This window comes from Gelidibacter sp., from assembly GCF_035577925.1.
In the GTDB taxonomy this organism is placed as follows: Bacteria; Bacteroidota; Bacteroidia; order Flavobacteriales; family Flavobacteriaceae; genus Gelidibacter.
The window spans coordinates 1-57,671 of record NZ_DATJCY010000077.1 but is presented as its reverse complement, the minus strand read 5'-3'; the positions used below and the strand labels follow the sequence as shown (position 1 = coordinate 57,671).

53 protein-coding genes (1 of these 53 running past the window's edge) are annotated in these 57,671 nt (G+C 35.8%); 34 read left to right on the top strand and 19 right to left on the bottom strand.

Annotated features, from left to right (window positions below):
- On the bottom strand, window positions 1-1,670 hold the 5' portion of the coding sequence (locus tag VNJ50_RS02620; RefSeq protein ID WP_325578781.1) for an ABC-F family ATP-binding cassette domain-containing protein. 238 nt of this gene lie to the left of the window's left edge; 1,670 of the gene's 1,908 nt are visible here — the first part of the coding sequence; it begins with the start codon at window positions 1,668-1,670; the stop codon falls past the left edge of the window.
- Window positions 1,671-1,755: 85 nt separating this feature from the next.
- On the opposite strand from VNJ50_RS02620, the gene VNJ50_RS02615 reads away from it, so the two are divergent.
- Window positions 1,756-2,151 (top strand): DUF983 domain-containing protein, encoded by a 396-nt coding sequence (locus tag VNJ50_RS02615; protein WP_325578779.1) that lies wholly within the window; start codon window positions 1,756-1,758, stop codon window positions 2,149-2,151.
- A gap of 17 nt (window positions 2,152-2,168) precedes the next feature.
- Here VNJ50_RS02615 and VNJ50_RS02610 read toward each other — a convergent pair whose 3' ends face one another.
- The 8 genes from VNJ50_RS02610 to VNJ50_RS02575 all read right to left on the bottom strand — a co-directional run bounded on the left by VNJ50_RS02610 (window position 2,169) and on the right by VNJ50_RS02575 (window position 12,788).
- Complete coding sequence (locus VNJ50_RS02610) at window positions 2,169-3,218, bottom strand: FAD-dependent oxidoreductase (protein WP_325578777.1); 1,050 nt, start codon at window positions 3,216-3,218, stop codon at window positions 2,169-2,171.
- A 108-nt stretch (window positions 3,219-3,326) separates the two neighbouring features.
- The gene (gene gldN / locus VNJ50_RS02605; protein ID WP_325578775.1) at window positions 3,327-4,226 is read right to left on the bottom strand and encodes a gliding motility protein GldN; all 900 of its coding nucleotides are present in this window, start codon (window positions 4,224-4,226) and stop codon (window positions 3,327-3,329) included.
- Between the two features lie 69 nt (window positions 4,227-4,295).
- Complete coding sequence (gene gldM / locus VNJ50_RS02600) at window positions 4,296-5,834, bottom strand: gliding motility protein GldM (protein WP_325578773.1); 1,539 nt, start codon at window positions 5,832-5,834, stop codon at window positions 4,296-4,298.
- Between the two features lie 39 nt (window positions 5,835-5,873).
- On the bottom strand, window positions 5,874-6,515 hold the full coding sequence (gldL, locus tag VNJ50_RS02595; protein WP_325578772.1) for a gliding motility protein GldL: 642 nt from the start codon (window positions 6,513-6,515) through the stop codon (window positions 5,874-5,876).
- Between the two features lie 70 nt (window positions 6,516-6,585).
- Window positions 6,586-7,962 carry a gliding motility lipoprotein GldK gene (gldK, locus tag VNJ50_RS02590; RefSeq protein WP_414652858.1) on the bottom strand — a complete coding sequence of 459 codons (1,377 nt, stop codon included), beginning with the start codon at window positions 7,960-7,962 and terminating at the stop codon, window positions 6,586-6,588.
- A gap of 164 nt (window positions 7,963-8,126) precedes the next feature.
- Window positions 8,127-9,293, bottom strand: a complete 1,167-nt coding sequence (locus VNJ50_RS02585) for a formimidoylglutamase (protein ID WP_325578768.1) — start codon at window positions 9,291-9,293, stop codon at window positions 8,127-8,129.
- Between the two features lie 3 nt (window positions 9,294-9,296).
- Window positions 9,297-11,810 carry a type I DNA topoisomerase gene (gene topA, locus VNJ50_RS02580; protein WP_325578767.1) on the bottom strand — a complete coding sequence of 838 codons (2,514 nt, stop codon included), beginning with the start codon at window positions 11,808-11,810 and terminating at the stop codon, window positions 9,297-9,299.
- Between the two features lie 195 nt (window positions 11,811-12,005).
- Entirely contained in the window at window positions 12,006-12,788 is a 783-nt protein-coding gene (locus VNJ50_RS02575) for a hypothetical protein (protein ID WP_325578765.1), read from the bottom strand.
- A gap of 171 nt (window positions 12,789-12,959) precedes the next feature.
- Between VNJ50_RS02575 and miaB the strand changes: the two genes are divergently transcribed.
- The 8 genes from miaB (at window position 12,960) to VNJ50_RS02535 (ending at window position 20,847) form a co-directional block, all read left to right on the top strand.
- Window positions 12,960-14,402: a tRNA (N6-isopentenyl adenosine(37)-C2)-methylthiotransferase MiaB gene (gene miaB / locus VNJ50_RS02570; RefSeq protein ID WP_325578763.1), complete on the top strand. Its 1,443-nt coding sequence runs from the start codon at window positions 12,960-12,962 to the stop codon at window positions 14,400-14,402.
- A gap of 74 nt (window positions 14,403-14,476) precedes the next feature.
- The gene (locus VNJ50_RS02565) at window positions 14,477-15,745 is read left to right on the top strand and encodes a sigma-54 dependent transcriptional regulator (protein ID WP_325578761.1); all 1,269 of its coding nucleotides are present in this window, start codon (window positions 14,477-14,479) and stop codon (window positions 15,743-15,745) included.
- Window positions 15,746-15,770: 25 nt separating this feature from the next.
- Entirely contained in the window at window positions 15,771-16,277 is a 507-nt protein-coding gene (locus VNJ50_RS02560) for an LptE family protein (protein ID WP_325578759.1), read from the top strand.
- Window positions 16,271-17,230: a tetratricopeptide repeat protein gene (locus tag VNJ50_RS02555; protein ID WP_325578757.1), complete on the top strand. Its 960-nt coding sequence runs from the start codon at window positions 16,271-16,273 to the stop codon at window positions 17,228-17,230. The genes VNJ50_RS02560 and VNJ50_RS02555 overlap by 7 nt, the downstream gene beginning before the upstream one ends.
- Window positions 17,231-17,233: 3 nt before the next feature.
- Window positions 17,234-17,584: a preprotein translocase subunit SecG gene (gene secG, locus VNJ50_RS02550; RefSeq protein WP_325578755.1), complete on the top strand. Its 351-nt coding sequence runs from the start codon at window positions 17,234-17,236 to the stop codon at window positions 17,582-17,584.
- Window positions 17,585-17,759: 175 nt separating this feature from the next.
- On the top strand, window positions 17,760-18,035 hold the full coding sequence (locus VNJ50_RS02545) for a co-chaperone GroES (protein WP_325578753.1): 276 nt from the start codon (window positions 17,760-17,762) through the stop codon (window positions 18,033-18,035).
- 123 nt (window positions 18,036-18,158) lie between these two features.
- Window positions 18,159-19,784 carry a chaperonin GroEL gene (gene groL / locus VNJ50_RS02540; protein ID WP_325578751.1) on the top strand — a complete coding sequence of 542 codons (1,626 nt, stop codon included), beginning with the start codon at window positions 18,159-18,161 and terminating at the stop codon, window positions 19,782-19,784.
- A 178-nt stretch (window positions 19,785-19,962) separates the two neighbouring features.
- The gene (locus VNJ50_RS02535; protein ID WP_325578749.1) at window positions 19,963-20,847 is read left to right on the top strand and encodes a ChaN family lipoprotein; all 885 of its coding nucleotides are present in this window, start codon (window positions 19,963-19,965) and stop codon (window positions 20,845-20,847) included.
- A 100-nt stretch (window positions 20,848-20,947) separates the two neighbouring features.
- On the opposite strand, the gene VNJ50_RS02530 is transcribed toward VNJ50_RS02535, so the two are convergent.
- The 5 genes from VNJ50_RS02530 to xrtF form a co-directional block, all read right to left on the bottom strand.
- A complete protein-coding gene (locus tag VNJ50_RS02530) occupies window positions 20,948-21,310 on the bottom strand; it encodes a heavy-metal-associated domain-containing protein (RefSeq protein WP_325578747.1) in 363 nt (120 codons plus the stop codon).
- Between the two features lie 165 nt (window positions 21,311-21,475).
- Complete coding sequence (locus VNJ50_RS02525) at window positions 21,476-23,728, bottom strand: TonB-dependent receptor plug domain-containing protein (RefSeq protein ID WP_325578745.1); 2,253 nt, start codon at window positions 23,726-23,728, stop codon at window positions 21,476-21,478.
- Between the two features lie 280 nt (window positions 23,729-24,008).
- On the bottom strand, window positions 24,009-24,416 hold the full coding sequence (locus tag VNJ50_RS02520; RefSeq protein ID WP_325578743.1) for an HYC_CC_PP family protein: 408 nt from the start codon (window positions 24,414-24,416) through the stop codon (window positions 24,009-24,011).
- Window positions 24,417-24,465: 49 nt separating this feature from the next.
- Window positions 24,466-24,903, bottom strand: a complete 438-nt coding sequence (locus VNJ50_RS02515) for an exosortase F system-associated membrane protein (protein WP_325578741.1) — start codon at window positions 24,901-24,903, stop codon at window positions 24,466-24,468.
- Complete coding sequence (gene xrtF / locus VNJ50_RS02510) at window positions 24,896-25,447, bottom strand: exosortase family protein XrtF (RefSeq protein ID WP_325578739.1); 552 nt, start codon at window positions 25,445-25,447, stop codon at window positions 24,896-24,898. The genes VNJ50_RS02515 and xrtF overlap by 8 nt, the downstream gene beginning before the upstream one ends.
- Window positions 25,448-25,537: 90 nt before the next feature.
- Here xrtF and VNJ50_RS02505 point away from each other — a divergent pair, with 90 nt between their 5' ends.
- Entirely contained in the window at window positions 25,538-25,993 is a 456-nt protein-coding gene (locus tag VNJ50_RS02505; protein ID WP_325578738.1) for a GAF domain-containing protein, read from the top strand.
- Window positions 25,994-26,381: 388 nt separating this feature from the next.
- Here the strand turns inward: VNJ50_RS02505 and VNJ50_RS02500 are convergent, their stop codons facing one another.
- Window positions 26,382-27,632 (bottom strand): ABC transporter permease, encoded by a 1,251-nt coding sequence (locus VNJ50_RS02500; RefSeq protein WP_325578736.1) that lies wholly within the window; start codon window positions 27,630-27,632, stop codon window positions 26,382-26,384.
- Between the two features lie 205 nt (window positions 27,633-27,837).
- Here VNJ50_RS02500 and purH point away from each other — a divergent pair, with 205 nt between their 5' ends.
- The 6 genes from purH to rodA all read left to right on the top strand — a co-directional run bounded on the left by purH (window position 27,838) and on the right by rodA (window position 35,057).
- Window positions 27,838-29,367, top strand: coding sequence for a bifunctional phosphoribosylaminoimidazolecarboxamide formyltransferase/IMP cyclohydrolase (gene purH, locus VNJ50_RS02495; protein ID WP_325578734.1), 1,530 nt, complete (start codon window positions 27,838-27,840; stop codon window positions 29,365-29,367).
- A 110-nt stretch (window positions 29,368-29,477) separates the two neighbouring features.
- Window positions 29,478-30,506 (top strand): rod shape-determining protein, encoded by a 1,029-nt coding sequence (locus tag VNJ50_RS02490; RefSeq protein WP_325578732.1) that lies wholly within the window; start codon window positions 29,478-29,480, stop codon window positions 30,504-30,506.
- Window positions 30,507-30,515: 9 nt separating this feature from the next.
- Complete coding sequence (mreC, locus tag VNJ50_RS02485; RefSeq protein ID WP_325578730.1) at window positions 30,516-31,340, top strand: rod shape-determining protein MreC; 825 nt, start codon at window positions 30,516-30,518, stop codon at window positions 31,338-31,340.
- Window positions 31,333-31,839, top strand: coding sequence for a rod shape-determining protein MreD (locus VNJ50_RS02480; protein ID WP_325578728.1), 507 nt, complete (start codon window positions 31,333-31,335; stop codon window positions 31,837-31,839). Before mreC ends, VNJ50_RS02480 begins: the two co-directional genes overlap by 8 nt.
- Entirely contained in the window at window positions 31,836-33,779 is a 1,944-nt protein-coding gene (mrdA, locus tag VNJ50_RS02475; protein ID WP_325578726.1) for a penicillin-binding protein 2, read from the top strand. Before VNJ50_RS02480 ends, mrdA begins: the two co-directional genes overlap by 4 nt.
- Window positions 33,780-35,057: a rod shape-determining protein RodA gene (gene rodA / locus VNJ50_RS02470; protein ID WP_325578724.1), complete on the top strand. Its 1,278-nt coding sequence runs from the start codon at window positions 33,780-33,782 to the stop codon at window positions 35,055-35,057.
- Between the two features lie 60 nt (window positions 35,058-35,117).
- Here rodA and VNJ50_RS02465 read toward each other — a convergent pair whose 3' ends face one another.
- Window positions 35,118-37,748, bottom strand: a complete 2,631-nt coding sequence (locus VNJ50_RS02465; protein WP_325578722.1) for a valine--tRNA ligase — start codon at window positions 37,746-37,748, stop codon at window positions 35,118-35,120.
- Between the two features lie 190 nt (window positions 37,749-37,938).
- Between VNJ50_RS02465 and VNJ50_RS02460 the strand changes: the two genes are divergently transcribed.
- The 5 genes from VNJ50_RS02460 (at window position 37,939) to VNJ50_RS02440 (ending at window position 42,388) form a co-directional block, all read left to right on the top strand.
- The gene (locus tag VNJ50_RS02460) at window positions 37,939-38,325 is read left to right on the top strand and encodes a DUF1573 domain-containing protein (RefSeq protein WP_325578720.1); all 387 of its coding nucleotides are present in this window, start codon (window positions 37,939-37,941) and stop codon (window positions 38,323-38,325) included.
- A 274-nt stretch (window positions 38,326-38,599) separates the two neighbouring features.
- The gene (locus VNJ50_RS02455) at window positions 38,600-39,790 is read left to right on the top strand and encodes a pyridoxal phosphate-dependent aminotransferase (protein WP_325578718.1); all 1,191 of its coding nucleotides are present in this window, start codon (window positions 38,600-38,602) and stop codon (window positions 39,788-39,790) included.
- Window positions 39,790-40,803 (top strand): UDP-N-acetylmuramate dehydrogenase, encoded by a 1,014-nt coding sequence (murB, locus tag VNJ50_RS02450; protein WP_325578716.1) that lies wholly within the window; start codon window positions 39,790-39,792, stop codon window positions 40,801-40,803. Before VNJ50_RS02455 ends, murB begins: the two co-directional genes overlap by 1 nt.
- A 227-nt stretch (window positions 40,804-41,030) precedes the next feature.
- Entirely contained in the window at window positions 41,031-41,561 is a 531-nt protein-coding gene (locus VNJ50_RS02445; protein ID WP_325578714.1) for an RNA polymerase sigma factor, read from the top strand.
- Between the two features lie 11 nt (window positions 41,562-41,572).
- The gene (locus VNJ50_RS02440) at window positions 41,573-42,388 is read left to right on the top strand and encodes an anti-sigma factor (RefSeq protein ID WP_325578712.1); all 816 of its coding nucleotides are present in this window, start codon (window positions 41,573-41,575) and stop codon (window positions 42,386-42,388) included.
- 85 nt (window positions 42,389-42,473) lie between these two features.
- Here VNJ50_RS02440 and aqpZ read toward each other — a convergent pair whose 3' ends face one another.
- Window positions 42,474-43,163 (bottom strand): aquaporin Z, encoded by a 690-nt coding sequence (gene aqpZ, locus VNJ50_RS02435; protein WP_325578793.1) that lies wholly within the window; start codon window positions 43,161-43,163, stop codon window positions 42,474-42,476.
- Between the two features lie 180 nt (window positions 43,164-43,343).
- Between aqpZ and VNJ50_RS02430 the strand changes: the two genes are divergently transcribed.
- From VNJ50_RS02430 to VNJ50_RS02400, 7 genes are all read left to right on the top strand, one after another.
- Window positions 43,344-43,547, top strand: a complete 204-nt coding sequence (locus VNJ50_RS02430; RefSeq protein ID WP_325578710.1) for a membrane or secreted protein — start codon at window positions 43,344-43,346, stop codon at window positions 43,545-43,547.
- A 114-nt stretch (window positions 43,548-43,661) separates the two neighbouring features.
- A complete protein-coding gene (locus VNJ50_RS02425) occupies window positions 43,662-44,666 on the top strand; it encodes a glycosyltransferase (protein ID WP_325578709.1) in 1,005 nt (334 codons plus the stop codon).
- A complete protein-coding gene (locus VNJ50_RS02420; RefSeq protein WP_325578707.1) occupies window positions 44,657-45,199 on the top strand; it encodes a sigma-70 family RNA polymerase sigma factor in 543 nt (180 codons plus the stop codon). The genes VNJ50_RS02425 and VNJ50_RS02420 overlap by 10 nt, the downstream gene beginning before the upstream one ends.
- Window positions 45,200-45,205: 6 nt before the next feature.
- Window positions 45,206-46,420, top strand: a complete 1,215-nt coding sequence (locus VNJ50_RS02415; protein WP_325578705.1) for an Nramp family divalent metal transporter — start codon at window positions 45,206-45,208, stop codon at window positions 46,418-46,420.
- Between the two features lie 53 nt (window positions 46,421-46,473).
- Window positions 46,474-47,352, top strand: coding sequence for a lipoyl synthase (gene lipA / locus VNJ50_RS02410; protein WP_325578703.1), 879 nt, complete (start codon window positions 46,474-46,476; stop codon window positions 47,350-47,352).
- The gene (gene gap, locus VNJ50_RS02405; RefSeq protein ID WP_325578701.1) at window positions 47,352-48,347 is read left to right on the top strand and encodes a type I glyceraldehyde-3-phosphate dehydrogenase; all 996 of its coding nucleotides are present in this window, start codon (window positions 47,352-47,354) and stop codon (window positions 48,345-48,347) included. The genes lipA and gap overlap by 1 nt, the downstream gene beginning before the upstream one ends.
- Before the next feature lie 49 nt (window positions 48,348-48,396).
- Window positions 48,397-50,625 (top strand): ATP-binding protein, encoded by a 2,229-nt coding sequence (locus VNJ50_RS02400; RefSeq protein WP_325578699.1) that lies wholly within the window; start codon window positions 48,397-48,399, stop codon window positions 50,623-50,625.
- Here VNJ50_RS02400 and lpxK read toward each other — a convergent pair.
- Together lpxK and VNJ50_RS02390 are read right to left on the bottom strand one after the other, a co-directional pair.
- Window positions 50,615-51,625 carry a tetraacyldisaccharide 4'-kinase gene (lpxK, locus tag VNJ50_RS02395; RefSeq protein WP_325578697.1) on the bottom strand — a complete coding sequence of 337 codons (1,011 nt, stop codon included), beginning with the start codon at window positions 51,623-51,625 and terminating at the stop codon, window positions 50,615-50,617. The two genes, VNJ50_RS02400 and lpxK, sit on opposite strands and share 11 nt — an antisense overlap.
- A gap of 71 nt (window positions 51,626-51,696) precedes the next feature.
- Entirely contained in the window at window positions 51,697-52,245 is a 549-nt protein-coding gene (locus VNJ50_RS02390; RefSeq protein ID WP_325578695.1) for a hypothetical protein, read from the bottom strand.
- 74 nt (window positions 52,246-52,319) lie between these two features.
- On the opposite strand from VNJ50_RS02390, the gene VNJ50_RS02385 reads away from it, so the two are divergent.
- From VNJ50_RS02385 to VNJ50_RS02360, 6 genes are all read left to right on the top strand, one after another.
- On the top strand, window positions 52,320-53,414 hold the full coding sequence (locus tag VNJ50_RS02385; RefSeq protein ID WP_325578693.1) for a Nif3-like dinuclear metal center hexameric protein: 1,095 nt from the start codon (window positions 52,320-52,322) through the stop codon (window positions 53,412-53,414).
- A gap of 2 nt (window positions 53,415-53,416) precedes the next feature.
- Complete coding sequence (locus VNJ50_RS02380; RefSeq protein ID WP_325578691.1) at window positions 53,417-54,199, top strand: zinc ribbon domain-containing protein; 783 nt, start codon at window positions 53,417-53,419, stop codon at window positions 54,197-54,199.
- 124 nt (window positions 54,200-54,323) lie between these two features.
- A complete protein-coding gene (gene msrA, locus VNJ50_RS02375; RefSeq protein ID WP_325578689.1) occupies window positions 54,324-54,974 on the top strand; it encodes a peptide-methionine (S)-S-oxide reductase MsrA in 651 nt (216 codons plus the stop codon).
- Between the two features lie 52 nt (window positions 54,975-55,026).
- The gene (locus VNJ50_RS02370; protein ID WP_325578688.1) at window positions 55,027-55,692 is read left to right on the top strand and encodes a hypothetical protein; all 666 of its coding nucleotides are present in this window, start codon (window positions 55,027-55,029) and stop codon (window positions 55,690-55,692) included.
- A 301-nt stretch (window positions 55,693-55,993) separates the two neighbouring features.
- Window positions 55,994-57,262, top strand: a complete 1,269-nt coding sequence (kynU, locus tag VNJ50_RS02365) for a kynureninase (RefSeq protein WP_325578687.1) — start codon at window positions 55,994-55,996, stop codon at window positions 57,260-57,262.
- A gap of 144 nt (window positions 57,263-57,406) precedes the next feature.
- Window positions 57,407-57,671, top strand: a 265-nt coding sequence (locus VNJ50_RS02360; protein ID WP_325578686.1) for an FAD-dependent oxidoreductase, incomplete at its 3' end; no start/stop codon positions are given.

Below are 57,671 nucleotides of genomic sequence, written 5' to 3'. Positions count from 1 at the left end.
TGTTTATTGGTTTCTTTAGGCACTTCTTTAACCACATCGCGCTTTTCAACCTCACGTAAATTTTCGACATTGCGCTGTTCCAGATAAAAATCAATATCTCCTAAATACTCTTTGATTTTTTGATCTTTAAACTCATAAACACTTTTGGTCAATCCTTGAAGAAAATCTCTATCGTGCGACACCAAAATCAACGTACCTTCAAAACGCTTCAAAGCTTCTTTCAACACATTTTTCGATTTGATATCCAAATGGTTGGTCGGCTCATCCATGACCAATACGTTGAAGGGCTGTAATAATAATTTGGCCAATGCCAAGCGGTTTCGTTCACCACCCGAAAGTACTTTTACATATTTTTCGACCTCATCGCCCCTAAACAAAAACGATCCTAAAATATCACGCACCTTACTTCTATTCTTTTCATTGGCAGCATCTATCATAGTGTCGAGTACGGTTTTATTACCATCTAAATACTCGGCTTGGTTTTGGGCAAAATATCCAATCTGCACATTATGGCCAAGTTTCAAATGGCCTTCGTGCTTGAGCTCACCAACAATGATTTTAGCCAACGTAGATTTACCTTGACCGTTTTGACCTACAAATGCAATTTTACTTTCGCGCTCAACATTAAGATCAATATTGCTAAGGACTCTTAAATCGCCATATTTTTTTGAAATATGATGTGCTTCAACCACTACTTTTCCGGGAATAACAGATACGGGAAAGTTAAGCGTCATCACACTGTTATCATCCTCATCAACTTCAATCCGATCCATGCGGTCGAGTTTTTTAATGAGCGATTGTGCCATAGTCGCTTTAGATGCTTTTGCTCTAAATTTTTCAATCAACTTTTCGGTTTGTTCAATCTGCTTTTGCTGATTTTTTTGTGAAGCGAGTTGCTGCTCTTTGATTTCATTGCGAAGCACCAAATATTGCGAATATGGTTTTTTATAATCGTAAATTCGTCCAAGCGAAATTTCTATCGTCCGATTGGTGACATTATCCAAAAACATTTTATCGTGCGACACAATAACTACTGCGCCAATATAGGTCTTCAAGAAACCTTCCAACCAAATAATAGATTCAATATCCAAATGGTTGGTTGGCTCGTCCAAAAGTAGAATATCATTGTTTTGCAATAATAGTTTGGCGAGTTCAATACGCATGCGCCATCCACCGGAAAACGTATCAGTAAGTTTATTAAAATCTTCGCGTTTAAAACCCAAACCTTGAAGGATTTTCTCTGTTTCACCTTGATAATTATAACCGCCTATGATTTCATATTGATGCTGAACATCATTCAAATCGACCATGAGCTGATGGTATATTTCACTTTCATAATCGGTTCGCTCCACTAACTGATGATTAATATCATCTATTTTGGCTTCCAGCATTCTGATTTCTTCAAAGGCCTCGTAAGCTTCTTCAAGAACAGTTCTTCCTAAAACGAAATCAATATCTTGTTTTAGAAATCCGATACTCAAATTTTTATCAGCAGCAATTTGACCAGTATCTGGCTCCATTTCTTTTGAAAGAATTTTGAGCATGGTTGATTTGCCAGCACCATTTTTGCCGATAAGTCCAATTCTATCTCCGGCACCAAGCCTGAAAGTGATGTCTTCAAAAAGAAATTCGCCCTGAAAAGAAATAGAAAGATTATGTATATTGAGCATTATTTTAGGAGTATTGCAACAAGTTATTGATTTTAAAAATCTTAACTTTGTGTTTTATTTGAAAACGCAAAAGTAATCAAAAACCATGATAAAAAAAGGAACTAAACTATATAGTATATTAACCGATACTTGCCCAAAATGCAATATGGAATCAATGTATGTCAATCCGAATCCATATAATTTAAGAGATACTTTAAAAGTAAAGGAAAAATGTTCGCATTGTCAAACCAAATACCGCTTGGAACCCTCTTTCTTTTTTGGATCCATGTATGTTAGTTATGGTGTTGGAATTGCTTTTGCCGTTGCTGCATTTATTATAAGTTACTTTATTTTCAGTTCTTCTTTAAATACGGCATTTATTGCCATTATTGCCACACTTGTTGTATTTATGCCATTTATAATGCGTATTTCCAGAACGATTTGGGTCAATATTTTTATCCATGTGGATAAAAATTTAGTTGACAAACAAGTTCATCAATAATTTAAAATCAAAGGAATTTATCGGGACTGAAAACGTTCGATATCGATTTCAGATTCCAAAGGTAAATTATGCTCTAAATGGTCATATAATTGTTTGGCGACATAAGGCCCGATCATCACACCACGCGTTCCCAATCCATTTAAGATAACTACGTTTTTGTAATCTGTATGTGACCCAACAATAGGTCGTCTATCTTTAACGGTTGGACGAATACCCGCCACTTGGTGGACCACCTCATAATCACAGCTGATAAGTTCGTTTAACTTGGTTAGCAATTCATCTTTTGCAGCTTCAGTTGCCTCATTGGTTTTATCTTCCCAATTATAAGTGGCACCCACCGAATAAAGATCATCGCCTTCTGGAACCACAAATACCGAAGATTTTAATATAAAATCAATTTTTAAATCGGGAGCTTTTATAGTTAGAACTTCTCCTTTGGCAACATTCAATGGTAGATTTTTAAAATATGGATTTTTGACCATGCCAAATCCTTCGGCAAAAACAATGACTCTGCTACGAATATTTTTGTACATGATGACATTGTCCTGAATATTCAAAACAGAATAATCAAACGATTCATTTTGATAAGAATCGATACTCTTTAAATAAAGTATATAGTGTTTTAACAAAGCAGACGTATCCAACCGACCGGTTTCCAGAACCTTTCCAAAACCAAAAGATGCATTAACAAATGGATTGTCATTTTTTACAATTTTCGGAAACAGGTATGCTTCTAAAGTTGGTTTATCAGAAGCATTAAACCATTCGTTTTGTTCTTCAATAGATGCAAATTTTCTATAAAGCGGCAATTCATAATCGAGTTTAACACCTAACAAGGTTTCAAGTTCTGCATAAAACAGCTTGGCCATTTTCAATTGTTCTTTGGCTTTCCAAACGCCAGTAAAGCGTTTTAATATAACCGGATTATACAAACCTGCAGCAACGACCGACGATTGCTGAGAATCGTCGTTAAAGACTACAAACGATTTATTATGTGCTCTTAGTTGTTCACAAAAAGACACACCTGCCAGTCCACAACCTACAATGATATAATCAACTTCTTCCATAATCGCAAAAATACAATTCTAAGTTCAATCCTCTATTTAGAATTTATTTTAAACCAAAAAACGCCCACTTTTGAGCGGGCGTTTCTAATTAATTTTAATGAGGAGCAATTAATATGCCCACATATCTTGTTCAAAATCACGAATCTTTTCTTTAATTCGGTCAGATTCCATGAGCTGCATCAAGGCGTTTTCAGCAATGTACTCGCTCACTTCTCGGTCACCATACACGTTTTCTTCCTTATACATATAACCGTTGAATCGTCGAGAATTCAACAAATGGTCAAATGAGAAAGGCATCGCGCTATTTTGGTTATTGAACGCTTTGGCTTCGTGCAACACATTTCTAACTTCTGGATAAAACACCCAGAACAAAGCGATAGGCTCTTTATTGGCTTCATTGTCTGAGTCAATAAAGTTAACATCCGGTGCCGCTGGTGCAATTCCTAAAAGTCTGTATTTCAATTCGCCTTGACGTTTGTCAAAATACCACAATCCTTTAATAAGGTAGGCACTGATGTCATACGCTTGAATATCTCTTTTTACGATATATTCCGGCGATACAAAGCCTTCAGAGTTATATTGTTGGTATCCAATATCTAAAGTATCAACTTTTGACATGGTAGCTTGGATATCTCCCAATTGACGTTTAACGGTAAAGTAAGAGTCGTCATAAACATTTTGAATTTTCCCTTCTCTTACGTTTTTCCATAATACGTCAAATAAAGAGCGTCTTTCCGGGCCAATATTATTGGTGTCAATTGGGTAATATAAAGGGAAGTTGACACGTTCGTCAAGAACCACTTTTTCCCAGGTCATTTTTGAAAACATGATATCCCTATCATCAACATAACCGTATTCAAGCGGTCTGTCGTTATCCAGAGCCTTTTGGGCATCAGATTTTACACCAATTTCATCGGGTGTTTTTGCATTGAGCAAGTTTGCTTGTCCAAATGAACTCACGGCAAAGCCAATACTTAAAACGGTTAATAAACAATATTTTAATTTCATATTTTTAATTATTATTTGGGACATTACCTACATTGTTATGTTCAACGTTACAACGCTACCAATAGTATATTAGTTTGATATTTCAATAAACACTGGCGACGCTGGAAGCAATTTAATACTACTATTTCCTTTGATTTCTGATTTGATATCGAAAATTTGTACAGACTCTCCACGAGGTGCTTTACGTAAAGCGTTTTTCGCTTGGTCACTCATCCGGTTGCCATTAACACTTACTGTTGGTTGTCCAGGAACTTTAATTTTGAATGATGTTACATTAATATCTAAATCAAAATCAAAATCAAATAATTTAGCAGCGACTGTTGCAATTTCAACATTGTTTTTAGGTAAACTTACGTTATCAGCTTGCCCTGCAATGGTACCAGCTGGTTTAGGGATATCCTTGATTCTAAAGGTCGATTTGTCGCTCACTGAACTTCCATCAGGCAGTTTTCCCACAACATTAATCGTCACTTCTTTACCAGCCCCCGGTCTCATAACATACTTACCAGTGCCTGATCCTTTTGACAATCCAGGAGCAGTAGCATTTACATTATTATCTGAAACACCTGCAAACGAAATAGTCATTGGGTTATCAACACCACGGTAAACCACATTCATCTTATCTGCTGAAATTGTTGCTGAGTTTGGTTTAGGAACTACGGCATATTTGCTTACAATAGGAATATCAACAATTTCGTCGCCTTCCTTAAACTGTAAAGTACCTTTAATGTCACGCTCACCCACTGCACCTGCAGGGAAATCTAGCACAACTTGGCCGCCTTCAATATTCTCTAATTTGTTTCCGTTGATCACAACGTTTTCAAAATTAAGTGTATTGTCAAAACGTCCTAAAACTACTTTTCCTTTGAAGTTTTCACCACTAAAGAATGCTGTTTTTTCAGGAATTACAATTGCCGAGTAATTTCTCATGGATAATTGTTTAACCTGCTCACCGGCTAACATCGAAGACAATACTTCAGACTCAATCGTTTTAACATCGGCTTGCATCTGTGTAAGCTTCGTTAATGAAGCTACCATTGGGAAACCTGCAAAATGATAGTTTAACCATCCTTTGGTGATACCTTCAGATGTTTTGACATCATCAGTCGCAAATTTCTTCATGATATCGGCTTGGATATCTTTATTCTCTTCACCTAATACTTGGATAACGCCTTCTCTATAAGCTTTGATTTGATTCAAAAACTCCTGGCCATCTTTACTCATATTATCAGCGCTGAACCATTTCTGATCCAAGTGATCTGTTCTATCCATTTCCTCATAATTTGATGGATCTTTAACAGTTTTCAACATTTCTGTTTTAACACCTTCTATATAGTTATTAAATGTTGATGAAAGTTGATCAATCTGATCGGCCTTTGCTTTTATAGGCTGATATTTTGCCGGTTGTTCAGCAACTTTATCTGCCAATCCTTGCATAAATGCATTGTTACGAACCGTAGCCGATGCGTTAGAATCACTGATTCTTTCGTTCATTAACCCAAATGCCGAGAGCACTTCTTTTGACATATTAAGTGCCATCATTGCGATGAACACCAAATACATAAGGTTAATCATTTTCTGTCTCGGGGACTGTTTTCCTCCTGCCATTTCTAATTAGTTTTAATTGTTGGTTTATATGACTACTAATTAGTTTCTGTTCATCGCAGAAAGCATTCCTCCATAAACACCATTTAATGATGATAAGTTAGACGCTAAAGATTGCATTTGATCTTTAAGTTTTGCTGCATTTTCAACAGCTTCCTCATTGATTGCCGCTTGACGGGTTGCAGATTCCATTTGAACTTTATACAAACTGTTCAATGATTCCATTTGTGCAGCCGCCAATGACATTTCTTCACTGTATTTTCTGGTTGCAGCCATTGAATCTACCGTAGGGCTAATGCCTTTGGCAGCACCTTCAAAGTTTTTAATGCTATTGCCCAGGCTGGCCATAAGCTCACCATCAATTTTGGCATCTTTAAGTAACTCGTCTAATTTTTTAGACAAAAGACCTTCTGCGTCCTTAGGCTCTAATGCTGCTACTTTCTTATTGTTATTGGCTGGACCTCCCGCTAATTCAGGATATACCAATGACCAATCTAAATCATCTTCAATGGGTTCAAATGCGGATACTGCGAATACTATCGATTCTACAACTAAACCGATAATTAACATTTCGTTACCGAAAGGCCAGTGCATCAATTTAAATAATGCTCCTAGGATTACTACAGCGGCGCCTAGACCATAGGTCATTACCATAATTCTTTTTCTTACTCGTGATTGTGCCATAATTTCTGTTTTTTAGTTAAGTTAAAAATTCTTTAAGTAGATTAAATATTTAGTTTTGGTTAATAAAATACTAGTTTTTATTTGTAGCTGCATTAGCTGTGATATCAGTTCCCATATAATCTTGTACGGTTCTGAAGCCAATATAGCTACGTGAAGAGTCGGCATATTCATAGTCTCTTGAACTTACCTGTAGGAAATAAGCAACATCTTTCCATGAACCACCTCTTACCACTTTACGTTGGTTATCAGGATCATTCACGTTAGGATTGATGGTTGACATATATTCATAAGATGCCGGGTCATATGATCCTTGTACCCATTCGGATACGTTACCCGCCATGTTGTATAGGTTAAAATCATTAGGCTCATATGATTTTGCTTCAACAGTATAGAGTGCCATATCTGCTGCATAATCGCCACGCAATGGTTTAAAGTTTGCCAAGAAACAACCTCTATCGTCTTTAGCATAAGGTCCTCCCCATGGGAATGTTGCACCTTGTAAACCACCTCTGGCCGCATATTCCCACTCCGCCTCTGAAGGCAATCTGAATGAGTTTACATTTCGTGCACCTTTACTTTTTTGATAGGCATTTTTATATAAAGTCCTCCAGTTACAAAATGCATTGGCCTGTTTCCAAGACACTCCTACAACTGGATAGGCGCCATAAGCTTCGTGCCAAAAATAATCATTGTGCATTGGCTCATTATAGGAATACGCGAAATCTCTAATCCACACGGTTGTATCCGGATAAATTTGAATTTCTTGAGTCATCAAAGCATCTTTACGCTTTAAGTTTCTGTTTTTGGCCGCTTTTTGGATATCCATTTCAGTATATTTATACTTAAATTTTGTAACGTCCCAGGTACGTTGTCCGTTATACGATTCTTCCAATGACAAATACATGGTATCCATTACCTCAGCATAATACTCATCCGGATACTTACTAGTATCAAAAATGAGCTTCACCTTTTTGTTTAAAGGTCGACCCTCAAAGCCGGTTGGTCCTAAACCACTATAATTATCGTACATGTACTTTTCATAGACAGTCATTTTTTCAGGATCTGCATCTCTAAACGCAAATTCTCCAATGCCACCATTTCCGGGCGTTTCACCAATCTCATCGGCCATAATAGCCAATTTTGTTCTGATGATAGAATCTCTTACCCAGTTGACAAACTGACGGTACTCACTATTTGTGATTTCAGTTTCGTCCATGTAAAAGGCCCTAACAGTTGCAGTTTTGGTTGGCGCATCGTGGATACCAGCCAAATCATCATCCGATTTACCCATGATGAATGAACCACCTGGGACAAGTGTCATTCCGTAAGGTTTTTCTGGATGCCATTTCTTTCCTTTAACTCCAACCAGTTCTCCTCTGTCTCCAGAATTACAACTTGCCAATAGAGCTAAAACAGCGGTTAATAAAGCGAACTTCTTCATATTCATAAAAACTCGAGGTTAAATTATTTAGTAGTAAAATTTGAGTTACTAATTTTTGAGGGAGTAAACATATCTATATATTTTTTAAAAAACAATTTTTTTTTACTTTTTTTTGCATTTCATCCTAAAAAGAGGGCGTTTCATCGATGAAAAACCGTTTACACTAGCAACTAGAAGCTGTTTTTCCTATAGGCTTTATACCATCTTTCTGGTATTTTTCCTTGCATAGCTTCGGTGTAATCTTCATGCATACATGGTAATAACGTATGCTGTTTCAATTTATTATTAACCTCTGGCAAAAACGGAATTTCAATCCACCAGCGGCCTGTTTTTATGCTTTTATAGAATATTAGCTCATCATCTTCAATCAAAACATTGAATTTCTGATAGTTATGCTCGTCTTTTAAAGGATCTTCCTTAACCCTACAATTAACACCTTCAATAAAGTACCATAACATTTGTGCCACAAGCATTGAGGTGATTTGGTCGTCTTTTGAACGCTGATACTCATACACACCAAATGAGGACACTTTATTACTTATTCCAGCATATCTAGCAATGGCACAAATTTCTTTTCCGTCCAATCCGTTCGGCGAATATTTTTGTTTTGAAGACACTTCAGAGGCTTTGACCGCCTTTAAATCGATACTCACAATATGGGCATCTCGCATGACCGGTTCGACAAGATTGATAGATTTTGAAATTTCGCCCAATCGATAGGCTTCAAAATGAAGCTTCTCCATAAGATCTATTTCTTCTTGCGAATTAAAATATGTTTGATAACCAATGGTCGAATAATTAAACAAGTTATAAGGTTGCTCTAATATGATCTTTCCCAAATAACTATTGTTTTTAATAGGCAAAGTAGAATCACCCAAATCAAAATTACTGTCCACACTTACAATATTGACCATTGGCAAAATACCATCGTAGGCCCTATAATTAGGGTAGGTCAAATCTTGACTTCCTCCAAGAATGATAGGGATAATTTGGTTTTCGAGTAATACTGCAACCGTTGTCTTTAGTGCAAAATAGGAATCTTCAACGCTATCGCCCTTAAGGATGTCCCCCAAATCGGCAACCCGAGTGTGCCAATTGCCAGGAAACAAACTATAAAGCACATTTCTAATAGTATCCAATTGAATATCTTCTCCAGAATAATTAACATCATTTCTGTTTTCTAAAACACCAATAATGGCAATCTGTACATCGTTAAGGTCGGGAAGACCATCTTGAACAGTATGAATCTTCAATTTATTCCCAAACGCTTGTGATGACAAAAGCTCAATGCTAGACAAGACCTTATCAGAAACCGGCGACAAAAAATTAAACGTCATAACTTATTTCTTAGTGGATGTTGCTTTCTTTGCTGTTTTAGCGGGTGCTTTCTTTTTAGCTACTTTCTTTTTTGGAGTTTTTTCTTCAATCATGACTATAGCATTTTCCAAGGTTAATTTTGAAACATCAAAGGTTTTAGGAAGCTCAATTTTCAACTTACCTTTTATGAGATTATGCCTTCCCCAACGCGCTTTTTCCACACGAATGCCTTCTTCTTCCCAATTATGGACTACCTTATCAATTTCTTTTTGGATTTTGTCTTCAATCAATTCAACAATATCCGAATCGGATAAATTATCCCAATCATATTTTTTATTGACATTGATGAACATCTCGTTCCATTTAATGAAGGGACCAAACCGACCTTTTCCTTTTTGAACCGGCAAATCTTTATACATATATATAGGAGCGTCTGCTTTTTCCTTTTCCTTGATTAGCTCAATGGCTAGATCAAGTTCAACACTCAGAGCCTCCATGCCTTTAGGAAGCGACACAAATTTATCGCCATACTTTACATAAGGACCAAAACGCCCATTATTCACCTCAACGGTTTCATCATTATAAGTACCCAATGTTTTAGGCAGTTGAAAAAGATCCATCGCTTCTTCATAAGTAATGGTGGCTAATTGCTGATCTGGAGATAAACTGGCAAACAAAGGTTTTTCTTCTTCGTCAACAGTTCCGATTTGCACCATAGGACCAAACCTTCCCAAACGCACACTAACTTGCCGTCCTGTTTTTGGATCTTTCCCTAAAATACGCTCACCCGATTCGCGGTCTGCATTTTCTTGAACATCTTTAACCTGTGGATGAAAATCTTTGTAAAAATCTTTCATCAATTTGGTCCAGTCTTCGTTGCCTTCGGCAATTTCGTCAAAATCGGCTTCCATCTTTGCCGTAAAATTATAATCCAAAATGGTCTCAAAATGGTTGACCAAAAAATCAGTCACAATGGTTCCAACATCAGTTGGCACCAGTTTTCCTTTATCGGATCCCACTTTTTCAGTAAGAATTTGATCTTTTAACTTTCCTCCTTTTAAGGTCAGTTGCGTATAATCTCGATCTACACCTTCGATGGTTCCTTTTTCAACATAATTTCTATTTTGAATTGTCGAAATTGTTGGCGCATAAGTAGATGGACGACCAATACCTAATTCCTCCAACTGTTTTACCAAGGATGCTTCGGTATATCTATAAGGTGGCCGCGTGTAACGCTGCGTTGCTGTAATATAAGAATTGACCAACGTTTCGTTAATTTTCATTGCTGGTAACATGCCATCTTGCTCTGAATCTTCGTCGTCGGTTCCTTCCAGATAGACTTTTAAGAATCCATCAAAAGTAATCACCTCACCATTGGCCGTAAACAATTCATTATGAGTATTAGCACTAATTTTCACATTGGTACGCTCCAATTCAGCTTCACTCATTTGTGATGCGATGGCACGTTTCCAGATCAAATCATATAACCGTGCCTGATCTCTATCAATGTCAACGGAGTGCACTGAAAAATCAGTTGGTCTAATGGCCTCGTGCGCTTCTTGCGCACCTTTTGTTTTACTGGTATAATTACGAGGTTTACTATACTTTGCGCCGTAAGCGTCTTTAATTTTTTCTTCAGCGCCTTTACGTGCTTCGTCAGATAAGTTAACGCTATCCGTTCTCATATAAGTAATCAAACCCGCTTCATATAAGCGTTGCGCCATGGTCATGGTTTTTGAAACCGAAAAATAAAGCTTACGCGATGCTTCTTGTTGTAAAGTAGATGTGGTAAATGGAGCAGCTGGCGATTTTTTAGCAGGTTTTTTATCTAATTCTGCAACTTTAAAAGCAGCAGCAGCATTAGATTCCAGAAACTGATATGCCTCTTCTTTGGTGGCGAAGTTCTTTGGCAGTTTTGCCTTAAAACTCTGACCGTTTTCATTCTTAAATTCGGCGTCAATTCTATAAGATGCTACCGGCACAAATTCTTGAATTTCGCGTTCACGCTCAACGATTAACCGCACCGCCACCGATTGTACACGGCCTGCTGATAATCCGCCCTTTACCTTGCGCCACAACACCGGCGACAATTCATAACCCACAATCCTATCCAGCACACGTCGTGCTTGTTGGGCATCCACCAAATGGTAATCAATATCTCGTGGATTTTCAATTGCTTTTTGAATTGCCGTTTTTGTAATTTCGTGAAAAACAATGCGTTTAGTTTTTGACTTGTCCAATTTTAAAACTTCGGCCAAATGCCAAGCAATAGCCTCACCCTCCCGGTCCTCATCACTGGCCAGCCAAACGGTATCGACATCTTTTGCCAAATCTTTTAGTTTTTTGACAATTGCTTTTTTATCTTTGGAAACTTCATATTTTGGTTTAAAATCTCCATCAACATTTACGCCCAATTCATTAGAAGGCAAATCGGCAATGTGCCCAAAACTGGACTCTACTCTATACTCTTTTCCTAAAAATTTTTCAATTGTTTTAGCCTTTGCAGGAGACTCGACAATAACTAAGTTTTTCGCCATATTACATTTTTTGTTGGTACAAATGTATATGAAAAAATAGTATTCAGCCTAATTTAAATTTTTTAAACCTATTTATATGCCTTTAAACGATGATTCAATAACCACAAAAAAAGCCTGAAAATTCAGGCTTTTACAAAAAAATATTTTTGAATATACAATTACTAAAGCTTAGTAAATACTTTTATTTTGGTTGATTTAGAAAACTGTGTCTTTACCTATTTGATCCAACTCACTCACATCATCAAACCCAATAGTTTCCTTATATATAAAATAGATGGGATGGTATAAAAATGGCGCCAAAAACAAACTTCCAAGACCACAACTCACAAAAGACAATACCGTAATAGCCATATAGCTAATCAGAAACAAACCAAAAGTCAAAAGCCATTTTTTGTTTCCGATCCTGAAACTGTTTCCAACAACATCACCAACAGTCCATTCCGGATTAAAAGAAAAAACAATCAAAAAGAATGACATGGGCACAAAGACATAAATAAATGGAAGGTAAAAAAACAAAACTGCCGGTATCGCAATTAAAATGGAAGCTAGCATCAATACTAAAATCTTACCGACATATTGCTTTTTCAAAAAGTAAAACAAATCTGAAGTTTTTACTTCACCACCCTGATCCAGTGTTTTCAATATTCTGAAAAATGCTGAAGTGAGCGCTACCTGAACAACTCCTATAATAAAGATGCCAATAAAAAGCACAATTAAATAAAGCACAGAAAAACCTTCAAATAAACCATTCATGTCATCGGGGTCAAAATTTCCAGATTCGGCCTGTGAAACCGCCAACATAATGATCGGTACATATAGTACAATAAAAAAAGGAAGAACCAAAATCATGACAAACAACTGAAGTAAAAAACCCTGTAGCCAGCTTTTTTTAAATAGTTCTATAGATTGGCTAATAATGGTTCCAAAATCCAAATCTTTTGCATTTGAAACTTTTAATTGAAATTCTGATGGGGTCATTGTGTAATTATTTTATAGGTAGTTTGGGCTCAAAGAAAACATAATTTTTTAACATTATCAAAACATTTTTATACACTGTCACTTTGTCACAATCATTAAAAATAATCATATCTTTGCAGCTGCCTTTTCAACAGGGCACAACAAAATAATTACAGACGATTTAGAGGTCTTATGGAAAAGATTATTATAGAAAGTAAGCAAGGCGAACATCTCATACTCGAACAAAAAAAAGAAAATCAACGTAAGCTTTTTATTGAAAGCTACGGCTGTTCCATGAATTTTAGCGATAGCGAAATCGTGGCTTCCATATTATATAAAGAAGGCTACAACACTACAGAAAAATTAGAAGATGCCGATTTGGTTTTAATCAACACTTGTTCCATTAGGGACAAAGCAGAACAGACCATCCGAAAACGATTGGAGAAATTCAATGCTGTAAAACGCAGTAATCCAAAAATGAAAGTAGGCGTTTTGGGATGTATGGCCGAACGTTTAAAAAGCAAACTTCTAGAAGAAGAAAAAATAGTAGATCTTGTTGTTGGCCCGGATGCTTACAAAGACCTCCCCAATTTATTGGCGGAAGTTGACGAAGGTCGAGATGCTATTAACGTCATTTTAAGTAAAGATGAAACTTATGGTGATATTTCACCGGTTCGATTGAACAGCAATGGTGTTTCGGCTTTTGTATCCATTACCAGAGGCTGTGATAATATGTGCACATTTTGCGTGGTGCCGTTCACTCGTGGTCGCGAACGCAGCAGGGACCCGCAAAGTATTTTAGAAGAAGTCCATGATCTTTGGAACAAAGGTTTTAAAGAAATCACGTTGTTAGGCCAGAATGTGGACAGCTATTTATGGTATGGCGGCGGATTGAAAAAAGACTTTGAAAAAGCGAGCGATATCCAAAAAGCAACAGCTATTAATTTTTCTAACTTGTTGGATTTATGTGCAAAAGCCTATCCAAAAATGCGCATTCGGTTTTCAACTTCCAATCCGCAAGATTTAACTTTGGACGTGATCGAAACCATGGCAAAACATAAAAACATATGTAAACATATCCACCTACCCGTGCAAAGCGGCAGCAATCGTATTCTCAAAGAAATGAACCGATTGCATACTAGGGAAGAATATTTTGAATTGATAGACAACATCAGACGTATAATCCCTGAGTGCGCCATTTCACAAGATATGATAGCAGGATTCCCGACAGAAACTGAAGCCGACCATCAAGATACCTTAAGCTTAATGGACTATGTAAAATATAACTTTGGCTATATGTTTACCTACTCCGAGCGTCCGGGCACTTTGGCCGAGCGCAAACTGGAAGATGACGTTCCTGAAGAAGTAAAGAAAAGACGCTTGGATGATATTGTCCAATTGCAAAGAGAACATAGCGAAATCAGAACAAAAGCCTATTTGAATACCACGGTTGAAGTTTTGATTGAACGCGAATCAAAAAAATCAGATCAAGAGTGGTCAGGAAGAACATCGCAAAACATTGTAGCGGTTTTTCCTAAAGAACATTACAAGGTTGGTGATTTGGTAAATGTTGACGTAAAAGATTGCACCAGTGCTACTTTAATTGGCATTGCTGTTGGCTACGCCGACCAATAATAAAACCAACTTATCGGTATTATTTCATCACAAATCCCAAAATTCATCCTTGATTTATAACTTTAAATATTAAAATGGAATCAATTCAAGTCATAAAACAACGTTTCGGAATTATTGGAAATGACCCAAAACTCAATCGCGCGATTGAAAAAGCGATTCAAGTTGCCCCAACGGATATTTCGGTTTTGGTGACCGGAGAAAGTGGTGTGGGTAAAGAAAGTATTCCAAAAATCATACATCAATTATCACATCGCAAACATGGCAAATACATTGCAGTTAACTGCGGTGCCATACCAGAAGGAACAATTGACAGTGAACTTTTTGGTCACGAAAAAGGCGCATTTACGGGCGCGACAAATACACGCGAAGGCTATTTTGAAGTGGCCGATGGTGGTACTATTTTTTTAGATGAAGTTGGTGAACTTCCATTAACCACTCAAGTTCGTTTATTGCGTGTTTTGGAAAATGGCGAATTCATAAAAGTAGGTTCCAGTAAAGTCCAAAAAACCAATGTCAGAATTGTAGCGGCCACAAACGTAAATATGTTTGAAGCCATTAAAAAAGAAAAGTTCAGGGAAGATCTTTATTACAGATTGAGCACTATTGAAATCCATTTGCCTCCGTTAAGAGAACGCAAAGAGGATATCCATTTGTTATTCCGAAAGTTTGCGAGTGATTTTGCTCTAAAATATAAAATGCCAACCATTAAGTTAACTGATGAAGCCGTTGATGTACTTTTAAAAAACAGATGGAATGGCAACATCAGGCAATTGCGCAATGCTGCCGAGCAAATATCTGTCTTAGAACAAACCAGAACCATAAATGCAGCAACCTTAAATAGCTATTTGCCAAGTCAAGGTGATAATTTGCCTGCTGTAATTAAAAATTCAAAAAGTGACAGCGATTTTAGCAGTGAGCGCGAAATTCTTTACAAAGTGCTTTTCGATATGAAAAACGATCTTAACGACCTAAAGAAACTGACCATGGAACTCATGAAAAGCGGAAACGTTAATGAAGTACAAAAGAAAAATGAAAGCCTGATCCAAAAAATTTACGGCAGTGACGAAGCTGAAGATTATGATGATGGCGCCATCGAAGATTTTGAAGTATTGTCAATTCCTGAGAAAACAAATTCAGTTTCCGAAATTCATGAAGATCGCAATGACAAATACCATTTTGCGGAAGAAGTTGAAGAAGAAGAAACCTTATCTTTACATGACAAAGAACTGGAATTGATAAAAAAATCATTAGAACGCCATCAAGGAAAACGCAAATTAGCCGCCGCCGAACTTGGCATTAGTGAGCGTACATTATATAGAAAAATCAAACAATTCGATTTATAAGCTATCAGTTATCAAAACACTAAAAGTGAAAAAACTTAAATCATTAGCCCTTATTATTGGTCTTACCATATTTACAGGATGTGGGTATTATTCTTTTACAGGAATTTCTTTACCAGCTGGCACCAGAACATATCAAGTTAACTATTTTCAAAATGATGCCCCATTAATTGAACCCGGCATTGAGCGTACTTTTACAAATATGCTTGCAGATATGATCCAAAACCAAACCAGCTTGCAGTTGGTAACCTCTGGAGGAGACATCACTTATGAAGGAGAAATAACTGAATACCGCATTTCACCAACAACGGCAACGGCCGATAATACTGCTGCTCAAAACCGCTTGACCATTGGTGTACGCTTGCGCTATTATGACAAAAATAACCCCGACGAAGACCTAAATCAACAATTTTCATTCTTTTATGATTATCCAGGAACTGCGCAATTAACTGGTGGCCAGAAAGAAACTGCAATCAACGAAATTTTTGAACGCATAACACAAGATATTTTAAACGCCACATTGGGCAAATGGTAGTTGATACAGTGAACAAACAAGAATTTACATACCTGCTTAGCCATCCCGAGCAATTGTCATCGGACCAAACCTCCACGATTGGTGACATTGTTGCAGAGTACCCCTATTTTCAACCAGCAAGAGCACTTTATTTAAAAGGTTTAAAAGCAATAGCTAGTTTTAAATACAATCAAGAACTTAGAGTTACCGCTGCTTACACAACCGATAGAAGTATTCTATTTGATTTTATAACTTCCGAAGCATTTAATCAAAACGAAGTTTCGAGACTCATCAAGCAAAATACAGAATTACTAAAAAACATTGAAGTTAAAGATGCCAATGATATTTCATTGGACAAAAATGTGTTGATAGAAGTAGTTAGTGATCAACATATCCAAGATAGTGAAGGCATATTTGATCCAGATTTATTTGAAAAAAAACCATCTGAACCAACTGACATCAATCAAGAACAGAGTATTATTGATATTGATTTCAAAAACATCCAGCCATCGCCCGAAGAACAATTGGGCATTGGCAAACCTTTGGAATTTGACAAAAACGAATCACGCTCGTTTTCAGAATGGTTAACAATTACGAGTTTCAAACCTATTCGTCGAACGGATGATGAAACTATTAGTACTTTGCCACCTCAGACAGAGGAGATAATTAAAGAATCAAAAATAGAGTCACCACTTGAAAAAAAGTTCGATTTGATTGATAAGTTCATACAATCAAACCCAAAAATACAGCCGGTTAAAAACTATACGCCTACCATTAATATGGACAAACCGAAATTGGTCCAAAATGATAGTTTAATGACCGAGACATTAGCGAGAATCTATTTAGAGCAAAAAAATTATGACAAAGCAATTCAATCTTATAAAATATTAATTTTGAAATATCCAGAAAAAAGTAGTTTCTTTGCAGACCAAATTAAAGCGGTAAAACAATTACAAGAAAATAATACCAAATAGCACATGAGTACGTTTACAATATTTCTAGTCCTTATCATCATTGTTTCATTTTTATTGGTGGTAGTCGTCATGGTTCAAAACCCAAAAGGTGGAGGTTTATCTTCTTCATTTGGAGGCGGCGGAACCCAACAATTGGGTGGTGTTAAGAAAACAACCGACTTTTTAGATAAGAGTACTTGGGTTCTAGCAACAATATTATTGGTATTGATATTGGTATCAAACATTGCTATTGACGGTGCAACTGGTACTTCAGAATCAAAAGCATTGGATCCTGGTGCAACAAGCACTATGCCTGCACCCGTTAAACCAGTTACGACCGAGCCGGTAACACCTGCTGAAACTCCAAACGAATAATAAGGAATAATAGATCTAAAAAATATCAAAAGTGCCAACAATTTTGTTGGCACTTTTTTATTACTGAAACTTTGTCAGTTCAGTGCTCATGGCACATTTTTCGCAATCTTGTATCCGAATAAATTAAAATAATTAACCTATCACGCATTGCGTGAATTAAACAAACAATACAACTATGGGATTAAACATTAAGCCATTGGCAGACAGAGTTCTTATTGAACCTGTAGAGGCAGAAACAAAAACAGCATCAGGAATTATCATTCCAGACAACGCTAAGGAAAAACCTCAAAAAGGAAAAATTGTTGCCGTTGGTGCAGGTACCAAAAAAAATCCAATGACCGTAAAAGTTGGTGAAACTGTTCTTTACGGAAAATATGCCGGAACAGAACTAAAACTTCAAGGCAAAGACTACCTCATCATGCGCGAAAGCGACATCTTGGCAATCGTCTAGAAATAAAATTATTTCCTCAATCTAGATAACTATAACTATCTGGAGAAAATTTCAAAAACAAACAATAAACAAATTCAAAGATTCCCAAATAAATGGGAATGACAACATAAAATTTTTCAAATTATGGCAAAAGATATAAAATTTGATATTGACGCACGCGACGGATTAAGACGCGGTGTAGATGCATTGGCCAATGCAGTTAAAGTAACTTTAGGTCCAAAAGGACGTAATGTCATTATTGGTAAATCGTTTGGTGCACCTCAAGTAACCAAAGATGGTGTGAGCGTTGCAAAAGAAATAGAATTAGAAGACGCTCTCGAAAATATGGGAGCGCAAATGGTTAAGGAAGTAGCTTCAAAAACCAATGATTTGGCTGGAGATGGTACAACCACAGCTACCGTTTTGGCACAAGCCATTGTTAAGGAAGGCCTTAAAAACGTAGCTGCTGGAGCTAATCCAATGGATTTGAAACGTGGTATTGACAAAGCAGTTGCTGCTATCGTTGCCGATCTGGAAAAACAAACTAAAAAAGTTGGCAATTCTTCAGAAATGATTAAGCAAGTGGCTTCTATTTCTGCTAATAACGACGATACTATTGGCGAATTAGTAGCTACAGCTTTTACTAAAGTTGGCAAAGAGGGCGTTATCACCGTTGAGGAAGCCAAAGGATTGGACACCTATGTTGATGTCGTTGAAGGCATGCAGTTTGACCGTGGCTACTTATCACCTTACTTTGTTACGGATGCTGATAAAATGATCGCCGATTTAGAAAATCCGTATATCTTATTATTTGACAAAAAGATTTCAAATCTTCAAGAAATCCTTCCAATCTTAGAACCGGTTGCACAATCTGGTCGTCCATTATTGATTATTGCCGAAGATGTAGAAGGCCAAGCTTTAGCTACTCTTGTAGTAAACAAACTACGTGGTGGCTTAAAAATTGCAGCGGTTAAAGCTCCAGGTTTTGGGGACCGTCGTAAAGCGATGTTAGAAGATATTGCCATCTTAACCGGTGGTGTTGTGATTTCAGAAGAAAGAGGTTTTTCATTGGAAAACGCAGATCTAACTATGTTAGGAACTGCCGAAACCATTACTATTGACAAAGACAATACAACTATTGTTAATGGCTCAGGAAAAGCTGAAGATATCAAAGCTAGAGTTAACCAAATTAAAGCGCAAATTGAAACAACAACCTCTGATTATGACAAAGAAAAGCTTCAAGAGCGTTTGGCAAAATTAGCTGGAGGTGTTGCCGTACTTTATGTAGGTGCTGCAAGTGAAGTTGAAATGAAAGAGAAAAAAGACCGTGTTGATGATGCATTGCATGCCACAAGAGCAGCTGTTGAAGAAGGTATTGTTGCTGGTGGAGGTGTTGCGCTTGTAAGAGCAAAAGCAGTATTAGCAACATTAACTACCGAAAATTTAGATGAAACTACAGGTGTTCAAATTGTAGCACGTGCTGTTGAAGCTCCTTTACGTACTATTGTTGAAAACGCTGGTGGCGAAGGTAGTGTAGTTGTTGCTAAAGTTATGGAAGGCAAAAAAGATTTCGGTTTTGATGCTAAAACAGAAACTTACGTTGACATGTTGAAAGCTGGAATTATCGATCCTAAGAAAGTAACGCGTATTGCATTGGAAAATGCAGCATCAGTTGCAGGAATGATCTTAACAACAGAATGTGCTTTGGTTGAGATCAAAGAAGAAGCATCTGCAATGCCAATGGGCGGCGGTATGCCAGGAATGATGTAAAAATCAACTAAAAGCCCTTAAAAGGAAACTTTTAAAATTAGTAAAACGCCTCAACAAAAATTGAGGCGTTTTTCATTTCATGAAAATTATACCTTTTTATTGTAGATTGTACTAAATTTATTTAATTGAAAAAATCAAAACTTCGATTCAGAAATAAACCTAAAAACATTTAAATATCATGAAACAATTAGTACTTATCGCATTCGTTATTTTAGCTTTTACAACGGTAGCAACTTCCCAAAGTAAACCTGCTTACCAACTTTTTAAAAACAATGGAAAAGTCGCAGATTATGAAAAGATGATCAAGGATTTGGCCGACAGCGACATGGTGTTTTTTGGTGAATATCATAATAATCCTATTTCGCATTGGCTTCAATTGGAAATGAGCAAAAGTTTTTTTGATATTAAAGGAGAAAAACTGTTTTTTGGTGCTGAAATGTTTGAAAACGGTAACCAATTGGTTTTGGACGAATATCTGAACGACTTTTATCCTGAAGATAAAATGCTTCCTGAAATCACGCAATTATGGAGCAATTACAAAACCGATTACAAACCGTTGCTCAATTTTGCCAAAGACCACAACTTACGTTTTATTGCTACTAATATTCCCCGACGCTATGCTTCAATGTTGTATAAAAAAGGAATGGATGCTTTAAAAGAATTAAGTCCGGAAGCCCTTGCCATGATTGGACCAGATTTAGAAGCCCTATTCGACCCAACTGTTAAAGCTTATGCTGAAATGGCCGATAAAATGGGTGGCCACATTCCTGATAATATGTTAAACATCCAACTTTCACAGGCTTCAAAAGATGCTACCATGGCGCATTTTTCTCTTAAAAATTTTAATCCTGGAGATTTTCTATTTCATTTTGAAGGCTCTTACCACTCTAACTACAACCAAGGCATTATTTGGTGGATTAACAAAATACAACCTGGATTGAAAATCAAATCCATTACTACACTTATGCAATCGGAATGGGATGAGATGAGTAAAGAAGACAAATCCGAGATAGCTAACTACATTATTGTAGTGGCGGACAGCATGACGATGACAAAAGGATAATTTAAAAAATCTTACAAAAAATAAAAGCCGGACACCAAAACTATCCGGCTCTTTTATAGGTTTCAACCTCTAAAAACATAAGGATGTTGTGAAAAATCAATTATTGCTTATTGTCTTTATGATCTTCTCTCACCGCATCATCTCTGTATAGACAACAGGTATGCAAACTCAAGTATGCCTCATCAGTAGCCCTAATTTCTTTGGTGTCGTGACCAGCTTGGGCTATACTTTGTTGGATGGCTTTCAAACTGGTTTTACGTTCGTCAAAAATCAATTGTAACTCATGGGTATTGACGTCCCAATTGGCAATTTTGACACCTTTGGCTTTTATGGCCGCTTTTTCAATACGCTCCTTGCACATATTGCACACGCCGTCCACTTCTATCGTAGCTTTGGCATTTTTATTCTGTGCAAAAGTTACGGTTCCAAGTAATAATGTTAATACAAAAATTAATTTTTTCATGATGCTTTGCTTTTTCATTCCTTCAAAGGAAGGAATCTGTTAGTAATTGATAGTTTTTGTTTTTTTGCCACGAATACACTAATGTATTGTAAAAAATATTAGCGTGTTTCTGGCGGGTACTATTGTGTTCTTGTTAATTAGATTTCCTCCTTCGCAGAAATTAAGCTATTTTATTTTAAATCTGAGTCCTGCATAATACATACTTCCAAAAATTGGTCCGTACACAAATGTCGTATCAAAATTGGCTCCAAATGGATCGTCTGCACCTAAAATTGGATTATTTTGCCTCACATTGGTCATGTTTTCTCCACCTAAATATATTTCAAATTTCTCAGAAAACACTTTGGTAATCTGAGCATTCAACGTACCTACAGTTGGCGTATATTCTGGCAATTGGTATGCACTAGGATTTGATGCTGTTGATGTAAATCTTTGCTTGCCCAACCAATTATAAGTAACATCAAATCGCCAGTGTGCAAGATTATCTTTCATCTTTGTTTCATAAGCCAAATTTGCAAATAAACGATGCTTAGCTGTTAATGGTTTTTCCAACTTTCCTGAATTATATTGAGTTTTGATATCAGAAAACTTATACGCCGTTCTTAAATCAAAACCTTGAAAAACATTATAATTAAATTCTATCTGAAAACTATTGGCATAACTATCGCCATCAAGATTATAAAAATTTAACTGTCGTGGATTTTCAAAATCAACCACAATCTGATTTTGGAAATCCGTTCTATAATAATCAAAGGTCACGTCGCCCTTATTTCCAAAAAGATTAAAACCTTGTAAAAATGAAATACCATAATTCCATGCTATTTCAGGGTCCAGACCATAAGCACCTTTTAAGCTACCCAAAGGCATACCACCATCAATTAACAAAGTTCTTGAGGTCGCAAAAATATTTTGATTTTCGGCAAAAATATTCGCGCTTCGTTTTCCTCGCCCAAAAGAAATCCTAAAAGCAGATTTTTCCCAAGGTGTATAACGCGCATGAAACCGAGGTGTCACAAAAGTCCCCAACACATTATGATGGTCAATACGAACACCTGCCGTTAAATTCAGGTTTTCCAAATTATCAAAATTATATTCCATGAAGGCTCCTATTGAATTCTCGGTTCGTTCAAAATCTTCAATAAGTACCAACTCATCATAATGATCATAAGTATAGCTAATTCCTGTTTTGATTTTATGTCGTGAATCACTTATAATCGTGTTATAAATACCATTAACATATAAACTGTTATGCAAAATATCATAAAGATTCAATCCAAAATAGGAGTTTTGTTTATGACTGATAAATGCGGTTTGAATGCCAATACTTTGCCAAGGGATATTAGGATTTACGTATCCTGTTTTAACCGAAACATCAACTCTTTTGGTATCAATTTCACTACCCCAAGCATTGGTGGTCAACTTATCCGTATCGGGATTAAAATTGAGCTGTCCTGTTTGTTTTGAATCGTCCAAATAGCTGAAATTGATAAAACTTACAAAACCTTTTTCTGGATTGGTATATTGCCAGCGGTTCATGAAATTTATTTGATCATAAATAGGCATATCCATAAATCCGTCGTCATTAACATCGTGCTTTTTGTTCTGTGTATTACCATGAAGATACAATCCTGTACTCCATTTTTCACTGACTTTGGTGTTTAAATGCACATTGGCTTCAAACCGTTCATTATTTCCACCATAAAGATTAACAAAAAACCTGTTGTCTGTCGTAGGTTTCACGAGTTCTGTATTAATTTGTCCGGCAATACTTTCAAAACCATTGACCACACTTCCGGCACCTTTGGTAATTTGGATACTTTCTACCCAAGTTCCTGGCGTAAAACTCAGTCCGTAAGCTTGCGAAGCACCACGAATAGTAGGGATATTTTCAGCAGTAATCAAGATATACGGACTGGTCAATCCCAACATTTTTATCTGGCGTGTGCCTGTCACGGCATCTGCAAAATTAACATCGATTGAAGGATTGGTTTCAAAACTTTCGGACAAATTGCAACAGGCGGCTTTCAATAATTCGTCACTACTTATAAACGTCACATTGGCCGATTGCATATACGATTTTGAAGTGGCTTGTTTTCTTGAAGTAACGGTAATTTCGTCCAACTCACTGGTTGGTCTTAAGGAATGTTTGATATATTTTGGAGAAATAACCGTTAAGGTATCTGTTTTATAACCCACGTAACTAATCACCAGTTTTGTAAATTCCTTTTGATAGGGAATACTGAATTTCCCATCAATATCGGTTGTTGCACCAATAGTGGAATCCAGCCAATATACATTGGCACCCGGAAGTGGCAAAGTTTGTTTTTGTTCGGTTATTTCAACAATGATTCCTTCTATTTTTTCTTGTGAAAAAATAAATATCGGCAGGAACATGAAGCTGTAAAGTATATTTTTCATTTATTAATTTCTATTGATATTTAAAAACTTAAGAGATTTACGAGCAAATAAATACACTTTAAAAAAATATATCTATCAAGGATTTTTGAAATGTTTTTTAATAACACTTTTGATTATAATTTCAATAAATCCGTGAAAAATCGAAACTTTTCGTTCTTCTCTAAATTAATTTGTTCGAAACTTTTTGCTGTATTCTAAGATTTTCTTGTAAACTATTTGATGGTTCAATTATTAATGTAATTAACGCCACTGCGCCACTACATTTTTTTGAATTAAAGAATCAAATGGTGAATACTTGGTTCAAAACCTGTATATCGGTGACCAAAGTAGGTGGAGAATAATCTTTATGAGGAATAACCTGTTCAGGTAATCCTTCAAAAAGATTAATATAGGAAAATATAAAAGTAGTTATTAAAAAATGTTGGTCAATTTGCAAATCTTCGGAAGATGCCTTTTTTAGCTTGTCCTGACCTTTGACAATCTCAAGTTCGTTTTCGCAACATGATTTTTTTTCTAAAGCGGCTTTGGACGTTTCATCAACATCACAGGAATTTGCCTTGGAAAAAATTGATGTATCGATCAAAACATCACCACAAAAATGCTTCTCCAAAATAAATGAATTGGTGGACAAGAGCAGTAAAATTGCCATTGCCAAGGAAAGGATTTTATGGACGCCTTTTTGATTCATTCGATGCAAAATTACAAAAAAACATTTTATCCCAACTTACCATAAAAAATCAGTGTTTTTTGAATTTTAATTGATCATAATAAAAAGCTGGCAATAAAAGCAATAACAAAATAGGTTGGATCAAAAAACGTCTAATATTAAAGAAAATGTAATAATCTTCTTGTTTTGGATTGATTACGAAATATAGAAAAAACGTCAATAATACAAAAAAAGACAAGACATAAATAAGTGCCGAAAACTTAATCATACTTCTATCTTTAAATAAAATAAAAATAATGCCCAATGAGATTATAGAATTCAGAAAATATCTCAATGCAGTAAAAAGTGTCACTTTAAAAACTTCACGGCGGGGATTATCGATATACAAATAGTCATTTTTGAAAAAATTGAGGTAAGGATCATAGAATAATTGGTTTTCAAAAGCGCGTATCAGCACCAATAACCCGAAAAGTACTAAAAGCGCTATCAGCTTAGTAATACTACGCATTGGTTCGGTTTAAATTTGAAAGCCTCTTGATCCAAAATATCCAAAGCAAAAAAACCATTCCATAGATAATCAATGGAAAAATAACGCTATGCATTACCTCTTGTCGCGACGGATAATGATATAATCCTAATGATAAAATCACAAGTCGCACTAAATTAACGATGTAAATAAGCACACTGCCTGCCAAAACATACAAAAAAGTAGGTTTGAATCTATCGGCAAACGCAGTTACAAATGACCCAAATAAAATGACAACACTTATGGAATTACAACCTTCAATTAATCGTAAAACAAATTGGCCATTGATTATAAGTTTCATTGAAGGTTCATCTGGATGATTCACTATTTGCGAATCATAACCCAAAGTATGCAAAAAGGCATTGGTTTGTTTTGAAACCAAATTGGTAAAATAATCGGGATAATAGGTTGAACCATCGGAAAAATCCAAATACAATTTGTAGATAAAACTCAATGTAGCATAAACCAATAAAAAAGTCCCAATAAACTTAATAACCGATTTATATTTTATGAAAAGATTCTTCAAAAAAAGTGTTTTTATATATGCTGTTAAAAATATACAAAAAGCAGAATTGAAGCGGTAGTTTTTGAATACTTTTACCAAAACTTTTAAACAATGGCATTAGAAAAACTTAAACCTCTCATCAATTCTATAATTTCAGATCAAGAACGTTCTGTCGATGAGCGTTTGCTTGCGGTATGTGAGGTGTTGGAATCGCATGTTGATTATTATAATTGGGTTGGGTTTTACTTTAAAAACGGCGATAAAAACGAATTAAAATTAGGCCCTTATGTTGGCGCACCTACCGATCATACGATTATTCCTTTTGGAAAAGGGATTTGTGGACAAGTGGCGGTTAGCAATAAAAACTTTGTCGTTCCGGATGTGTCTGCACAAGATAATTATATAGCGTGCAGTATTACGGTAAAATCAGAAATTGTGATTCCGATTTTTGTAAATGGCAAAAATATTGGGCAAATTGATATTGATTCTAATACGATTGATCCGTTTACTGAAAAGGATGAACGCTTTTTGGAGTTTGTTTGCGCTAGAGTGGCTTCAATACTTTAGGGTAACTCTGAGAAATTGAAGTTGAAGTCGAAATTGAAATCGATCTAAACAACTAGGGAGAAGTAAAAAACACTTCGTATTCCCTCAGTGCACCTCAATGAAATAATGCTCGCAGGACGTATATTTTAAAGGCCACTCCCGATAGCTATCGGGATCACAAATAAGCTCTAGAAACACTTGTGTATTAGTGCTTTCACTTAAACTCAATGTTTTTTTTGAAATCCGCAAAATTAGTGCGATTCTTGTCTAAAAAATCAATGAAAATCCGCCTAATCAGCGTCATCAGTGTTCTATTGTCATAGGACACAGAGGAGTTTTAACTCAAACACACAGATTCTTTTTTAAAAATTCGTGTAAAATTTAGATAATTTATTTAGGAGTTTACAATCTACATTCCTGTTCTGATTGCTTCCACAGGATCTAATTTTGATGCTGAAATAGCTGGAATTACCCCTGAAATCAATCCGATAAGTGTAGAAAGCATAAATCCTAAAAACATATTTCCGGTAGAAAGTACAAATTCAAAATCGCCAGTAAACTGTGAGGCAATCAATGATCCTATCCATACAAAAAAGAGACCTACAAGACCGCCAATGACTGCTAAAATAACCGCTTCAAACAAAAACTGGAACAGGATAAATCTGTTTTTTGCGCCTAATGACTTTTGTATTCCAATAAGATTTGTACGTTCTTTTACGCTCACAAACATAATATTTGCAATTCCGAATCCTCCAACTAATAGTGAAAAACCACTAATAATCCATCCCATAGCGTTCATTGTCCCAATAATACCGTCAATAGCATCCGTAAAACCAGACATTTTATTTACAAAAAAATTATCAGGCTCACCTGCTTTCAAACCCCTATAAACTCTATATTTTTGTTTTAAAACATTTTCAAAAGCCCCCATATCGACGCCTTTTTTGGGTTTTATAATAATAGCCCCAGGAATACCACCAATACCACCAGTTTGAAAACGTCGGACAAAATTTGCAGGAACAAAACCTTTATCATCAGGACCTCCACCTAAGCCACCTCCCATTTTTTTTATAACACCAATAACGGTCAACTTACGACCGTAAACTCTAATTTGCTTTCCGATGGGATTGGAGTTTCCAAATAAATTCTCGGCAATAGAATGTCCAAGAACAATGACCGGAGAGCCATTATTTGATTCTGATTCGGTATAAAATCGACCGTTTTCAATTTTGATGTTTTCAATTTCATAAATTTCATTGGACACCGGACTTATATCTACTCCCGAAATAGTCTCCGACCCGTATCTCACCGTTTGTGGATTTCCAAAAATAGTATATGCAGAAGCTGCAATATCTGGCACATTTCGTCTTACAAATTCAAAATCACCATATTCCGTCTGTGGAAAATTATCCCGCTGCCAACGTGGCACCGACGTTGGACCAAATGAAAACTTAGTTAAATAGATGGTATTCTTATCTAAGCCAGAAAGCTGATCTTGAATATTTCTATCTAAAGAATCAACCGCCGCCAAAACAGCAATAATCGAAAAAATACCGATGGTCACACCCAATAGCGACAAAAATGTACGCAGTTTATTAGTGGTGAGCGCATTGATGGCAAATGAAAAACTTTCTTTAAATAAACGAAGGTAAAGCAGCATCGATTCTTGGTGTTTTAAAACAAATTTAAAGATAGGACGTTTTTAATATTTTTTTGTTACAAAAAACATAAATAAACTCTAGGATCTTGTCTTTAATTGTCTTGAAGAATATGTACTTTTGCACTTTAAAAATCACTTTTTTACTAAATATTATTTTTCTCATAGGCTTTTATCATAAATAAAGCTAAAACAAACACACAACACCATGAATAACAAAACCATTTCAACTGCCTTAATTTCTGTTTTCAGTAAAGACGGATTAGAACCTATTGTTAAAGAATTAGACCGGTTAGGCGTTACGATTTATTCTACCGGAGGCACTGAAAGCTTTATTAAAGCACTAAACATCAACGTTATTCCTGTAGAAAAGGTAACTTCTTATCCTTCTATTTTGGGCGGACGTGTCAAAACATTGCATCCAAAAATTTTTGGTGGCATTTTGAACCGTCAAAATAATGCCCAAGACATTTCAGAATTGGCAGACTACAATATCCCACAAATTGATTTGGTCATCGTGGACTTATATCCATTTGAAAAAACCGTAGCGTCAGGTTCAAGTCATGAAGATATTATTGAAAAAATAGATATTGGCGGAATTTCTTTGATCAGAGCTGCAGCCAAAAACTATGAAGACGTGGTTTGTGTAGCCTCAGTTGATGATTATGCCGAGTTTTTGGAATTGTTACAATCCAAGAAAGGTGAGACCACAAGCGCAGACAGAAAACGTTTTGCGGCCAAGGCGTTTAATGTGTCGTCACATTATGACACCTCTATTTTCAACTATTTCAATAGCGATCAGCAAGAAACGGTTTTAAAAATTAGTGAAACTAATGGTAAAGAACTTCGTTATGGCGAAAACCCACATCAAAAAGGATATTTCTATGGCGATTTTAATGCGATGTTCGATCAACTTCATGGTAAGGAATTAAGCTATAACAACTTATTAGATGTTGATGCCGCTGTTAATTTAATGAACGAATTTAAAGGTGAAGCGCCAACATTTGCTATTTTAAAACATAATAATGCCTGCGGATTTGCACAACGTCCAACCTTGCACCAAGCTTATGTAGATGCTTTGGCTGGCGATCCAGTTTCGGCGTTTGGTGGTATTTTAATTGCCAATACCGAAATTGACGAAACAACTGCTCAAGAAATCAATAGTTTATTTTGTGAAGTGGTCATAGCTCCTAGCTTTTCTGCGGAAGCGAGAGAAATTCTAGAAAGTAAGAAAAACAGAATTTTATTGGTACAAAAAGACGTAGAACTTTCGCAAACAACGGTTAGAACTTGTTTGAACGGAATTTTGGTTCAAGATAGAGATAATATTACGGATGCTATTTCAGATTTAACCTATTCGACCAACAATAAACCTACTCAAAATGAGTTAGAAGATTTAATATTCGCTTCAAAAATTTGCAAACACACCAAATCGAACACAATTGTATTAGTTAAAAACCAACAATTGTGCGCTAGCGGAACCGGACAAACCAGTCGTGTGGATGCGCTTAACCAAGCCATCCATAAAGCACAGTCATTTAATTTTGATTTGAAAGGTGCAGTGATGGCTAGTGATGCTTTTTTTCCGTTCCCTGATTGTGTGGAAATTGCAAAAAACGCGGGTATTACAGCTGTAATCCAACCTGGAGGTTCTATTAAAGACGATTTGAGTGTGGATTATTGCAATGCCAATAATATGGCTATGGTAATGACAGGAACACGTCATTTTAAACATTAAAAGACAAAAAAACACATTTGTAATAAACCCTTTATATTTATGAAGTTTTATTACATTTACAACAATATCAAAAACAAACGAATCATCAACCTAAACAATCAATAACACACATGGGATTTTTTGACTTCTTAACTGAGGAAATAGCCATAGATTTAGGAACTGCCAACACATTAATTATTCACAACGATAAAGTGGTTGTAGATAGTCCTTCAATTGTTGCAAGAGACCGAATTTCAGGAAAAATAATTGCCGTTGGTAAAGAAGCCAATATGATGCAGGGTAAAACACATGAGAACATTAAAACCATTCGACCTTTAAAAGATGGGGTTATTGCTGATTTTGATGCCTCTGAGCAAATGATCAATTTGTTTATTAAAAACATTCCTGCCTTAAAGAAAAAGTTTTTTACGCCAGCATTACGAATGGTTGTTTGTATTCCTTCTGGAATTACAGAAGTTGAAATGCGTGCTGTTAAAGAATCTTGTGAGCGTGTTAATGGGAAGGAAGTATATTTGATCCACGAACCTATGGCTGCAGCAATTGGTATTGGTATTGATATCATGCAACCCAAGGGAAATATGATTGTGGACATAGGAGGTGGTACTACCGAAATTGCAGTAATTGCATTAGGCGGGATTGTATGTGATAAATCGGTTAAAGTGGCTGGTGATGTATTTACCAACGATATTGTTTATTATATGCGTACACAGCACAACTTATATGTTGGAGAGCGCACCGCAGAAAAAATTAAAATCCAAATCGGAGCTGCTACTGAAGATTTGGAATTACCGCCAGATGAAATGAGTGTTCAAGGTCGTGACCTTTTAACAGGAAAACCTAAACAGGTTCAAATTTCTTATCGTGAAATTGCAAAAGCGCTCGATAAATCTATTTTACGTATTGAAGATTCGGTTATGGAAACCTTGTCGCAAACACCGCCAGAACTGGCTGCCGACATTTACAATACCGGAATTTATCTTGCTGGAGGAGGGTCAATGTTAAGAGGTTTAGACAAACGTCTGTCACAAAAAACAGATTTGCCTGTTTATATTGCCGAAGATCCTTTGAGAGCTGTTGTAAGAGGAACAGGTATTGTATTAAAAAACCTTCCAAAATTCAAGAGTATCCTGATAAAATAGTGAACCCGAATGCAACAAATCATAAACTTTGTACTTAGGAACAAAACTTTTCTTGTGTTTTTGTTGCTGCTTGGATTGTCTTTGTTTTTAACTATTCAATCACATTCGTATCACAAAAGTAAATTCATCAATTCCTCAAATGCAGTTACAGGAACGTTGTACCAATTTTCCAACGGTATTGGACAGTACTTCAATTTAAGAAAAGAAAATTCAGCACTCTTGGAAGAAAACCGAATGTTGAAATCGATTGTTCACAATTGGGGCGTGGACACCATAACCCATCATTTAAAAGACAGTTTGATATTAAATGAGCATTTTAGATTTAGGACGGCCGATGTTTATAAAAATAGTTATTCTCAAACGACCAATTATCTCACTATAAATAAAGGAAAAAAAGACAGTATCAAAATAGACCAAGGTGTGGTTACATCGAAAGGAATTGTTGGAATTATTGAAAACACATCTAACAATTTTTCTTCCGTTCTATCCATTTTAAACACCCGAAGCCGAATAAATGCACAGTTAAAAAAGACCAATCATATCGGTTCTTTGGTGTGGGATACAGAATCCACAGAACTTGCCCAACTTATTGATATTTCAAAATTCGCACCAGTTACAATTGGCGACACTATCATAACAGGTGGACAATCTACTATTTTCCCAAAAGGCATTTTAATAGGCACTATAGACTCCTACAAGCTTGATACAGGTGGTGATACTTACATCGTAAACGTAAAGTTGTTTAACGACATGACCAATATTGGCCATGTCTATGTTATTGAAAACTTACAAGCTCCAGAGATAAAATCATTACAAAAACCTAGAGATGACTAAGATTACCCTAAACATGGCCGCAAGGTTTATCATTCTGGTTTTGTTACAGGCATTGATCTTTAACCGGATCAATTTCATGGGCCATATCAACCCTTATATCTATATTTTATTTATTATTTTATATCCGGCAAACAGCAACCGAACGGCATTTGTGTTTCTTGCATTTTTGCTTGGTTTGTGTATAGATGTATTTTCAGATTCGGGAGGCATACATGCTGCGGCCTGCGTGATCATTGCGTATATAAGACCTGTGTTTCTAAAATTCACTTTTGGAACCGTGTATGACTATCAATCGGTGAAATTTGACCAGATCGATTTTGGAAGTAAACTGACGTATTTTTCGGCAATGATTTTTATCCATCATCTGATCCTGTTTTCACTCGAAATTTTTAACATTTCCAAAATAATTTTAATACTTAAAAACACATTATTCTCTGGGATTTTCACTATTATTCTTTGTCTAATAATCACAATTCTTTTTAGTCAAAAACGTAAATGAGAAAACTGCTCCTTCTTTTAACTATAGTTTTTGTGGGCTTGGTTTTTATTGCACGCTTGTTTTATCTGCAAGTGTACAATGAAGATTCCTATAGCTTGCTAGATGACAATGCCATCAGAAAAGTCTATGATTATCCAAAACGAGGTTACGTTTATGACAGAAACGGCAAATTGCTCGTTGCCAACCAACCATCTTATGATGTGATGTTCATCCCTAGGGAAGTAAAAGAAATGGATACTTTGGAATTTTGTAATCTTTTAAAAATTACAAAAGAAGATTTTATCAACTTCTACAATAAAGCCTACCGCTATTCACCCCGATTGCCATCTGTATTTATACCTCAGCTGTCAAGAATTGAATATGCCGTTTTGCAGGAAAAAATACGCAAATATGAAGGTTTCTATATTCAGAAACGGTCTTTGAGAGATTATCAAACTAATATTGGAGCGAATGTTTTGGGAGATATTGGAGAAGTCAACAATTATATCATTGAAAACGATCCTTATTATAAAAGTGGAGATTTAATAGGAAAACAAGGTGTTGAATTGTCTTATGAAGAAGTATTACGTGGTGTAAAAGGAATTAAATTCATCCAAAAAGACAGATTTAACCGAGATATCGGCCCTTATAAAGAAGGTATTTATGACACTTTACCAGTTCCAGGAAAAGATATCAGCATTACCATTGATTCTGAACTGCAGAAATACGGTGAACTTTTAATGACCCAAAAACACGGTGGTATTATTGCCATAGAACCAAGTTCGGGAGAGATTCTTGCCATGGTTTCGGCACCATCTTATAATCCCAATTTGTTGGTTGGAAGACAGCGCTCCAGAAATTTTTCCAAGTTATATAACGATACGATTGCAAAACCACTCTATGACCGAAGTTTACAAGCACAATACCCACCAGGATCGCCCTTTAAAGTATTAACTGCATTGATAGGCCTCCAGGAAAAGGTGGTGACCACTCAAGAACAATTTACGTGTAGGCACGGGTATTATTTAGGAAACAGACGTTTGACAGGATGTCACAGCCATGCTAGTCCATTGGCCATGAATACCGGTATTGCACAATCTTGCAATGCTTATTTTGTAAATGTCTATCGCCGTATTATAGAAAAATATGCCAAACCAAAAGAAGGCATGGATGTATGGAGCAATCATGTGAAAAGTTTTGGATTGGGTAATTATTTAGGCTACGACCTTAAAATTGGAAATAAAGGACATATTCCTGATGGTGATTTTTATGACAAATGGTATGGCGCAAACCGCTGGTCGTCCACCTACAATATTTCTAATTCTATTGGTCAAGGTGAAGTTGTTGCCACACCAATTCAATTGGCTAACATGGTAGCAGCTATCAGTAATCGTGGCTATTTTTACACACCGCACATTATCAAACAAATTGAAGGTGGCGAAATTGACAAAAAATATACAACGCCCAACTATACCACTATCGACAAAGAACATTTTGAACCTATTGTTCAAGGCATGTTTGATGCTTATAATGTAGGAACAGCCGCTACCCTTAGAGTGCCTGGTATTGACATTTGTGGTAAAACCGGTACTGCTGAAAACTTTATGAAGATCGATGGAAAGACCACTCAATTAACTGACCATTCGATTTTTGTAGCTTTTGCGCCAAAAGACGATCCAAAAATTGCCATTGCGGTTTTTGTTGAAAATGGTTACTGGGGAAGTCGGTTTGCTGGTCGTATAGCCAGTTTGATGATCGAGAAATATATTAAAGGAAACGTCACAATGACCGCTATGGAAAACTGGATTTTAACGCATAGTTTAGAAAATGAATATGCGAAACCTTATTCAGGAAAACCATTTGGCATTAATAGAGAATCGGCATTACAGGTTATTGATAAGATAAAGCCGGATACAACATCAAATCCAATTAATGCACCATCACCATTTAAGTTAAACTAAATGCAAAGAGATCATAGAGGATTAAATTTTGATTGGATCATCATTGTCCTATTTTTGTTGCTCCTTGGTTTTGGATGGCTCAACATTATATCGGCCTCCCATTCTGGAGAAATAACGAGTTATTTTGATACCAGCCAACCTTATGGAAAACAATTGGTATTCATTATACTAACTTTTGTTTTAGTCATTCTTGTTTTAGCTTTGGACGCTAAATTCTATGAACGCTTTGCGAGTGTTTTTTATATTGTATCACTCATTTCGCTGGCAGGATTATTCATTTTCGGAAAAAACGTCAATGGTGCCACAGCGTGGTATTCCATTGGAGGAATGACATTGCAGCCCAGTGAGTTTGCAAAATTTGCAACGTCCCTAGCCGTTGCAAAATATATGAGCGATCTTCAAACCAACATGAAAACTTTTAAAGATCAACTTAAAACCGTTGGTATTATTGTGGTACCCGCCATGCTCATCTTACTACAAAATGATGCTGGTAGCACCGTGGTTTATGCGGCTTTCTTTTTTGTATTTTATAGAGAAGGTTTACAGCAAATATACCTTGTCATTGCCGTCTTCTTAATTATGCTATCAATATTGGCCCTTAAATTTAATGTGACAGTTGCAGTTATGGTTTCGGCCATTTTAATTTTTGGACATCACTATTTTGGACAAAAAAAACGTCCAAATATTGTTCAACCTATCGCCATTCTTTTAGCATGTATTGTGGTGTCTTTTGGAGTTAAATATTTTTATAATTCTATTTTACAAGTCCATCAAAAAGACAGAATAGGCATTTGGTTAAGGCTAGAGCGCGATCCAGATGCACTTCATGAAATGAAACAAACCATCCTTTATAACTTGCACGAATCTGAAAAAGCAATAAGCTCTGGAGGTTTGACAGGAAAAGGTTTTTTACAAGGCACTAGAACGACCGGTAAATTTGTTCCTGAGCAACATACCGATTATATTTTTAGCACCGTGGGCGAAGAATGGGGCTTTATGGGCAGTGCGTTGGTCGTCCTGCTTTTTGTTGCGCTGCTCCTCCGGATTTTATATTTGGCCGAATTGCAAAAATCACAATTCAGCCGTATTTATGGGTATTGTGTGGCCTCCATCCTATTCATCCATTTTATGATCAATATTGGCATGGTCATGGGACTTATTCCAACTATCGGTATTCCACTTCCGTTTTTTAGCTATGGCGGTTCTGCACTTTGGGCATTTACCATTTTGCTGTTTATTTTTGTTAAGTTAGATTCTAACAGAATTAATGAATGGTAAAATCATCATTTAAAAATCCACCCAAAATCTAACTTTACAAATAGCACAAAACGATTTCTTCTATGTCAAGTTCGCCAAGCTAGCTTTAAGTGTTTCTATTTTAGCTAATGCATCGGCCTCCTTATTACGTTCATTTTGCAAAACTTGTGCTGGTGCATTATTTACAAAACGCTCATTGGCCAACTTATTTTGAACTGATTTCAAGAAACCTTCCGTATATTTTAATTCGTCATTCAGTTTTTTGATTTCTTCTTCAACATTAATAGCTCCAGAAATAGGAATAAAATATTCATTGGAATGGACCCTGAAACTTAAGGCGCCATCAACAGCTTCATTAACAGATGTTATTGTGGATACATTTCCCATCTTTGCAATAACCGAATTATAACTTTCAGGTAGATTTTCATTATTGATAAATGACAGTTCAATACTGTCTTTAAAGGAAATATTTTTATCCTTCCTAATAGTTCGTATTCCTGAAACCACCTCTTTTACTAGTTCAAAATCAGAAATTAATTGTGCATCAAATGGTTGAATCTCCGGATATTTAGCAACAATCAAGGCCTCTTCGGGCGTACGTTCAGCAATAAAATGCCAGATTTCTTCCGTTAAAAAAGGCATAAATGGATGAAGCAGTTTTAAATTGGATTCAAAAATTTCAATTACACTATTAAATGTTTTTGAATCGATAGGTTGTTTATATTCCGGTTTGATGATTTCCAATAACCACGAACAGAAATCATCCCAAACCAACTTGTAAATTCCCATAAGCGCATCAGACAATCTGTATTTGCTATAATGATCTTCAATTTCCGAGAACGCTTGCTGAAATCTTGCTTGGTACCATTCAATGGCAATTTTTGAAGCTTCTGGTTGAGCTATTTCAGCAATTTCCCAACCTTTTACCAATCGGAAGGCATTCCAGATTTTGTTTGCAAAACCTTTTCCTTGATTGCACAATTCTTCATCAAACATCAAATCGTTTCCGGCCGCCGAACTCAGCAATAATCCCACACGAACACCATCGGCACTATAATCCGTAATCAATTTTAGAGCATCTGGAGAATTCCCCAAGGATTTGCTCATTTTTCGACGTTGTTTATCACGCACCAATCCAGTGAGGTAAACGTTTTGAAACGGTCGTTCATTTCGGTATTCATAACCAGAAATGATCATTCGCGCTACCCAAAAGAACAGAATATCCGGTCCGGTGACCAAATCGTTGGTGGGATAATAATATTCTATTTCTGGATTATTGGGATGACGAATGCCATCAAAAACACTTATTGGCCAAATCCATGACGAAAACCAAGTATCCAAAGCATCTTCATCTTGCTTTAAATCATCAATAGTAAGTTCTGGATTATTTGTTTTTTCTCGGGCTAATATTAGGGCTTTCTTAATGTTTTGCGCCACCACAAAATCATTTTTCCCTTCGCCATAGAAATAGGCAGGAATTTGCTGTCCCCAAAGTAGCTGACGTGAAATATTCCAATCACGGATATTTTCCATCCAATGGCGATAGGTATTATTAAATCGTTTAGGAAATAATTTCACCTCTTCATCTTCCAAAACGGCTTTAATAGCGGGTTTTGCCAACTCTTCCATTTTCAAAAACCACTGATCGGAAAGACGCGGTTCTATCACCGCTTTGGTACGCTCACTTGTGCCGACTTTATGGACAATATCTTCAGTTTTATCAAGAATGCCCAAATCCTTCAATTCTTGCGCAACATCATTTCGAGCCACTACCCTATCTTTTCCTTGATGATGCAAACCAAAATTGTTTAAGGTTGCGTCTTCATTTAAAATATCGATGACTTCCAAATGGTGCCGATCACCAATTTCTTTATCATTAACATCGTGTGCAGGTGTAATTTTCAGACATCCTGTACCAAATTCCATATCTACATAATCATCTGCAATAATAGGAACGACCCTGTTGCAAATAGGTACAATGACATTTTTTCCAACCAAATGTTTAAAACGCTCATCATTAGGGTTTACGCAAACAGCAGTATCTCCCAAGATGGTTTCTGGGCGTGTCGTAGCGATGGTTACAAAACCATCTTCGTTTTCAATTTGATACTTTACATAGTACAATTTATCGGTGCGCTCAATATGGATCACCTCTTCATCAGACAATGTGGTCTTGGCTTCAGGATCCCAATTGACCATGCGGTAACCCCGATAAATCAATCCTTTATTATACAGATCGACAAAAACAGCAATCACGGATTCGCTCATTTCATGATCCATCGTAAATTTAGTACGATCCCAATCGCATGAACATCCTAATTTTTTTAATTGTTCTAAAATAACACCGCCATATTCATGAGTCCATTCCCAAGCATGACTCAAAAACTCCTCGCGCGACAATGAACTTTTGTCAATACCTTGTTCTTTAAGCTTGGCAACAACTTTTGCTTCGGTGGCTATTGAGGCATGGTCGGTACCCGGCACCCAGCACGCATTTTTACCTTGTAAACGTGCACGACGGATAAGCACATCCTGAATGGTATTGTTGAGCATATGCCCCATGTGCAAAACTCCGGTAACGTTTGGTGGCGGAATAACAATTGTGTAAGGTTCTCTTTCATCAGGAACCGACTTAAAATAATTGTGTTCCATCCAATAGGAATACCATTTATCCTCTACATATGAAGCGGAGTATTTTGTTGGAATATGCATACTTTGGTACTGTTTTTGTATAATAACCTGCAAAGTTACTTATATTTCTGTTTTGAGTGAAATTATAAAAACAAATATTCATCTAAATTCAGACTCCGATTTTTAAAAGAATAATGCAGTTCAACTAAAAAATTTTGTGAACTAATTAAAAGTAACTAATTTTGATTTAATCAATTTAAAACATAAAATGATGAAAAATTTAGTAGTAATGTTATTTGTAGGAATGTTAGGCGTTTCTGTTTATGCACAAGAAAAAGTCGCTAAGATTCAATTTAAAACTGACGTCATTGATTATGGCACAATTGAAAAAGGAGCTAATGGCGTTCGTGTTTTTGAATTTACAAATACAGGTACAGCCCCATTAATTATCACTAGAGTCACTTCAACTTGTGGTTGTACAATTCCTAAAAAACCTGAAAAACCAATTCTTCCCGGCGAAAAAGGTGAAATAGAAGTAAAATATGACACGCAACTTGTTAATCCGATAAGAAAAACCATTACAGTAGTTTCTAATGCCGACACGCCTATTGTAGCACTTAAGATTAAAGGTGAAGTTGTCCAAAAAACGAATCTTTAAAAAAAGAGCCGGTTTTAATGCCTATACTCTTGTTTAAATAATTTGAAAGCCCTCTTAGTTGAGGGTTTTTTTATGCAAATACAAGTAATTTGCAACTTAAAAAAGAATAGAAGACCAAGCTCCAAAAAAAACAAATATTTTCATTCTCAGCGGCCTAAAACATAGTATTCAGCCAATTTAAAAATCTATAGGACACCATTCTTTTATTCGCTGATCATTTTCAGGAATCTTTGAGATAAATTTCAGAACTTTACCACCTTAAATTATAAACATCATGCCAAAAATTTCAAAGAAAGGCCAATTAATGCCTTCTTCACCTATCAGAAAGTTAGTCCCTTACTCAGAACAGGCGTACAAGGACGGTAAAACTGTATATCATTTAAACATTGGACAACCCGACATAAAAACCCCAAAAATAGCCATGGATGCCGTAAAAGCAACTTCCGTGGATATTTTGGCATATTCACGATCTGAAGGTTCAGAAGAATATAGAAAAAAGATAGCCAATTATTATGCTAAAAACAATATCCATGTTGGCCACAACGACATCATTGTAACTACTGGCGGCAGCGAAGCTTTACTATTTGCTTTTGGAAGCATTATGGATTCAGGCGATGAAATTATCATTCCTGAACCGTTTTATGCTAATTATAACGGTTTTTCGACAGCGTCTGATATAAACGTTGTTCCGGTGATTTCCAAAATTGAAGACAATTTTGCATTACCTCCAATTTCAGAATTTGAAAAACTGATTACCGATAAAACCAAAGCTATTTTAATTTGTAATCCTGGTAATCCAACTGGTTATCTTTACTCTAGGGAAGAAATTAAACAACTGGCCGATTTGGTTAAAAAACACGATCTTTTCCTAATTGCAGACGAAGTTTACAGAGAATTTGTTTATGATGGCAATGAGTTTTACTCCATCATGCAAGAAGAAGGTTTGGAAGACCACGCAATTATGATCGATTCAGTATCTAAGCGATACAGCATGTGTGGTGCAAGAATTGGATATTTTGTGTCAAGAAACAAAGAAGTCATCCAAACGGCACTTAAATTTGCACAAGCGCGATTAAGTCCACCAACCTTAGCACAAATTGCAAGTGAAGCCGCGCTTGATACACCACAAAGCTATTTTGATGATGTCATTGAAGAATACGTCAAACGTAGAAACACATTGATCCGTGAATTAAAAACGATTGAAGGTCTTAAAATAGCCGAACCTAAAGGTGCTTTTTATTGTATTGTGGAACTTCCCGTTAAAAGTGCCGATCATTTTGCACAATGGTTGCTGGAAAGCTACGACCTTAATAAAGAAACCGTCATGGTAGCTCCTGCAGCAGGATTTTATTCGTCGCCAAACGTAGGTCTCAACCAGATCAGGATTGCTTATGTGCTCAATGAAGAAAGTTTGATCAAAGCGGTTCACATTTTAAAAGAAGCGTTAAAAGTTTACCCAAACTAGTGCATATTCAAGAAAACATATCATTACAACCCTATAACACATTTGGGTTAGATGCTCATGCCCGCTATTTTGTAAAGGTTGAAAGCCTTCAAGACTTAAAGGCAGCTTTAAGCTTGGAGGCTTATCCTGAAAAATTTATTTTGGGTGGGGGCAGCAATATGTTGCTCACTAAGGATCTTAACTGCTTGGTCATACACGTAGCATTAAAAGGTATTGAAATTGTTTCCCAAAACGAAAACAACGTTCTCGTAAAAGCCAGTGCGGGCGAAAATTGGCACCAATTTGTCTTATGGTGTTTGGACCGTAATTTTGGTGGCATTGAAAATCTATCTCTAATTCCTGGCAGTGTGGGCGCTGTTCCCATTCAAAATATTGGAGCCTACGGCGTTGAAATCAAAGATGTTTTTGAATCTTGTGAAGCACTGAATATCCATACCAAAGAGATTGAAGTATTCACTAAAGATGCTTGTCAATTTGGGTATCGGGAATCGGTATTTAAGCAAGGTAAAAAAAACCAATACGTTATTTTAAGCACCACATTAAGGTTGACGAAAACACAGCATCAATTACATATGGATTATGGTGCTATTACTTCGCAATTAGAAAGCATGGGAATTACCAACCCGAGTATCAAGGACATTTCAAATGCCGTAATTTCTATTAGGGAAAGTAAACTTCCAAATCCGAAAGACATTGGAAACAGTGGCAGTTTTTTTAAAAACCCGGTCATTTCCAAAATTCATTTTGAAAAACTAAAAGTTAACTTTCCAGACATACCGAGTTATGTTGTATCGGCAAACGAAATTAAAGTCCCAGCAGGTTGGTTAATAGAAAAATCTGGTTTTAAAGGCAAAACCTTCACCAATTACGGTGTCCATAAAAAACAAGCTTTGGTATTGGTCAATTATGGCGGTGCCAAAGGATCTGACATCCTAGCTTTGGCTGTGCTCATTCAGAAAACAATCCAATTAATTTTTGGGATTACTGTTGAAACAGAAGTAAACATCATTTAGCAAGGCTTCAGAACATTTGTCTGAAGCCTTAAAAATGATATAAACATGGCATAAAGCAATCAATAATTACATTTTCATTTCAATTAAAAAAGAGACCTTATAGATACCTTTACAATAATCATATAATAAAGTAGATTATTTGTAGTTTTGTCTTCTATTATGAGAAGACAAGTCCATTAACCGCTGATAGACTTTTAAAACCTGACATTAAAAATAAATTTTAACTTTTGAGCTATTCAATAGAAGAACATATCATTCAACTTCTTGAAAAAGAAGACGAAGCTGCGATTAATTTACTTTATGAAAATTATTCGGACAGTCTTTATGGCGTCATTTTGAAAATCACAAACAACGAAGAATTGGCCCAAGACGCCTTGCAAGAAACCTTTGTGAAAGTTTGGAAAAATGCAAAAAGATACGATTCGAAAAAAGCAAAGCTTTTCACTTGGCTATATCGAATTGCGCGCAACACCGCCATCGATAAATTAAGAAGCTTTAACAATCGTTATCATAAAGAAGTCCAAATTGACAAATCAGACGTATATATTCTTCCAACGGTTAGCTTAAATCAGGATGTTCTTGATTTAAAAGAACACGTTACCAAACTAGAAGAAAAGTACCAGATAGTTCTAAATGCCTTGTTTTTTGAAGGTATGACGCAGCAAGAAGCAAGTGACGAATTAGATATTCCATTAGGTACCATAAAATCGAGGTTGAAAATTGGTTTGAGAGACTTACGAAAACTCTTCAACCCTTAAAGATTATAATTATGGAAAATAAGTTACAAATTTTTATGGAATCGGGCCTCTTGGACAGCTATATCCTAGGCACCACAACTCCTAATGAAAACTTAGAAGTTGAAAGTTATATTGCTGAATTTCCTGAAGTAGAAGCCGAATTTGAAAGACTTCAAAATAATCTAGAAATCTTAGCAAAAGCGCACACTGTAAAAGCTCCAAAGTTTATTTTGGATGAAGTTATTAAAGAAATCGCTAAAAACACAGAAGACCAACCTGTCATTCAGCTATCTTCTGCTCCTACTCACAGTCGTACGCCTTGGTATAGCATTGCGGCAAGTATTGCGGCATTGATATTTGCCGGAATGTCCCTGTTACTTTACAAACAAAACATATCATTAGCCCATGAAAACCAAGTGGTAGTTGACGAAATTTTTGATTTAAGAAGTGACATTGAAGACAATAACAATAAACTTGAGAACGTCATGCTCCAGTTTATGAAATTGAACAATCCAGAAACTGAAAAATACGTTTTAAGAGGCAATTCAAGAGCAAAAAATCTTAAAACCGTGGCATATATCAATGCGGTTGACAAAACATCAATGATTGATGTGGTTTCATTGCCAAAACTACCTGAAAATCAAACCTATCAAATCTGGGCAGAATTACAGGATCGAATGGTAAATCTTGGAATCTTGGATGAATCGGAACGCAACAAACTAAAAACCATTCCTTATATGGAAAATGCTTTAGGCTTGAGCATTACCATCGAACCGAAATCGGGATCACCTACGGATAATGCACATACCGACAATTCTGTAGCTGAAATCACCTTAAAAAACGATTAAAAATTTAAACTATAATTTTTATACAGGCTCTAAATTGCAATGAATGAGGCTGTCTAAAAAGGCAACCTATTTTATTTTTATCAACCTAATGTTTGCTGAAAAATGTTTTATGCAAAAACCCTGCAACTATTGCTCCTGCTATTGGTGCTAACCAAAACAACCATAATTGCGCGGTATAATCGCCCCCGGCAAATAACGCCTGACTTGTAGATCTTGCTGGATTAACCGAAGTATTAGAAATAGGAATGCTAATTAAATGAATTAAAGTTAAAGCCAGTCCGATTGCAATTCCGGCAAAACCTTCTGGAGCTTTTGGATAGGTACTTCCCAGAATAATAAGCAGGAAAAACATGGTCAACACAAATTCTGCAATCAATACAGAAACCATGCTATAACCACCTGGAGATAATTCACCATAGCCATTGGCTGCAAAACCACCAATACTCTCAAAGTCCGATTTGCCTGAAACAATAAGATATAATACTCCTGCCGCAGCAATAGCGCCTATCAATTGTGCTACAATATAACCAACTAACTCTTTGGCGGGAAACATTCCACCGGCCCACAAACCCAAGGTTACCGCTGGATTAAAATGAGCACCCGAAATGTGTCCAACAGCATACGCCATGGTCAATACCGTTAAACCAAATGCCAGTGCAACACCAACAAACCCAATACCGAGATTCGGAAATCCAGCTGCAAAAATTGCACTTCCACAACCACCGAAAACGAGCCAAAAAGTTCCAAAAAATTCTGCTAATAGTTTTTTCTTAATTTAAGTTTGATTGTTAATAGACTTAAATCTAAGTAAATAATATTTAAATTTTTAGATTTTTGTTATCTAATTTATGAGATTCAAAATATTTTAATCTTGATGTTTTATTAAGTCAAAATACTGGTTGATTAAATAATCTAACTTATATAAAATATGTATCTTTGTATAAACTTTTAGATGATGAAACTTTTACTCATTACATTACTACTTTTAGGACTTGGCGTTGCTGGCATTGCTATAAAATTATGGGCAAAAAAAGACGGGAAATTTGCAGGCACTTGCGCCAGCCAAAATCCTATGCTCAATAAAGAAGGTGTCTCATGTGGATTCTGTGGAAAAACTCCAGATCAATTTGAAAACTGTAACGAACCGCAACATTCTTAAGGGTTAATGATCGTATTGTATGTACTTTTCTACATTTTTATTGTAGTTATTTGCGTTCAACTTTTTTTTTACGCCTATATTTTTTCTAAAGTAAAACAGAAAAAAGAAAATACTGTGGCTACCAATAAGCCTCCAATTTCTGTGGTGGTTTGTGCCAAAAATGAAGCCGAGAATTTAAACCTGTTTTTACCGAGTATTTTGGATCAAGATTATCCAAATTTTGAATTGGTATTAATCAATGATGGCTCTACCGACACAACGTTAAGTGTCATGGAACGTTTTAAAGCAAAGCATAGCAACATCAAAATTGTAAATGTAAAAACTATTGAAACCTTTTGGGGCAACAAAAAATACGCACTCACCTTAGGCATTAAAGCCGCAACACATAACCACCTCTTATTTACAGATGCCGATTGCAAACCCGTTTCCAATCAATGGATTAGTGAAATGGCCAGTCATTTTACAGCTTCGCACCAAATTGTTTTGGGTTATGGTGCTTATTCAAAAATTAAAAACTCATTTTTGAATAAATTAGTTCGATTTGAAACTTTAATGACCGCCATCCAATACTTTTCGTATGCTAAGTTGGGACATCCTTATATGGGTGTTGGGAGAAACATGGCATATACCAAGGATTTGTTTTTTGAAGCCCGAGGTTTTATGGATCACATGCATATCAAATCGGGAGATGACGATCTTTTTGTCAATCAGATTGCATCGGCTGAAAACACAACCATTTGTTTATCAAATAATAGCTTCACAGAATCCACTCCAAAAACATCATTCAATGATTGGATAACACAAAAAAGCCGACACATTACTACGGCAAAACATTATAAATCAAAACACAAAGCTATTTTATCAACATTTTATATTTCACAATTTCTATTTGTGGCTTTAGGCACTGCCCTACTTATCACATTATTTAATTGGGAAATAGTTGTTGGATTAATAGGTGTTAGGTATTTAGCGTCATTTATTTCGGTCACCTTGGCTGCCAAAAAACTAGGCGAAAAAGACCTTATTCCTTTTCTTCCTTTTCTTGAAATATTTTTAATTTTAGTACAATTTTCTATATTTATAAAAAATCTCATCTCAAAACCCACTCATTGGAAATAAAGGACATTATCAAGAAGGCAAAAAAGAACGACCAATCTGCATTTAATGCCTTGTTAGATTTTTTTTGGAATGACATCTATGGCTTTCAATTGAAGCGTACAGAAAATGAGAATGATGCTGAAGATATTACCATACAAACATTTTCGAAAGCCTTTGATAAAATTGATACCTACAACGAAGCGTATGAGTTTAAAACTTGGCTGACGACCATTTCAAAAAACATCCATGTTGACTTGATAAGAAAAAGAAAATCTTCAATCCAAAAGTCGAGTCATGACAACAGCGATGATTTTCATAATATAATTGATGAATCACCTTCTCCAGAAGACGAATTGATCACCAAGCAAAACCTGGCCAAATTACTGCGTGATATTAAAAAATTAAAACCACATTATCAGGAAGTTATCAACTTAAGATATTTTCAAGAATTAACCTATAAGGAAATTTCTGAAGAACTTAATGAACCGATAAACAATGTGAAAGTAAAACTTTTAAGAGCTAAAAAACTATTAGCTGAAATATTATCTAAATAGCCAGTAATGTCCATTAGTTTAAAAAAATTAGGACCGGGATTATTATTTGCCGGAGCTGCCATTGGAGTTTCCCATTTGGTGCAATCTACAAGAGCAGGGGCCGATTTTGGCTACGGACTAGTTTGGGCATTATTGATAGTACATATTTTTAAATATCCGTTTTTCCAATTTGGTCCAAAATACGCTTTAGCAACCGGCGAAAGCTTATTGGATGGTTATAAAAGATTGGGTAAAGGTGTTTTAATTGTTTATTTTATCATCACATTTGCTACAATGTTTACCATTCAAACTACGGTAACCATTGTCACAGCCGGCATTGCTTCATCACTTTTTGGAAACATTATTTCTACAGAATTATGGGCTATCATCATCCTTGCCATTTGTACCCTTATCCTTATTAGAGGAAAGTACAAGTTTCTTGATCAATTGATGAAAGTTATTGTAATCACACTAACTATAAGTACAATTATTGCTGTTGCCCTTGCTTTTAACACAAGTGGACAGCCTCCTTCATTTATTCAAGTACTACCAAAAAACGCTCTGGAAATCGGCTTTTTGATTGCTTTTATGGGATGGATGCCAGCACCGTTGGATGTTTCGGTGTGGCAATCACTTTGGGCTCTTGAAAAACAAAAGGTGAATAAGGATTACGGCGTTAAATCGTCATTGTTCGATTTTAACGTAGGATACGTTGCCACCATAATAGTAGGTCTTGGATTTATCTCATTAGGCGCCCTTGTCATGTTTCATAGTGGTGATACTTTTAGTAACAAAGCGGATGAATTTTCCAACCAACTAATCGCCATGTACACAAAAAGTTTAGGCAATTGGTCTTATCTTATTATTGGTATTGCTGCCTTTACTACCATGTTTAGCACAACGCTTACCACCTTGGATGCGTCACCAAGAACTATGGCAAGAACTTCGGAATTGCTTTTTAATAGATTTTCAAAGCATAATTATTTATTATGGGTTTCTATTTTAATCGTAGGAACCATTTCTGTATTTGTATTTTTAGCATCTGAAATGGGACTTCTGATACAAATTGCCACCATAATTTCATTTTTGACAGCACCTTTTTATGCCATTATTAATTATATTCTAATCAGCAGCAAACACACACCCGCCCAATGGCGACCATCCATGTTCATCCACATCTTGAGCTGGTTAGGAATTCTATTTTTAATAGGCTTTAGTATTTGGTATCTCACCACACTATAACCCATTTTTACAATTTTACTTCGTATCTTTGCCATTGCAAATTTTCAATGACAATGAGTACACAATCGGTTTCAAATAGCATTCCCGAACGCCAAGCCAAACCAAAATGGATAAAGGTAAAACTTCCAATTGGCAAAAAATATACAGAACTTAGAAGCTTGGTTGATCGTTACAAACTCAACACCATTTGTACTTCAGGAAGTTGCCCAAATATGGGCGAATGTTGGGGTGAAGGAACTGCCACATTCATGATTTTAGGAAATATATGCACACGGTCATGTGGCTTTTGTGGTGTAAAAACAGGACGTCCAGAAAGTTTAGATTGGGACGAACCCGAAAAAGTAGCACGCTCCATAAAACTCATGAACATTAAACACGCTGTGCTAACCAGTGTGGATAGAGATGATTTAAAAGACATGGGAAGCATCATGTGGTCAGAAACGGTAAAAGCAGTTCGACGCATGAATCCAGAAATCACCATAGAAACTTTAATTCCCGATTTTCAGGGCATAGAACATCATATTGATCGAATTGTTGATGTTGCTCCCGAAGTAGTTTCGCATAATATTGAAACTGTTAGACGACTGACAAGAGAAGTCAGGATACAAGCCAAATATGACCGAAGTCTAGGCGTCCTAAACTATTTGAAATCACAAGGCCAACGCCGCACAAAATCGGGTATAATGTTAGGCCTGGGTGAAACGCGCGAAGAAGTAATTGAAACTCTTCATGATTTAAGAGCTAACGATGTTGATGTGGTAACTATAGGTCAATACTTACAGCCAAGTAAAAAACATTTACCTGTCAAGCAGTTTATCCTTCCGGAGCAATTTAAAGAATATGAAACCATCGGTTTGGAGCTTGGTTTTAGACATGTTGAAAGCAGTGCCCTGGTAAGATCTTCCTACAAAGCACAAAAACACATTTATTAATGATCAGAGTGGCTATTAACGGATTTGGAAGAATAGGTCGGCGCATATTCAGACTTATTCAGGAACAAAAGGATATTCAGGTTGTTGCCATTAATGATTTGGCCGATGCAAGAACCTTAAGTCATTTATTAAAATACGATAGTATTCACGGTGTTTTAAAAAACAATATTTCACATGATGGTAATGATATCATTTTTGACGATCAAAAAATTCCTCTGTTAAACGAAAAACAGATTGACACCATTAACTGGTCGCCTTATAATGTAGATTTTGTTATTGAATCTACCGGAAAATTTAAAACCACAACTGATTTAGATAAACACATTAAAAACGGCGCAAAACGTGTTATCTTGTCTGTACCACCGTTAGATGACTCCATAAAAACAATCGTTTTGGGTGTTAACGACAGCAGCTTAAATGGCGACGAACTTATCATTTCAAATGCTTCATGCACTACCAATAATGCTGCACCAATGATAGCCGTTATCAATGAGCTTTGTGGCGTTAAACAAGCATACATCACAACGGTACATTCATATACTACCGACCAAAGCCTGCATGATCAACCACACAAAGACCTTAGACGCGCCCGTGCCGCCGGCCAATCTATAGTACCCACTACAACGGGAGCTGCTAAAGCGCTGACTAAAATTTTTCCGGAACTTCAAGATGTTATTGGGGGCTGTGGTATTCGAGTTCCAGTTCCAAATGGCTCTTTAACCGATATCACCTTTAATGTTGAAAAAACCGTATCTATCGAAGATATTAACTTGGCCTTTAAAAAAGCTTCCGAAACCTACTTAAAAGGCATCTTGGAATATACCGAAGATCCTATAGTTTCTATAGACATTGTTGGCAATACCCACTCTTGTATTTTTGATGCACAAATGACCTCCGTTATTGGCAAGATGATCAAAATTATAGGTTGGTATGATAACGAAACAGGATATTCCAGTAGAATTTTAGATTTAATACGTAATTTGTCGAGGAAATAAATACTTTTGTCGAATAAATAATTATATTTGTTTTACAAAGTAGCCAAAAATGCCTCGATTAAAATTCTATATTGTTACTTTTTTAGTATTATTCACCTCTACATTGCTTTCACAAAGCGTCATGGAAGAAGATATTGATATTCTTCAAATGAACATTCAAAACTTCATAACACAATCTAGTTTTGAAATGGAGCGCGGTGATTATTTTAATGCCAACGAAAACCTTTACAAGGCCTTAGAACTTTCAAAAAAGATTGATGACAAAAAACAGCAAGGTATCATACTTACAAGAATTGCTAAAATACAGTTTATCGCCGAAAACGTTGAAGATGCCTTAGTTTCGCTTACCAAAGCTGCTGAACTACAAAGAGAAACCAACGATTATGCCAATTTGGCCATCACCTATAATGTGCACGGCATCCTTAACACAAGTAATAAAGAGTATCAAACTGCCTTAGACTACTTTCATTCAGCAAAGTCTTTGCTTGAAGATGAAAATCTTGAACGTCAAATAACAGACATCAGTTTAAACGAAGCTAAAGTTTATGTATTGCTGGAAGATTATAAAACAGCAAAATCAATATTAGAAAAAACGATCGTTTTAGCCAAAAAACACAAACAATCGGTTGTTTTGGGCAACGCCTATATCCTAAGCGGAAAGGTCCATTACAAACTTGGAAATTTAGACTTAGCACTTTCTGATACAGAACAAGGCTTTAAATTGGCAAAAAGCAATAACACTCCAGAACAGATCAACGACAGTTATTTTAATTTTAGTGAAATTTATCAAGAGAAAGAAAACTATAAACTTGCTAACGAGTATTTAAAAAAATACATAGCCCTATCCGATTCACTATCTGACATCAAACAAAAAACGCTATATCCACAAAGCAATTCTCAGGTTATAAATAAATATAAAGAATCCGAATTCAAACAAATGGAAGTAAAGCTCGAAGAGGCCGATGCTTCAAATAACCTAACAAGAATTACAACTATACTAAGTATAGCATTGATTACAATTTTATCACTGTTAACTTTATCGCTTTATAAAAACAACAATATCAGGCTCAAAATCAACAATATGCTCCACAAAAAAAACGAGGAGCTTATTATTGCCAAAGAAAAGGCTGAACTGGCCTCTAAAACAAAGGCCAACTTTTTATCTACAGTAACGCACGAACTAAGAACGCCTTTGTACGCCGTTACCGGATTGACCAATATGCTTTTGGAAGAAGACCCAAAACCACATCAGTTGTCCCACCTCAAATCCTTGAAATTTTCAGGAGAATATCTACTGACCTTCATAAATGACATTCTCCAAATTAATAAGATTGAAGCCAATAAGGTAGAATTGGATCCTGAACTGTTCAATCTCAATAAAAAAGTAAAAAATGTTATCGCTGCTTTGAGTAATTCGGCAGCAGATAATAATACGAAACTTCACTATAAATATGACCCCGATCTTCCGCTAACTTATGTAGCCGACCAATTGAAAATCTCCCAAATTTTGATAAATCTTATCGGAAATGCTATCAAATTCACAAAAAATGGAGATATATGGATACGATTATCAAAACAAAGTCAAGAAGGCGATAATTATGTCATAAGATTTGAAATAGAAGATAACGGCATCGGAATTACAAAAGAAAAACAAGAGCACATGTTCGAAAGTTTTTCACAAGGTTCTATTCAAATCAACAGAAAATACGGTGGTACTGGACTTGGACTTTCTATCGTAAAAGGATTAATTGACATATTAAAAGGAAAAATTTACTTAACCAGCGAACTTGGCAAAGGATCGACCTTTACTTTTGAAATTCCGATGACATTTACACCGGAACCTTCAATCACCGAGAAACCAAAAACCCTTAATAAAATTAGTACTTTGGACTTGACGAACATCAAAATTTTGGTTGTGGAAGACAACAAGATCAACCAAATGATAACCCGGAAGATTTTAAACAAAATGAACCTTTACTGTGATGTTGTTGATAACGGTGAAGATGCAGTGGATCGTGTTAAATTAGAACAATATGACATTGTTTTAATGGACATTCACATGCCAGGAATTAGTGGTATTGAAGCCACAAAAATTATTAGGACCTTTGATAAGGAACTTACAATTTTTGCGCTAACGGCTGTTACCATTGAAGATAAAATGCAGGAATTTGAAGATGCAGGATTTGATGACATCATCTCCAAACCTTTCAAGCAAGAAGATTTTGAAAACAAACTGTATAACGTGCTAAAAAAGGCAACTAATTCGACTAAGATTTAACAAAACTCCTTACTAAAGCATTAAATTGAATTGGCCTATCGATTTTTATTTCGATAGGAAGACAATAAATGGCTTCCTCTTTATTAAAATAAGGTTGGAGTCGCATCATATCTTTTTCTGTTGTAACAATCAGCGATTTTTGTTTTAAACGGTCAATTTCCATTGCACTAAAATCGTGATGATCCTTAAAATTTAAATGTTCGAACTCCAAGTTCAACGACTTTAAATAACTTACCAAAGTCTTTGGATTGGCAATCCCAGTAACCAATGTAAATGGTTTATTATTTAGGATTTTTAAATCCATTTGATGCTCACTATTACTTATATATTCAGAATAAGAAATACTTGCAAAAAACACCTCCTGATGTTGCAAAGGATTAATTTTACGTCTGATTTTTTCCTTATCTGATTCCGATAAATTTTCTGGACATTTGGTCACCACAATAATATCGGCACGCCTTGCACCTTGTCTAGGTTCTCTTAAATTGCCTGTTGGCAATAAGATATCATCTGTATAAATATCATCATAAGAGGTTAATAAGATATAAAAACCAGCTTTGACTTTTCGATGCTGATATGCATCATCAAGCAATATCATTTCTGGCGGATTTTGTAATGCCATTAATTCTGAAATACCGTGGACTCTATCGGCATCCACACTGACTATGACGTCATCAAACTTTTGATAAAACTGAAAAGGCTCATCACCTATGGTATTTGCAGTCGCATTTGTATCGGCCACAACAAAACCTTTAGTTTGCCGTTTATAGCCTCTACTTAGCGTGGCAATACGGTAATCGGTTTTTAATAAACGAATTAAATATTCAATCATTGGCGTTTTTCCTGTGCCGCCAACACTCAAATTTCCAACACAAATCACTGGAAAATCATACGACGTAGATTTTTTAATTCCGAAATCATAGAGTTTATTTCGCAACCAGGTTACCAAGTAATAAATGGGAACAATCGGAAAAAGTAAATATCTTAATATTTTTATCATGAAGATAAACTTATAGCAGATTAGGAAAATACCGACAATTATGTTTTATAAACAACAATGCTCAGAAAATATTAGCGTTCGGCTCGCTTGCCTTCAGGAATATTAACTTCGCCACAGCCATCTACCAAAATATGACCATCTACATTCACGACTCTCAAAGCAACTTTAAAATCCTCCCATTCAATACCTTTTGCAAGAAGATAACCTGTTTCTGGATCAAACTCATCAAGCTCAAAACCCATTGGCGGATAATCTTGCGCATCAAACAAAGGGTCCGATAAGAAGCCTATTTTAGGGTTTTCCTCCCAAGCTGCAATTAACATATTTTCCAATTCCGATTTTAGTTTTTCAGTGGCAAGTGGCGAATTTTTAACGAATTCCAAAATTTCAAGTTGGCCAATACTTTCAATATATGAATTGATAAAATCAAGTCCAGCTTGATAATTTTCATCAGCAGAAGACATTTCACTTTCTAAAGGTTCATACAAATCGGTATTGGGCAGTTCCGCATCAGAATCTGGAAGTTCCATTGGTAAAGCATCACCTTCGGAGGCTTGTTTTTTGCCAGACTGACAACTCAATAAACTAATCAAAAAAACGAGAATAAGTGTGTATTTCATAATAATCAAAGTACTTGTTTACTACGAAAGTATAATAATTTATCTTTGTGAAGAACCTAAAAACTAAAAACTATATGATAATCCAGGATGTGATCACCTATCTTGAAGAATTGGCACCACTTACATATGCCGAAGATTTTGACAATGTTGGCTTACTGGTAGGAAATAGAAATACGCCACTTACTGGTGTTTTAATTACTTTAGATACTCTAGAAAGCGTTGTTGATGAGGCTATTGCAGAAAAATGCAATCTGATTGTCAGCTTTCATCCCATCATCTTCAAAGGTATAAAAAAACTTAACGGCTCAAATTACGTAGAACGCACTGTGCTTAAAGCTATTAAACACGACATTGCCATTTATGCCATACATACTGCATTAGACAATTGTTTTAAAGGTGTTAACAGCATTATTTGCGATACTTTGGGTATAAAAAATAAAAAAATTCTCTTACCTCAACCTTCGACCATCAAAAAACTCACCACTTATGTCCCACAAATGGAAGCCGAAACCTTAAGAAAAGCATTGTTTGATGCAGGTGCCGGCAACATTGGAAATTATGAAAATTGTAGTTTTAATACCAATGGCATTGGCACTTTTAAAGGCAATGAAATATCGAATCCAAAAGTTGGTCAACGTGGCGAATATATGAAAGAACAAGAAACCCAAATTTCTGTCACCTTCCAAAAACACTTGGAACGCAACATCCTCAAAGCACTTTTTGAAAATCATAGCTATGAAGAAGTAGCGTTTGAAATCACCACTTTAGACAATTACAACCAACATATTGGGATGGGAATGGTCGGCGAACTTGAAAAAGACATAAAAACCGAAGAATTCCTAGATTTTGTAAAGCAAAAAATGAATGTTTCTTGTATAAAACACTCAAAATTAACTAAAAATAAAGTCAAGCGAATTGCTGTACTTGGAGGCTCTGGAAGTTTTGCTATTTCGGCGGCAAAGTCAGCAAAGGCGGATGTTTTTATCACTTCAGATTTAAAATACCACGACTTTTTTTCTGCCGAAAACGAGGTGATTTTAGCCGACATTGGCCATTATGAAAGTGAGCAGTTCACAAAAAACTTTTTAGCTGAGTATCTCTCAAAAAAAATTACTAATTTTGCAGTCGTTTTATCGACGATAAACACCAATCCTGTAAAGTATTTATAATTATGGCAAAAAAAGCTGAACTTTCTATTGAAGACAGATTAAGAGCATTGTACGACTTACAACTTATTGATTCAAGAGTTGACGAAATCCGAAATATTAGAGGTGAACTTCCTTTAGAAGTAAGAGATTTAGAAGATGAAGTTGAAGGACTTAATACTAGACTTGAGAAATTAAATGATGGCCTTACCTTGTTTGATGAGAACATCAAATCAAAAAAGAATCTTATTGAGGAAGCAAAAGCCTTGATCAAAAAATACGCTGAACAGCAAGAAAACGTTAGAAATAACAGAGAGTTCAATTCGATTACAAAAGAAATTGAATTTCAAGAACTGGAAATTGAATTAGCGGAAAAGCACATCAAAGAATTTAAAGTTCAAATAGAACAGAAAAAAGAAGTTATTTCTGAAACAAAAGAGCGTTTAAAAGATCGTTTATCTCATTTAAAACACAAAAAAGGTGAGTTGAATGCTATTTTGGCCGAAACTGAAAAAGAAGAAAACGCATTGATTAAAAAATCTGAAGAATATCAAAATTCAATTGATGAACGTTTGGTGAATGCTTACCGCAGAATTAGACAAAACGTTAAAAATGGCTTAGCCGTTGTGGCTATTGAAAGAGGCGCTTCTGGTGGTTCTTTCTTCACCATACCGCCACAAGTACAAGTTGAGATTGCTTCTCGTAAAAAAGTGATTACCGATGAGCATAGTGGACGTATTTTGGTTGATGCGGAACTGGCTGACGAACAAAGAGAAAAAATGGAAAAACTGTTTGCAAAATTAAGCTAAACAATTATAAATTAGAGTTAAAAGCCTTTACATATTGTAAGGGCTTTTTATTTTAACGTAACTTTAGTACGTAAATCTTAAGTTTTACAAGATAAACCTATCGTTTAGGATCAAATCCAAAGTTATGAAATCACTTGTCTTATCAATATCCGTTATATTTTTATTCAGCTGTCAAAACAAGGCACAAACCAATCCTAAACAACAAGCTGTTGTAACGGCGGCACCAATTGAAATACCACTCCAAAACGGAAATGCAAAAGCCTATTTTGCAAGTGGCTGTTTTTGGTGCGTTGAAAACATTTATGAACACATTAAAGGCGTGAACGAAGTTATTAGCGGTTATTCCGGCGGTCATACCAAAAATCCAACGTATGAATCTAGTAATACCGGAAAAACTGGACATGCCGAAACTGTAGAAGTTATTTACGATCCAAAAATTATCAGTTTTTCAACCTTGGTAGATGTCTATTTCGCATCCCAAAACCCGACGCAGATCAATGGTCAAGGCAATGATAAAGGCTCACAATACCGCTCTATTATTTTTTATCAAAATGCCGAACAAAAAGAAATTATTGAAGCAAAGAAAACGGCGTTGGCCAAAAAACTAAATGCAACCATTGCGGCAGAAATTTATCCATTTCAGAAATTTTGGGTTGCGGAAGATTACCATCAGGATTATGAAAAAAAACATCCCGATGATCCATATATCAAAAATGTATCCATCCCAAGATATGAACGCTTTAAAGCAAAATTCCCAGAGTTAATAAAAGAATAAGTTTTCAAAACTACTCAATCATATATTCTTAACTTTATATAAAATTAAACCAATGAAAAACACACTGATTTTATTTGGAGCTCTAGCCTTTCTTTTTTCTTGTAAACATGAAGAAAAACCAAAAACCATTGAAAAAGAATGGTCAACGGCTGAAAAAATAGCCAATGCCAATGGTTTTCAAAATTGGAAAAACGTATCTGAAATCCAATTTACCTTTAATGTTGAAAGAGATACCACCCATTTTAAAAGATCTTGGAACTGGAATCCCAAAACAGATGACATCAGATTGATTTCAAAAAATGACACCGTGGTTTATAATCGAAAATCGGTGGATAGCACTTCTATGAATGCTGACAAAGCCTTTATCAACGATAAATTTTGGTTGTTGGTACCTTTTCAATTGGTTTGGGATACCTCAGCCACCATTTCCGAATCCTCTATAACTGAAGCTCCTATTAGCAAATCCCAATTGAACAAAATAACAATTACCTATCCTAATGAAGGTGGTTACACGCCTGGCGATGCGTATGACTTATATTTTGGTGATGATTTCCTCTTAAAAGAATGGATTTATAGGAAAGGAAATTCAGCTGAACCTTCATTAATTGCAACTTGGGAAGATTATGAGGATTTTAATGGTATAAAAATCGCAAAAACCCACAAACAACCTAATGCCAATTGGAAACTCCATTTTACCAATATCAAAGTTGAAAATTAATTATTAAAAAAATCAAGTAAAGTTCATAAAAACGACATCCAAAACTGCGTTAAAAATCGTATATATTATATCTTAAAAAACTATTCCGCAGTTTGCGTCTATATATTAAAAGAACTTCCACTTTATAAAGTTGAAGTTCTTTTTGTTTTGATATTCATCCAAAACAATGATTACAAACTGGTTTTATCGTTAATTCATTTTTAATTACTGAATATTTTTTTCATTTGATATCCATGCTTTTCAGGCATCATTTTTATACTTATAATTCCTATTTTTGTGTGAATCCGAAAAACAACACAACTTGTCACACTATAAACCAGGTATAGACTACGCTAAACAACAGGATCAAAACGATACTTTAGCATCGTACAGAAATCGTTTTTACATTCCTAAAGACAAACATGGAAAGGATTTGATCTATATGACCGGGAACTCACTTGGACTCCAGCCGAAATCAACCGCCGATTATATTAAACAAGAACTGGACGATTGGGCAAATTTAGGTGTAGAAGGTCATACGCAAGCCAAACATCCTTGGATAGGTTACCACGAATTTTTAACTGAAAGCATGGCCAAAGTAGTTGGCGCAAAACCCATTGAAGTTGTCGTCATGAACACCTTGACAGCCAATCTTCATTTGATGATGGTATCCTTTTATAGACCCACTAAAAAACGTTACAAAATCCTGATTGAGGCCGATGCTTTTCCATCCGATAAATATGCTGTAGAAACCCAATTACGCCATCATGGTTTTGATCCAAAAGATGGCATAATTCTTTGGAAAGCTAGAAAAAATGAAGAATTAGCCAATTATGACGATTTCGAATCGATTCTGGAAACGCAAGGTCATGAAATCGCTTTAGTCATGATTGGTGGTGTTAATTATTATACCGGACAGCTTTTCGATTTAAAACGGATTACACAACTCAGTCATAAACACGGCTGCATGGTTGGATTTGACTGTGCTCATGGCGCTGGAAATGTGAAATTGGACCTTCATGATTCTGGTGCTGATTTTGCCGTTTGGTGTACTTATAAATATCTCAATTCGGGCCCAGGAAGTTTGGGAGGTTGTTTTGTGCATGAACGTCATGCTTATAACAAAAATCTCAACCGTTTTGCGGGTTGGTGGAGCCATAACAAGGAAACACGTTTTAAAATGCGCGATCAATTTGACCAACTTCCAGGAGCTGAAGGTTGGCAATTGAGCAATCCGCCAATTTTATCAATGGCTGCTATCAGAGCGTCTTTGGCTATTTTTGAAGAAGTTGGTATGGATAAACTCATAGAAAAATCAAAAAAGCTTACAGGATATTTTGAGTTTTTAATCAATGAATTGAATAATGACGCCATCAAAATCATCACACCATCAAATCCTGACGAACGTGGATGCCAATTATCCATTCAAGTAAAAAATGCTGATAAAAATTTACATCATCAACTTACGGAAACTGGCGTTATCAGTGATTGGCGCGAGCCTGATGTCATTCGTTGTGCACCTGTGCCATTGTACAATTCGTTTCAGGATGTATATTATTTAGTGGAGAAATTGAAGAACATATTAAAATAACCTGCAAGGTTTTCAAAACGGACTTGCAAGGTTCCAAAAACAAACCTGCAAGGTTTCAAAAACCTTGTAGGTCTAATAACAACAATAATAAGATTCCTGCCTTCGCAGGAAGTTAATAAAATTCCTGCCTTCGCGGGAAATACCATGAAAAAACAACAAAACATACTCATCATTGGTGCCGGACTTTGCGGCAGCTTATTGGCTTTGCGTTTAGGTCAACGTGGTTATAATGTAACTGTAAATGAAATGCGCCCCGATTTACGAAAAGTAAATATCAGCGCCGGCCGATCGATCAATTTAGCACTTTCAGACAGAGGTATTAAAGCCATGAAACTTGTGGGTATTGAAGAAAAAGTTAAAACCTTATGTATCCCTATGACTGGCAGAATGTTGCATGATGTTGAAGGAA

What these genes read in the sequence shown, in the direction of transcription:
- VNJ50_RS02490 (WP_325578732.1), top strand. Translation starts at nt 29,478, where the DNA reads ATGGGATTTTTTGACTTCTTAACTGAGGAAATAGCCATAGATTTAGGA.
- VNJ50_RS02460 (WP_325578720.1), top strand. Translation starts at nt 37,939, where the DNA reads ATGAAAAATTTAGTAGTAATGTTATTTGTAGGAATGTTAGGCGTTTCT.
- VNJ50_RS02500 (WP_325578736.1), bottom strand. Translation starts at nt 27,632, where the DNA reads ATGCTGCTTTACCTTCGTTTATTTAAAGAAAGTTTTTCATTTGCCATC.
- lipA (WP_325578703.1), top strand. Translation starts at nt 46,474, where the DNA reads ATGAGTACACAATCGGTTTCAAATAGCATTCCCGAACGCCAAGCCAAA.
- secG (WP_325578755.1), top strand. Translation starts at nt 17,234, where the DNA reads ATGAGTACGTTTACAATATTTCTAGTCCTTATCATCATTGTTTCATTT.
- VNJ50_RS02525 (WP_325578745.1), bottom strand. Translation starts at nt 23,728, where the DNA reads ATGAAAAATATACTTTACAGCTTCATGTTCCTGCCGATATTTATTTTT.
- VNJ50_RS02505 (WP_325578738.1), top strand. Translation starts at nt 25,538, where the DNA reads ATGGCATTAGAAAAACTTAAACCTCTCATCAATTCTATAATTTCAGAT.
- mrdA (WP_325578726.1), top strand. Translation starts at nt 31,836, where the DNA reads ATGAGAAAACTGCTCCTTCTTTTAACTATAGTTTTTGTGGGCTTGGTT.
- VNJ50_RS02585 (WP_325578768.1), bottom strand. Translation starts at nt 9,293, where the DNA reads ATGACGTTTAATTTTTTGTCGCCGGTTTCTGATAAGGTCTTGTCTAGC.
- VNJ50_RS02380 (WP_325578691.1), top strand. Translation starts at nt 53,417, where the DNA reads ATGGCAAAAAAAGCTGAACTTTCTATTGAAGACAGATTAAGAGCATTG.
- gldK (WP_414652858.1), bottom strand. Translation starts at nt 7,962, where the DNA reads ATGAATATGAAGAAGTTCGCTTTATTAACCGCTGTTTTAGCTCTATTG.
- VNJ50_RS02545 (WP_325578753.1), top strand. Translation starts at nt 17,760, where the DNA reads ATGGGATTAAACATTAAGCCATTGGCAGACAGAGTTCTTATTGAACCT.
- VNJ50_RS02465 (WP_325578722.1), bottom strand. Translation starts at nt 37,748, where the DNA reads ATGCATATTCCAACAAAATACTCCGCTTCATATGTAGAGGATAAATGG.
- VNJ50_RS02430 (WP_325578710.1), top strand. Translation starts at nt 43,344, where the DNA reads ATGAAACTTTTACTCATTACATTACTACTTTTAGGACTTGGCGTTGCT.
- VNJ50_RS02480 (WP_325578728.1), top strand. Translation starts at nt 31,333, where the DNA reads ATGACTAAGATTACCCTAAACATGGCCGCAAGGTTTATCATTCTGGTT.
- groL (WP_325578751.1), top strand. Translation starts at nt 18,159, where the DNA reads ATGGCAAAAGATATAAAATTTGATATTGACGCACGCGACGGATTAAGA.
- lpxK (WP_325578697.1), bottom strand. Translation starts at nt 51,625, where the DNA reads ATGATAAAAATATTAAGATATTTACTTTTTCCGATTGTTCCCATTTAT.
- topA (WP_325578767.1), bottom strand. Translation starts at nt 11,810, where the DNA reads ATGGCGAAAAACTTAGTTATTGTCGAGTCTCCTGCAAAGGCTAAAACA.
- VNJ50_RS02400 (WP_325578699.1), top strand. Translation starts at nt 48,397, where the DNA reads ATGCCTCGATTAAAATTCTATATTGTTACTTTTTTAGTATTATTCACC.
- VNJ50_RS02535 (WP_325578749.1), top strand. Translation starts at nt 19,963, where the DNA reads ATGAAACAATTAGTACTTATCGCATTCGTTATTTTAGCTTTTACAACG.
- gldN (WP_325578775.1), bottom strand. Translation starts at nt 4,226, where the DNA reads ATGAAATTAAAATATTGTTTATTAACCGTTTTAAGTATTGGCTTTGCC.
- VNJ50_RS02555 (WP_325578757.1), top strand. Translation starts at nt 16,271, where the DNA reads ATGGTAGTTGATACAGTGAACAAACAAGAATTTACATACCTGCTTAGC.
- VNJ50_RS02610 (WP_325578777.1), bottom strand. Translation starts at nt 3,218, where the DNA reads ATGGAAGAAGTTGATTATATCATTGTAGGTTGTGGACTGGCAGGTGTG.
- rodA (WP_325578724.1), top strand. Translation starts at nt 33,780, where the DNA reads ATGCAAAGAGATCATAGAGGATTAAATTTTGATTGGATCATCATTGTC.
- gldL (WP_325578772.1), bottom strand. Translation starts at nt 6,515, where the DNA reads ATGGCACAATCACGAGTAAGAAAAAGAATTATGGTAATGACCTATGGT.
- VNJ50_RS02615 (WP_325578779.1), top strand. Translation starts at nt 1,756, where the DNA reads ATGATAAAAAAAGGAACTAAACTATATAGTATATTAACCGATACTTGC.
- VNJ50_RS02565 (WP_325578761.1), top strand. Translation starts at nt 14,477, where the DNA reads ATGGAATCAATTCAAGTCATAAAACAACGTTTCGGAATTATTGGAAAT.
- VNJ50_RS02385 (WP_325578693.1), top strand. Translation starts at nt 52,320, where the DNA reads ATGATAATCCAGGATGTGATCACCTATCTTGAAGAATTGGCACCACTT.
- VNJ50_RS02390 (WP_325578695.1), bottom strand. Translation starts at nt 52,245, where the DNA reads ATGAAATACACACTTATTCTCGTTTTTTTGATTAGTTTATTGAGTTGT.
- purH (WP_325578734.1), top strand. Translation starts at nt 27,838, where the DNA reads ATGAATAACAAAACCATTTCAACTGCCTTAATTTCTGTTTTCAGTAAA.
- VNJ50_RS02575 (WP_325578765.1), bottom strand. Translation starts at nt 12,788, where the DNA reads ATGACCCCATCAGAATTTCAATTAAAAGTTTCAAATGCAAAAGATTTG.
- gap (WP_325578701.1), top strand. Translation starts at nt 47,352, where the DNA reads ATGATCAGAGTGGCTATTAACGGATTTGGAAGAATAGGTCGGCGCATA.
- VNJ50_RS02520 (WP_325578743.1), bottom strand. Translation starts at nt 24,416, where the DNA reads ATGAATCAAAAAGGCGTCCATAAAATCCTTTCCTTGGCAATGGCAATT.
- VNJ50_RS02440 (WP_325578712.1), top strand. Translation starts at nt 41,573, where the DNA reads ATGGAAAATAAGTTACAAATTTTTATGGAATCGGGCCTCTTGGACAGC.
- miaB (WP_325578763.1), top strand. Translation starts at nt 12,960, where the DNA reads ATGGAAAAGATTATTATAGAAAGTAAGCAAGGCGAACATCTCATACTC.
- gldM (WP_325578773.1), bottom strand. Translation starts at nt 5,834, where the DNA reads ATGGCAGGAGGAAAACAGTCCCCGAGACAGAAAATGATTAACCTTATG.
- VNJ50_RS02415 (WP_325578705.1), top strand. Translation starts at nt 45,206, where the DNA reads ATGTCCATTAGTTTAAAAAAATTAGGACCGGGATTATTATTTGCCGGA.
- VNJ50_RS02530 (WP_325578747.1), bottom strand. Translation starts at nt 21,310, where the DNA reads ATGAAAAAATTAATTTTTGTATTAACATTATTACTTGGAACCGTAACT.
- VNJ50_RS02515 (WP_325578741.1), bottom strand. Translation starts at nt 24,903, where the DNA reads ATGCGTAGTATTACTAAGCTGATAGCGCTTTTAGTACTTTTCGGGTTA.
- mreC (WP_325578730.1), top strand. Translation starts at nt 30,516, where the DNA reads ATGCAACAAATCATAAACTTTGTACTTAGGAACAAAACTTTTCTTGTG.
- VNJ50_RS02455 (WP_325578718.1), top strand. Translation starts at nt 38,600, where the DNA reads ATGCCAAAAATTTCAAAGAAAGGCCAATTAATGCCTTCTTCACCTATC.
- VNJ50_RS02370 (WP_325578688.1), top strand. Translation starts at nt 55,027, where the DNA reads ATGAAAAACACACTGATTTTATTTGGAGCTCTAGCCTTTCTTTTTTCT.
- msrA (WP_325578689.1), top strand. Translation starts at nt 54,324, where the DNA reads ATGAAATCACTTGTCTTATCAATATCCGTTATATTTTTATTCAGCTGT.